General features: G+C 70.0%; 58 protein-coding genes and 4 pseudogenes (2 of these 62 running past the window's edge). 27 read left to right on the forward strand and 35 right to left on the reverse strand.

The features are described 5' to 3' along the window. The 3 genes from ACFYXK_RS19785 to ACFYXK_RS19795 form a co-directional block, all read right to left on the reverse strand. Nucleotides 1-304, reverse strand: partial view of a hypothetical protein gene (locus tag ACFYXK_RS19785; RefSeq protein ID WP_389412278.1) — the 5' portion only. Its footprint begins 266 nt before the window's first position; only the first 304 of its 570 coding nucleotides appear in the window; the start codon lies at nt 302-304; its stop codon lies off the left edge, out of view. Between the two features lie 271 nt (nt 305-575). Further along, nucleotides 576-1,607: a WD40 repeat domain-containing protein gene (locus ACFYXK_RS19790; protein WP_389412279.1), complete on the reverse strand. Its 1,032-nt coding sequence runs from the start codon at nt 1,605-1,607 to the stop codon at nt 576-578. Nucleotides 1,608-1,651: 44 nt separating this feature from the next. After that, complete coding sequence (locus ACFYXK_RS19795) at nt 1,652-2,533, reverse strand: hypothetical protein (protein WP_389412280.1); 882 nt, start codon at nt 2,531-2,533, stop codon at nt 1,652-1,654. A gap of 869 nt (nt 2,534-3,402) precedes the next feature. On the opposite strand from ACFYXK_RS19795, the gene ACFYXK_RS19800 reads away from it, so the two are divergent. Continuing rightward, a complete protein-coding gene (locus ACFYXK_RS19800) occupies nt 3,403-3,612 on the forward strand; it encodes a hypothetical protein (RefSeq protein WP_389412281.1) in 210 nt (69 codons plus the stop codon). Between the two features lie 36 nt (nt 3,613-3,648). On the opposite strand, the gene ACFYXK_RS19805 is transcribed toward ACFYXK_RS19800, so the two are convergent. Together ACFYXK_RS19805 and ACFYXK_RS19810 are read right to left on the reverse strand one after the other, a co-directional pair. Further along, a complete protein-coding gene (locus ACFYXK_RS19805; protein WP_389412282.1) occupies nt 3,649-4,296 on the reverse strand; it encodes a hypothetical protein in 648 nt (215 codons plus the stop codon). Nucleotides 4,297-4,305: 9 nt separating this feature from the next. Continuing rightward, a complete protein-coding gene (locus ACFYXK_RS19810; RefSeq protein WP_389412283.1) occupies nt 4,306-4,833 on the reverse strand; it encodes a hypothetical protein in 528 nt (175 codons plus the stop codon). A 292-nt stretch (nt 4,834-5,125) separates the two neighbouring features. Between ACFYXK_RS19810 and ACFYXK_RS19815 the strand changes: the two genes are divergently transcribed. Further along, the gene (locus ACFYXK_RS19815) at nt 5,126-5,749 is read left to right on the forward strand and encodes a hypothetical protein (RefSeq protein WP_389412284.1); all 624 of its coding nucleotides are present in this window, start codon (nt 5,126-5,128) and stop codon (nt 5,747-5,749) included. An 81-nt stretch (nt 5,750-5,830) separates the two neighbouring features. Here ACFYXK_RS19815 and ACFYXK_RS19820 read toward each other — a convergent pair whose 3' ends face one another. After that, the gene (locus ACFYXK_RS19820; protein WP_389412285.1) at nt 5,831-6,400 is read right to left on the reverse strand and encodes a hypothetical protein; all 570 of its coding nucleotides are present in this window, start codon (nt 6,398-6,400) and stop codon (nt 5,831-5,833) included. A 1,259-nt stretch (nt 6,401-7,659) separates the two neighbouring features. After that, nucleotides 7,660-8,112 carry a DUF5959 family protein gene (locus ACFYXK_RS19825; protein WP_389412286.1) on the reverse strand — a complete coding sequence of 151 codons (453 nt, stop codon included), beginning with the start codon at nt 8,110-8,112 and terminating at the stop codon, nt 7,660-7,662. 427 nt (nt 8,113-8,539) lie between these two features. Between ACFYXK_RS19825 and ACFYXK_RS19830 the strand changes: the two genes are divergently transcribed. Then, complete coding sequence (locus ACFYXK_RS19830) at nt 8,540-8,713, forward strand: hypothetical protein (protein WP_389412287.1); 174 nt, start codon at nt 8,540-8,542, stop codon at nt 8,711-8,713. A 324-nt stretch (nt 8,714-9,037) separates the two neighbouring features. On the opposite strand, the gene ACFYXK_RS19835 is transcribed toward ACFYXK_RS19830, so the two are convergent. The 3 genes from ACFYXK_RS19835 to ACFYXK_RS19845 form a co-directional block, all read right to left on the reverse strand. Next, the gene (locus tag ACFYXK_RS19835; RefSeq protein WP_389412288.1) at nt 9,038-9,307 is read right to left on the reverse strand and encodes a hypothetical protein; all 270 of its coding nucleotides are present in this window, start codon (nt 9,305-9,307) and stop codon (nt 9,038-9,040) included. Between the two features lie 397 nt (nt 9,308-9,704). After that, nucleotides 9,705-10,745, reverse strand: coding sequence for a hypothetical protein (locus tag ACFYXK_RS19840; protein WP_389412289.1), 1,041 nt, complete (start codon nt 10,743-10,745; stop codon nt 9,705-9,707). A 1,298-nt stretch (nt 10,746-12,043) separates the two neighbouring features. Further along, a complete protein-coding gene (locus ACFYXK_RS19845) occupies nt 12,044-12,784 on the reverse strand; it encodes a nucleotidyltransferase domain-containing protein (RefSeq protein WP_389412290.1) in 741 nt (246 codons plus the stop codon). A 155-nt stretch (nt 12,785-12,939) separates the two neighbouring features. On the opposite strand from ACFYXK_RS19845, the pseudogene ACFYXK_RS19850 reads away from it, so the two are divergent. Further along, nucleotides 12,940-13,098: pseudogene (locus ACFYXK_RS19850) on the forward strand (ATP-dependent DNA ligase); the annotation flags it as partial. Between the two features lie 21 nt (nt 13,099-13,119). Here ACFYXK_RS19850 and ACFYXK_RS19855 read toward each other — a convergent pair. Next, a complete protein-coding gene (locus ACFYXK_RS19855) occupies nt 13,120-13,731 on the reverse strand; it encodes a CGNR zinc finger domain-containing protein (protein WP_389412291.1) in 612 nt (203 codons plus the stop codon). 103 nt (nt 13,732-13,834) lie between these two features. Between ACFYXK_RS19855 and ACFYXK_RS19860 the strand changes: the two genes are divergently transcribed. Beyond that, complete coding sequence (locus tag ACFYXK_RS19860) at nt 13,835-14,683, forward strand: SDR family NAD(P)-dependent oxidoreductase (protein ID WP_389412292.1); 849 nt, start codon at nt 13,835-13,837, stop codon at nt 14,681-14,683. Between the two features lie 425 nt (nt 14,684-15,108). On the opposite strand, the gene ACFYXK_RS19865 is transcribed toward ACFYXK_RS19860, so the two are convergent. Then, nucleotides 15,109-15,618 (reverse strand): hypothetical protein, encoded by a 510-nt coding sequence (locus ACFYXK_RS19865; RefSeq protein ID WP_389412293.1) that lies wholly within the window; start codon nt 15,616-15,618, stop codon nt 15,109-15,111. Nucleotides 15,619-16,101: 483 nt separating this feature from the next. Between ACFYXK_RS19865 and ACFYXK_RS19870 the strand changes: the two genes are divergently transcribed. Together ACFYXK_RS19870 and ACFYXK_RS19875 are read left to right on the forward strand one after the other, a co-directional pair. Then, nucleotides 16,102-16,572, forward strand: a complete 471-nt coding sequence (locus ACFYXK_RS19870; protein ID WP_389412294.1) for a hypothetical protein — start codon at nt 16,102-16,104, stop codon at nt 16,570-16,572. 345 nt (nt 16,573-16,917) lie between these two features. Beyond that, complete coding sequence (locus ACFYXK_RS19875; protein WP_389412295.1) at nt 16,918-17,784, forward strand: hypothetical protein; 867 nt, start codon at nt 16,918-16,920, stop codon at nt 17,782-17,784. A gap of 821 nt (nt 17,785-18,605) precedes the next feature. Here ACFYXK_RS19875 and ACFYXK_RS19880 read toward each other — a convergent pair. The 3 genes from ACFYXK_RS19880 to ACFYXK_RS19890 all read right to left on the reverse strand — a co-directional run bounded on the left by ACFYXK_RS19880 (nt 18,606) and on the right by ACFYXK_RS19890 (nt 21,108). Beyond that, nucleotides 18,606-18,869: a hypothetical protein gene (locus ACFYXK_RS19880; RefSeq protein ID WP_389412296.1), complete on the reverse strand. Its 264-nt coding sequence runs from the start codon at nt 18,867-18,869 to the stop codon at nt 18,606-18,608. A 451-nt stretch (nt 18,870-19,320) separates the two neighbouring features. Beyond that, nucleotides 19,321-20,331: a hypothetical protein gene (locus ACFYXK_RS19885; RefSeq protein ID WP_389412297.1), complete on the reverse strand. Its 1,011-nt coding sequence runs from the start codon at nt 20,329-20,331 to the stop codon at nt 19,321-19,323. A 498-nt stretch (nt 20,332-20,829) separates the two neighbouring features. Next, on the reverse strand, nt 20,830-21,108 hold the full coding sequence (locus ACFYXK_RS19890) for a hypothetical protein (protein WP_389412298.1): 279 nt from the start codon (nt 21,106-21,108) through the stop codon (nt 20,830-20,832). 141 nt (nt 21,109-21,249) lie between these two features. On the opposite strand from ACFYXK_RS19890, the gene ACFYXK_RS19895 reads away from it, so the two are divergent. The 4 genes from ACFYXK_RS19895 to ACFYXK_RS19910 all read left to right on the forward strand — a co-directional run bounded on the left by ACFYXK_RS19895 (nt 21,250) and on the right by ACFYXK_RS19910 (nt 23,690). Then, the gene (locus tag ACFYXK_RS19895) at nt 21,250-21,645 is read left to right on the forward strand and encodes a hypothetical protein (RefSeq protein WP_389412299.1); all 396 of its coding nucleotides are present in this window, start codon (nt 21,250-21,252) and stop codon (nt 21,643-21,645) included. 397 nt (nt 21,646-22,042) lie between these two features. Further along, on the forward strand, nt 22,043-22,474 hold the full coding sequence (locus tag ACFYXK_RS19900) for a hypothetical protein (RefSeq protein ID WP_389412300.1): 432 nt from the start codon (nt 22,043-22,045) through the stop codon (nt 22,472-22,474). A gap of 363 nt (nt 22,475-22,837) precedes the next feature. Then, the gene (locus tag ACFYXK_RS19905; protein WP_389412301.1) at nt 22,838-23,137 is read left to right on the forward strand and encodes a hypothetical protein; all 300 of its coding nucleotides are present in this window, start codon (nt 22,838-22,840) and stop codon (nt 23,135-23,137) included. A gap of 10 nt (nt 23,138-23,147) precedes the next feature. Then, a complete protein-coding gene (locus ACFYXK_RS19910) occupies nt 23,148-23,690 on the forward strand; it encodes a hypothetical protein (RefSeq protein ID WP_389412302.1) in 543 nt (180 codons plus the stop codon). 31 nt (nt 23,691-23,721) lie between these two features. Here ACFYXK_RS19910 and ACFYXK_RS19915 read toward each other — a convergent pair whose 3' ends face one another. Next, entirely contained in the window at nt 23,722-24,282 is a 561-nt protein-coding gene (locus tag ACFYXK_RS19915; RefSeq protein ID WP_389412303.1) for a hypothetical protein, read from the reverse strand. A gap of 880 nt (nt 24,283-25,162) precedes the next feature. Between ACFYXK_RS19915 and ACFYXK_RS19920 the strand changes: the two genes are divergently transcribed. Beyond that, entirely contained in the window at nt 25,163-25,579 is a 417-nt protein-coding gene (locus ACFYXK_RS19920) for a hypothetical protein (protein ID WP_389412304.1), read from the forward strand. 71 nt (nt 25,580-25,650) lie between these two features. Further along, a complete protein-coding gene (locus tag ACFYXK_RS19925) occupies nt 25,651-25,905 on the forward strand; it encodes a winged helix-turn-helix domain-containing protein (protein ID WP_389412305.1) in 255 nt (84 codons plus the stop codon). 74 nt (nt 25,906-25,979) lie between these two features. Here ACFYXK_RS19925 and ACFYXK_RS19930 read toward each other — a convergent pair. The 3 genes and pseudogenes from ACFYXK_RS19930 to ACFYXK_RS19940 form a co-directional block, all read right to left on the reverse strand. Continuing rightward, nucleotides 25,980-26,384 (reverse strand): annotated as a pseudogene (locus tag ACFYXK_RS19930) (sensor histidine kinase); the annotation flags it as partial. 189 nt (nt 26,385-26,573) lie between these two features. After that, a complete protein-coding gene (locus ACFYXK_RS19935; protein ID WP_389412306.1) occupies nt 26,574-27,275 on the reverse strand; it encodes a sigma-70 family RNA polymerase sigma factor in 702 nt (233 codons plus the stop codon). A 134-nt stretch (nt 27,276-27,409) separates the two neighbouring features. Beyond that, nucleotides 27,410-28,195, reverse strand: coding sequence for a hypothetical protein (locus tag ACFYXK_RS19940; protein ID WP_389412307.1), 786 nt, complete (start codon nt 28,193-28,195; stop codon nt 27,410-27,412). A 292-nt stretch (nt 28,196-28,487) separates the two neighbouring features. On the opposite strand from ACFYXK_RS19940, the gene ACFYXK_RS19945 reads away from it, so the two are divergent. Beyond that, on the forward strand, nt 28,488-29,603 hold the full coding sequence (locus ACFYXK_RS19945; RefSeq protein WP_389412308.1) for an MFS transporter: 1,116 nt from the start codon (nt 28,488-28,490) through the stop codon (nt 29,601-29,603). A 118-nt stretch (nt 29,604-29,721) separates the two neighbouring features. Here ACFYXK_RS19945 and ACFYXK_RS19950 read toward each other — a convergent pair whose 3' ends face one another. After that, the gene (locus ACFYXK_RS19950) at nt 29,722-30,930 is read right to left on the reverse strand and encodes an acyl-CoA dehydrogenase family protein (RefSeq protein WP_389412309.1); all 1,209 of its coding nucleotides are present in this window, start codon (nt 30,928-30,930) and stop codon (nt 29,722-29,724) included. Nucleotides 30,931-31,073: 143 nt separating this feature from the next. Between ACFYXK_RS19950 and ACFYXK_RS19955 the strand changes: the two genes are divergently transcribed. Continuing rightward, the gene (locus ACFYXK_RS19955; protein WP_389412310.1) at nt 31,074-32,864 is read left to right on the forward strand and encodes a CoA transferase; all 1,791 of its coding nucleotides are present in this window, start codon (nt 31,074-31,076) and stop codon (nt 32,862-32,864) included. Beyond that, nucleotides 32,861-34,540 (forward strand): class I adenylate-forming enzyme family protein, encoded by a 1,680-nt coding sequence (locus tag ACFYXK_RS19960; RefSeq protein WP_389412311.1) that lies wholly within the window; start codon nt 32,861-32,863, stop codon nt 34,538-34,540. The genes ACFYXK_RS19955 and ACFYXK_RS19960 overlap by 4 nt, the downstream gene beginning before the upstream one ends. Nucleotides 34,541-35,030: 490 nt before the next feature. On the opposite strand, the gene ACFYXK_RS19965 is transcribed toward ACFYXK_RS19960, so the two are convergent. The 4 genes from ACFYXK_RS19965 to ACFYXK_RS19980 all read right to left on the reverse strand — a co-directional run bounded on the left by ACFYXK_RS19965 (nt 35,031) and on the right by ACFYXK_RS19980 (nt 37,650). After that, nucleotides 35,031-35,840, reverse strand: a complete 810-nt coding sequence (locus ACFYXK_RS19965; protein ID WP_389412312.1) for an ABC transporter substrate-binding protein — start codon at nt 35,838-35,840, stop codon at nt 35,031-35,033. Continuing rightward, a complete protein-coding gene (locus tag ACFYXK_RS19970; protein ID WP_389412313.1) occupies nt 35,798-36,670 on the reverse strand; it encodes a metal ABC transporter permease in 873 nt (290 codons plus the stop codon). Before ACFYXK_RS19970 ends, ACFYXK_RS19965 begins: the two co-directional genes overlap by 43 nt. Continuing rightward, nucleotides 36,670-37,305 carry a metal ABC transporter ATP-binding protein gene (locus ACFYXK_RS19975; protein WP_389412314.1) on the reverse strand — a complete coding sequence of 212 codons (636 nt, stop codon included), beginning with the start codon at nt 37,303-37,305 and terminating at the stop codon, nt 36,670-36,672. Before ACFYXK_RS19975 ends, ACFYXK_RS19970 begins: the two co-directional genes overlap by 1 nt. Nucleotides 37,306-37,440: 135 nt before the next feature. Further along, nucleotides 37,441-37,650 (reverse strand): heavy-metal-associated domain-containing protein, encoded by a 210-nt coding sequence (locus ACFYXK_RS19980; protein WP_389412315.1) that lies wholly within the window; start codon nt 37,648-37,650, stop codon nt 37,441-37,443. A gap of 260 nt (nt 37,651-37,910) precedes the next feature. Here ACFYXK_RS19980 and ACFYXK_RS19985 point away from each other — a divergent pair, with 260 nt between their 5' ends. Beyond that, on the forward strand, nt 37,911-38,126 hold the full coding sequence (locus tag ACFYXK_RS19985) for a hypothetical protein (protein WP_389412316.1): 216 nt from the start codon (nt 37,911-37,913) through the stop codon (nt 38,124-38,126). Nucleotides 38,127-38,154: 28 nt separating this feature from the next. Here the strand turns inward: ACFYXK_RS19985 and ACFYXK_RS19990 are convergent, their stop codons facing one another. The 3 genes from ACFYXK_RS19990 to ACFYXK_RS20000 are packed head-to-tail and all read right to left on the reverse strand — an operon-like array spanning nt 38,155 to nt 41,140. Next, a complete protein-coding gene (locus ACFYXK_RS19990) occupies nt 38,155-38,679 on the reverse strand; it encodes a copper chaperone PCu(A)C (protein ID WP_389412317.1) in 525 nt (174 codons plus the stop codon). Beyond that, nucleotides 38,676-40,964: a heavy metal translocating P-type ATPase gene (locus ACFYXK_RS19995; RefSeq protein ID WP_389412318.1), complete on the reverse strand. Its 2,289-nt coding sequence runs from the start codon at nt 40,962-40,964 to the stop codon at nt 38,676-38,678. Before ACFYXK_RS19995 ends, ACFYXK_RS19990 begins: the two co-directional genes overlap by 4 nt. Next, nucleotides 40,961-41,140: a hypothetical protein gene (locus ACFYXK_RS20000; protein ID WP_389412319.1), complete on the reverse strand. Its 180-nt coding sequence runs from the start codon at nt 41,138-41,140 to the stop codon at nt 40,961-40,963. The genes ACFYXK_RS19995 and ACFYXK_RS20000 overlap by 4 nt, the downstream gene beginning before the upstream one ends. A 495-nt stretch (nt 41,141-41,635) precedes the next feature. Here ACFYXK_RS20000 and ACFYXK_RS20005 point away from each other — a divergent pair, with 495 nt between their 5' ends. Next, nucleotides 41,636-41,917, forward strand: a complete 282-nt coding sequence (locus tag ACFYXK_RS20005) for a hypothetical protein (protein WP_389412320.1) — start codon at nt 41,636-41,638, stop codon at nt 41,915-41,917. Between the two features lie 64 nt (nt 41,918-41,981). On the opposite strand, the gene ACFYXK_RS20010 is transcribed toward ACFYXK_RS20005, so the two are convergent. Continuing rightward, nucleotides 41,982-43,985 carry a putative Ig domain-containing protein gene (locus ACFYXK_RS20010; protein WP_389412321.1) on the reverse strand — a complete coding sequence of 668 codons (2,004 nt, stop codon included), beginning with the start codon at nt 43,983-43,985 and terminating at the stop codon, nt 41,982-41,984. 234 nt (nt 43,986-44,219) lie between these two features. Here ACFYXK_RS20010 and ACFYXK_RS20015 point away from each other — a divergent pair, with 234 nt between their 5' ends. Further along, nucleotides 44,220-45,038 (forward strand): TrmB family transcriptional regulator, encoded by an 819-nt coding sequence (locus tag ACFYXK_RS20015; protein WP_389412322.1) that lies wholly within the window; start codon nt 44,220-44,222, stop codon nt 45,036-45,038. Nucleotides 45,039-45,473: 435 nt separating this feature from the next. Here ACFYXK_RS20015 and rpsR read toward each other — a convergent pair whose 3' ends face one another. Genes rpsR through rpmG form a run of 4 tightly spaced genes read right to left on the reverse strand, consistent with a single transcriptional unit; the run spans nt 45,474 to nt 47,345 of the window. Further along, nucleotides 45,474-45,713, reverse strand: a complete 240-nt coding sequence (gene rpsR, locus ACFYXK_RS20020; RefSeq protein ID WP_389412323.1) for a 30S ribosomal protein S18 — start codon at nt 45,711-45,713, stop codon at nt 45,474-45,476. A 49-nt stretch (nt 45,714-45,762) separates the two neighbouring features. Further along, nucleotides 45,763-46,905 (reverse strand): CobW family GTP-binding protein, encoded by a 1,143-nt coding sequence (locus ACFYXK_RS20025; RefSeq protein WP_389412324.1) that lies wholly within the window; start codon nt 46,903-46,905, stop codon nt 45,763-45,765. Then, the gene (locus ACFYXK_RS20030) at nt 46,902-47,150 is read right to left on the reverse strand and encodes a type B 50S ribosomal protein L31 (RefSeq protein ID WP_389412325.1); all 249 of its coding nucleotides are present in this window, start codon (nt 47,148-47,150) and stop codon (nt 46,902-46,904) included. The genes ACFYXK_RS20025 and ACFYXK_RS20030 overlap by 4 nt, the downstream gene beginning before the upstream one ends. A 30-nt stretch (nt 47,151-47,180) precedes the next feature. Next, nucleotides 47,181-47,345 carry a 50S ribosomal protein L33 gene (rpmG, locus tag ACFYXK_RS20035; RefSeq protein ID WP_030162346.1) on the reverse strand — a complete coding sequence of 55 codons (165 nt, stop codon included), beginning with the start codon at nt 47,343-47,345 and terminating at the stop codon, nt 47,181-47,183. Nucleotides 47,346-47,412: 67 nt separating this feature from the next. Between rpmG and rpmB the strand changes: the two genes are divergently transcribed. The 3 genes from rpmB to ACFYXK_RS20050 all read left to right on the forward strand — a co-directional run bounded on the left by rpmB (nt 47,413) and on the right by ACFYXK_RS20050 (nt 48,439). Continuing rightward, entirely contained in the window at nt 47,413-47,649 is a 237-nt protein-coding gene (gene rpmB, locus ACFYXK_RS20040; RefSeq protein ID WP_344161633.1) for a 50S ribosomal protein L28, read from the forward strand. Then, the gene (rpsN, locus tag ACFYXK_RS20045; protein WP_042813371.1) at nt 47,649-47,954 is read left to right on the forward strand and encodes a 30S ribosomal protein S14; all 306 of its coding nucleotides are present in this window, start codon (nt 47,649-47,651) and stop codon (nt 47,952-47,954) included. Before rpmB ends, rpsN begins: the two co-directional genes overlap by 1 nt. 104 nt (nt 47,955-48,058) lie before the next feature. After that, nucleotides 48,059-48,439, forward strand: a complete 381-nt coding sequence (locus ACFYXK_RS20050; protein WP_389412326.1) for a hypothetical protein — start codon at nt 48,059-48,061, stop codon at nt 48,437-48,439. A 499-nt stretch (nt 48,440-48,938) separates the two neighbouring features. Here the strand turns inward: ACFYXK_RS20050 and ACFYXK_RS20055 are convergent, their stop codons facing one another. Both ACFYXK_RS20055 and rpmF read right to left on the reverse strand, forming a co-directional pair. Next, nucleotides 48,939-50,120 (reverse strand): GTP-binding protein, encoded by a 1,182-nt coding sequence (locus ACFYXK_RS20055; RefSeq protein WP_389412327.1) that lies wholly within the window; start codon nt 50,118-50,120, stop codon nt 48,939-48,941. A 4-nt stretch (nt 50,121-50,124) separates the two neighbouring features. Beyond that, nucleotides 50,125-50,295, reverse strand: coding sequence for a 50S ribosomal protein L32 (gene rpmF / locus ACFYXK_RS20060; RefSeq protein WP_389412328.1), 171 nt, complete (start codon nt 50,293-50,295; stop codon nt 50,125-50,127). 344 nt (nt 50,296-50,639) lie between these two features. On the opposite strand from rpmF, the gene ACFYXK_RS20065 reads away from it, so the two are divergent. From ACFYXK_RS20065 to ACFYXK_RS20075, 3 genes are all read left to right on the forward strand, one after another. Then, nucleotides 50,640-51,074, forward strand: coding sequence for a hypothetical protein (locus ACFYXK_RS20065; RefSeq protein WP_389412329.1), 435 nt, complete (start codon nt 50,640-50,642; stop codon nt 51,072-51,074). 94 nt (nt 51,075-51,168) lie between these two features. Continuing rightward, nucleotides 51,169-51,741, forward strand: a complete 573-nt coding sequence (locus ACFYXK_RS20070; protein WP_389412330.1) for a YceI family protein — start codon at nt 51,169-51,171, stop codon at nt 51,739-51,741. 132 nt (nt 51,742-51,873) lie between these two features. Then, complete coding sequence (locus tag ACFYXK_RS20075) at nt 51,874-52,536, forward strand: SDR family NAD(P)-dependent oxidoreductase (RefSeq protein ID WP_389412331.1); 663 nt, start codon at nt 51,874-51,876, stop codon at nt 52,534-52,536. Here ACFYXK_RS20075 and ACFYXK_RS20080 read toward each other — a convergent pair. Next, a complete protein-coding gene (locus ACFYXK_RS20080; RefSeq protein WP_389412332.1) occupies nt 52,505-53,095 on the reverse strand; it encodes a MarR family winged helix-turn-helix transcriptional regulator in 591 nt (196 codons plus the stop codon). The genes ACFYXK_RS20075 and ACFYXK_RS20080 overlap by 32 nt on opposite strands. Before the next feature lie 131 nt (nt 53,096-53,226). Here ACFYXK_RS20080 and ACFYXK_RS20085 point away from each other — a divergent pair. Then, nucleotides 53,227-53,762 (forward strand): annotated as a pseudogene (locus ACFYXK_RS20085) (NADPH-dependent FMN reductase). Nucleotides 53,763-53,862: 100 nt separating this feature from the next. Beyond that, nucleotides 53,863-53,910, forward strand: a pseudogene (locus tag ACFYXK_RS20090) (nitroreductase family deazaflavin-dependent oxidoreductase) (its annotated part continues 333 nt past the right edge of the window); the annotation flags it as partial.

Genomic DNA, 53,910 nt, shown 5'->3' on the forward strand with positions numbered 1-53,910 from the left:
GTTCACCCGGTACCTGGAACAGGCTGGCGTGAGCACCGACGAGGCCTCCGTCCTGCAATCGTACGGTCACAGTCAGGCAGCTGGTGACGCTCGGATAGGTGATCACGCCCCCGGGTGCGACCTCCTTGACCTGGCCTTCTGTGACCGTTGCTCTGTCGGGTGCCGTCACGCCGCTCGCCGCGGGGGTTCCTGCGTGCGTGGGCCTGTTGAGGGCGTTGTCAGCGGCTGCACTGGGTGAGGTGAGGGCCACGGCGCCCACCAGGACAACGGCGAGGGTGGCGATGCTGCGCTTGAAGTCGATCACAATCTGACATTCTCCGTCACGAGCCTCCGTGGCCGGTACGTCTGCTGCGGCGCCGGCGCGGAGACCCACAAGGACAAGACGTCCTAGCCGGGAGCGAGTACGTCGACGTGCTTTCCCCAACTGGAGGAAGCGGCCATCACGTCCTCTTTCACCGCGGCCCCGACAGTCACCGCGTTCGTCGCGCCCGGCGGAGAGGAGCGACAGGCCCCCGTTGCCGCTACCGGCGCCACGACTGGCGTGTTCATGGTCATGATCGCCCCCGAAACATCCGTCATTCTCGAGGTTGGACGAGCCAAGGGCGCACTGTGTTGAACGGTTCGTGCCCGAGGTCTTGGTAGCGGTTGGTCTGGACGAGGAGGGCTTCGCTGCCAGGCACAGCGGATACTTCAGCGATCTTGTGTTGAGGGAAGAGGTGGTCCCAGACGATGCGGTGCTCGGAGGCGTCCCAGATGACGACTCGTTCGGGGGTCGACGTGCCAGCTGCGAAGTAGCTTCCCGAGCCGAACGCGGTCACAGTACCGACGAAGTCGTCGGGCCGCGGTGAGAGTGTCTTGTCCTCCAGGACGGCCCGTTTGTCGATGTCGACGACCACGGCATGCCCGTCCACAGTTCCGTACGTCGCGTAACGCCCGTCGGGGCTGAGCGCCACGCTGGCCGCCGGACACGCGCAGGTGATCGGCTTGGAGGCTTTCTCCGGCTCGTTGAGGTACCACATATCGATGCCTTCCGCGCCGGCGGCCAGGACGCGGCCGTCGTCGGTGATGGCCCAGTCGTCGTAGGCGGATCGCCCACCGTTGGGTACTGGCTTCGCCGGCAGGGTTCGGGCCTGCCTGGTGCGGGTGTCCATGAGGGTGATGGTGAATTGGCCGTAGGCGAACTCCGTGCCGGACCGATTCAGGGTGACGGGGCCCTCGGTGAGGTCAATGCGGAAGTCGTTCGGCGCGCCGCCCCGAAGGCCCTGGACGCGGACCAGACCAGCCGCATCAGTGACGGCGACTGTGCGGCCGTCGCCGGAGAGCGTCAAGTCGCGCACCTGGGCCGGCACCGAAGTCAATACGGTGGAGGCCGGCGACTGGCCGGGCCTCATTTCGATATTGATCACCTTTCCTTGTGAGGTACCCATGAGGAACCGTTTTTCGTCCACTGCTGCGACGGCGGTCACCCGCCCCGCGCCAGTCACGCTTGGCACCTCGTTCAGGGTGAAGGCCGCTGAATCCGACGGGGATTGCGGGGATTCAGCCCGCCCCATCCACCAACTGACACCCACACCGATCGCTACGGCCGCGAGCAAGGCGACGACCATGCCCCACTGCCCGCGAGCGCGGGGAGCCCGGCCTGCTGTGCGCCTCACGGGGTTCGCTGACCCGAGGTCTGCGGAATCTGGAACGCCTCGCCGACGGAGAGCCGCTGCGGCGTTGAGGTGGCGCCGGCGTCGTGGACGGCCCAGGCATCCTGGAAGTTCCACTCCCACGATGGCCCCGCAGGCCGGGGAGCCGTTCGAAAGGGTTTCCCACTGTCGTCCACCGACTGAGTCGACGTCTCAGTACCCAAGGTCATGTCGAACTCCAGCCGCCAGGAGTAGTGGCCATGATTTGCCGTGGCGGTGATGGGGAAAGTCTCCGACTCGCCCTTCTTGACGGTGAAGCCGAAGGGCCGGCCGCTCGGCGATGTGTAGACGGCGCGGGGTGACGCCTTGTCGAGGTCGATGCTGATGGGGTGGGCATTTGTCTCGCCGGCGGAGGGGCAGACCACTCCAACGGTGCGCGACGGCTCTTGCCTGTCCGCAATGAGCACTCTGAGGTTGGAGATCTGCACGTCCCCGTCAGCGTTGCCCTGGACTACGACCTGGAGCTTGCTCTGAGGGGCGTCGACGCCACTGTGCTCGACTAGCCAGTCATGGAAGCCGTCACACCCCTTCCCCGGGCCTGTAGTGGGGCGCTCCCCGATGGGCAGGGCCCCATAGATCGCGTCGTTGTTGAAACTGCCCACTCGGTACGGGTTCGTCTGCACCGCAACCTTGACCCACGGGGCATCGTCCTTGAACCAGGAATCCAACACGCCGGTGAAGTGGGTCACGGCCCACGTGGCCAACCCGGCAACGAAGGTGGTGAGAATCTTCCCGGGGAGGGTGAAGAAGAGGCCCCGCCACCCCTTGTGTTGCTGGGGTACGTTGCCCGTCTGCTGACCTCCAGAGCTGTCACCTTGGTGGTCGGGGTCTTCCGTCGGCACAGGACACCACCGGCATCTCGGGGGCAAGCCTTGGTCGACTATCGCCCAGGTATCGACCAGCGAGACCAGGCTAGGCAACGCCCGGCCCAAATCTGTCCACCCCGCGCTGGGCATTCGAGTGCCAAGGGATGGCGCGTGCCGTGGCGAGGTGGGTCGGCGTGACGTGGGTCTGTACGGAGGAAGTGCCGCTGTTCAGTGCCGGTCCGAGCAGCATGACGATCTCCTGCACCGCTGTGCCCGGGACCTACGAGGTGCGCATCGGATCAGGTGGGGACCGGAACCCCTCCGAAGTCACGCGGCTGTGGGGGAGTGTCCGGGTGGCTCCGGCTGAAGGGACGGAGCGTGCGGCGTGCGCGGGGCGGGTCTCCGAGCTGCTGCCTGAGCCCCAGGAAGAGCGTTGGCCTGCGGATGTGGAGTGGCCTGCGAGCCCATGGGACGTGCGGTCGGTGCGGGACGGCGGGAGATGGCGGCCAACGATGGCCTGGAGATGGGCGGCGACGGAGGCGTCAGTCACGTTGACCTCGTCGGCGTTCACGCGACCAGTGGTCATGCACGGAGCGAAGTGCGTCTCCGTAGTCGTGCGCATCAGGTGCGACGCGAAGCCGGGTCTCTACACCGTGGTCTGGCGAGAGAACGGGACGCCGCCAAAGGTCTGGGCCCGACTGCGGGTGGAACCCGCAGCCCCTGACTGCCACGACCCTGCCCCCACGCCGGCCGACGTGGTCAAGCGCACGGCTTCCTGGCTGGCGGAAGGCATCTGTGCTGCCGCGCTTGCAGTAGGGGCGCATGCCCTCAAGCGGAGGCGGCGTGCCCATCCTCCCCTGTGGCGGTGAAGCGTAGGCGCCGCGCGTTCCGGAAACGAGTGGTGGATGTGGTGCGCCTTCGACGACACGACCGTCGACCTCGTCGGCACCACAGGCCGCCGGGTCCTGGCCTCCCTCATGCCCGCCAGGCGCGTCCGCACCCGGCCACGCGTCGTCAAACACGCCATCTCGAAGTACGAGGCCAAAGGCACCGTCGACAGGACCAGTTACAAGGCCGGCATCAGCATGAACATCCTGACCACCCGCACCCCTTGACGCCGGACACCAAGCGCTGACTACACGGCATCGGGCCTAGAAGGGGAGACCGACCAGGCCCCATCGCCGGGCGCCGGCCTCCGTGGCCACGTCGCCCCATTCGCGCAACAGCGCTGCGGCGGCGTCGAAGCCGGCGGGTCGGCCCGCCCAGCCGGCGGCCTCGGCTTCGAAGGGCCCGCGCAGTTCCTCCAGCCGGGGAGCGGCCACCTGCCAGGAGCGGACCAGCTCGGACACCTCGTCGGGGGAGCTGAGCAGGAGCACCCGGGGGCGCCACGGGGCGGGGTCGTCGGGGAAGCCGCGCGCGGCGGGCCGTTCCTCCTCCGCGGCGGCCGTGGGGTCCGTCCCCGTGAGGTCGTCCGGGTCGTCCCAGAACAGGCCGCGCAGGAAGTGGTCCAGGGCGTCCCGCAGTTCGGGCGCCACCGAGGTCCGGACGTCCTCCCAGGCATTGCCCAATCGGTGGTGCCAGCCGTAGGAACCGGTGGTTCCGTGGAACCGGTACTCGGCGCACCAGGACACCTGCCGCTGCCACACCCAGCCGCCCGTCACGGCGTAGTCGGCGTCTTCGCACGCCTCGCAGCAGAAGTCGGGGCAGGAGGCATCGCCCAGTGCCCTCACCCTGTCGTCCGCCGGTATCCGCGCCAGATGCTCCCAGTCGACCATGAGCACGGTGATGTCGAGTCCCATCGGGACAGGCTAGTACCCATGCCGTGTGGTTAGGGCCGGGGTCGGTGTGTCAAGCAGGCTGACGGAGAGATGCAGCTCTAGGTGAGAGTCACCCGGAGCCGCATGCGCTCGGCGATGGGCCTCGTCATCCATTCCGTCGCTCTGTATCTGAGCGACGGTCTTGCGCTGCGTCGGCTTCATCCGCGCGATGGCAGTCCTGACGACCTCCTCCATCGGATCGACCGGCGAGCGCGGCGCCATGGTGCCGAAGGAAAGCGGCAGGTCCGAGGCCCGGGCGGCCCGGGCGGGCCGGGCCAGGATGTGCCGCTCGAGGTCCTTCATCACACCCTCGTCCGCGGGACGCGACGGAATGCCGTCCGCGTCGTTCGCCGGGTTGCTGACGACGCGCATCAGATACGGCAGCACCTTGCGGCCGGCCTTGCCCGGATCACCCGGCCACGCCTCGCACGCGCGGCCGACCGCTTCGGTGGCCATGTGCCGGGCGTAGCCCCGCAACCGCGGATGCTTGCGGATGACGTGCCCGGTCAGGGCCGCCATCCTCTCCTCCACCAGGTCGGCGTCACCGAAGGGCAGGGCTACTTCCCGGTGCCAGGCCCTTTGGCGGCTTCACACTGATCACCACGGTCTGCCGGCACCCGCACGCTCCACCAGCACAGGCCTCCCGGGCACGCGGAGGGGATCCTTCGCGCCTGCGCGACGCCTGCGCACAACCCGCCAGACGGCAATCACCGCCGGGACCACACCGGCTACGGCCGAGACAGGGAACCCCGGCAACATCCAGGCGGTGCCGGCATCAGGTCGTGTCAGTGGCAGGTGGCACGCTTACGGCGTGCTGATTCAGGGATACGACGACGGCCCGCTGGTCGCTGGGGAGCCGCTGCTGGCTCGCCAGGGCTTCTGGGCGAACCACCTCATGTCGATGTGCGGTGACGGAACATGTGTCGAGCGTCCAATTCCGGAGTGGTTCGGCGATGACGGCGCTGACGTCGATGCCCTGTCCGAGACGCTCTTCGATCCTGAGCGCTGGCCCGTCTTGCGCGTGCCCGCCGCCGACGGTCCCGGAGTCGTAGTGATCTATCGCAACATGTTCGGCGACTACGGCATCGACTACCTGCTCACCCACCCCCGCCGGAACTACGCCCAGCAGATCGCCAACTGGGAGGGACACCTCTCGGGGAGCGGGCTGACGTGGCAGGAACTGGTCCGTATCGCCGACACCCCGTCCCCCGCCGCCGAAGGGGTCGAAGACATGGCCGCACGCCTCCTCCTGCTCCTCCCCCTCTTCAATGACCTGGACATGCCGACGGCGGCGCCGGCGAGGATCCGCGCCGCCCTGATCGCGGTGGGAGCACCGGAAGATACCGCCACCGACACGGCGCAGCACCTGATCGGTCACCTGATGAGAAGGCCGTCACACGATCCCAGGTGGGCTTCGCCGCTGAGCGACGGCTAGGGGGGTGAGCCCGGACTGCTGGTGCCGGCAAACGAGATGACCGGGCGCGTCGGCGCTGAGGGACAGTACGCGCGGGGCTGCTCAGAGCGCGTTGAACGACCAGAAGACCCCGACCTCGTCCGCGCTCACTGCGATCAGGCCGAGGTCCATCATGTAGCCGGTGAAGGCGCGGCCACCGGCGAGTTCGCCGGCCAGGAAGTCCGGCGAGTCGGAGGTCAGGGCCAGGTCGGAGGAGGTACGGAAGACGGCGTTGGGACCGAACCGGCTGAGCACCGTGCGGGCGTCGGCCAGCACCTCGTCACGGTTCGCCCGTGACCAGATGGGGGAGGGCTCGAAGAACCACTCCTGGGCCAGCGAGGCGAGCAGCTCGCCGGCGGCGCGGGGCGTGACCGGGTGGGTCCAGTCGTGCACCTCCGCGGTCGTGAGCGACAGGAACGGGTAGGAGGGGTGGCCGTTCTCGCGCCACTCCTTGCCGGCCTGCGAGTCCCGCACCCGCCAGCCCCGGGGGTCGGCGACCGCCCGGTGCATGACGGCCAGGACGTCTTGTGCCCAGTCCTCGTGCAGCCGTGGCCCGGTCATCGCGAAGGTGTAGACGTCTTCGAGGAGCCGCACCAACGCGACGTCCCAGGTAGTGCTGTCGAGGGGTTTCATCTGGCTTCCGGTTCGGTCGGTCACGGTGCGGGCACGGACGTCTGGATCACACCGCGCGGGTCGCCCCCGGCGTCGTACGTCAGGACAGTTGTGACGCGGGGACCAGGGCATTGTCTTTCGGCAAGAACTACTGGGACCGCCTCGAGGGGGTTCAGCGCAGTGGAAGGGCCGGCCCGTCGGACCAGCCCTTGGCTCCGCTGCCACCGTCTAGGGACCGGCGGCGTGTTCCCGCCCGCGGTGGGAGCCGAGGTATCAGTCGCCTCCGCCGCCGCCGCAGGAGGAGCCTCCACCACAGGAGGAACCGTCCCCGCAGGAGAAACTGACGCCGTCGTTCTTCCCCGACCGGGAACCTCGTTGGTGCTGCGATGACCGGCCGCCGAATGCGCCGCCGCGCCAGGCCTGGAAGAGCCCCCAGGCGAGACCGATCCCCACGATTACCAGGTATTTCAATTCCATGACCCCCGTTCCCTTCCATTCTCGCCCATGCGCGGGATCCGCCGCTCGGGCCGGTACGGCCACCGGACGCCTTGGCAAGAAGCCCGCGCCGCCGGTTCACCCGGCCTCAGCCACCGCCCTGAAGGCGCCACGGCACGAAGGCCACCGCGTGCGGCGTGAAGGTCGCCAGGTGCGTGTGTACCAGGGCCGCGAAGGCACCCAACCTTCCCAGGACCAGGCCGCGGGCCTTTGCGTGCGGGCGGGGCGGCGGCCACCAGGAGGCTGCCACCAGTGCCGCCGGAAATCGCGTTCATGGGCCCCATTGCACCGGCCGGGGCGCCCCATGAGCATGGGCGCACGTACTCAGACGGCGCGGTCCACGTACCCAGCACAGTGCTTCGGGGCCCGATTACGACCTGGCCCCCTGACCCGCTACCCCTTCCCGCTCCTGCACCGGCTGATCGCCGCGACTGCCGCTGCGTCCGGCCGATGGAGCTGCCACCTGCCAGTACGGACTCGTTCCGGTACCTGGCGGCGCGGGACCATTGGTTCAATGACGAGAGCGCCGGTGACCAGGACGGCCCGAGCAGCCGCCTGCACACCTGATCCTCCCGCTGCATGTTTGCGATAGCGCGGGCGCCTCACGCGAGAACACCCCTGCCGAGAGCCCCGGTGACGGCAGGGGCCGTTGACCAATGCGGCGTCTGCCGCCACCCGCTGCGCCGCAGGAGGCTGTTCCTCGTGCCTGTCTGATGGCCGGATGCGTCCTGATGGGGTGTTTGAAAGGCGGTCGGGTCAGCTGGCGTGGGGGCACGCTCCGTGGCTCAGCCCCTGCGGTTGGAGTTCCACTCGTAGGTCATGGGACCCGTTCCCACGACTTCGCTGGGCCAGGTCTCTCGAACCTGGTCAAGTCGCTGGTGGTGGTCCTGGATCCATGTCTCCGGTGGCGCGATTCTCAGCGCGAGGCTCATGCGGTCGGGGTCCTGGACCATCAACGCCAACGTGCGGTCCTCGTGCATGAAGAGGCCGAGACTCAGCCCGCGCTCGCCACCGATGGTCGCTCCTTTGCCCGGTGCGATCTGGGCCAGGTCGTGCTGCCAGGTGTCGAGGTCCTGCTGGAGTATGCAGAGCTCAAGTCTGGCATCGACGAAGCTCGCGGAGACCAGGACATCGGCTTGCAGAATGTCGTGGCCTGTCAGCACTCCGGGCTGATAGCGGCCGGTCACGCGGACGACGCAGCGGTTGCCGTCCGCGTCTCCCAAATCGATCAGGTTCACGGAGGCTGGTTCAGTCACTGCTGGTCTCGCTCTCTTGTGAGGGGCTGACCTGCATCCTCTCGCATCGTCGACAGGCTTGTAGGGCTGGCGAGTCTGCTTCTCGCCGTTTGGCCATGTGTCCTTCCTGTTCGGAGTCGACTCTCGAGTATCGCGAGGCGGATCACCGCTTCGGAGCGGTGCGGGTGCAGGTGGATGCCGCCGGCGTTGTCGGAGACGCTGGCGGCGGTGACCCAGACTGTGGTCGTGACGCAGCACCGCGTTGACTGAACCGCGTCAGTCGGCCGCACCGGATGGGTGGACGCCAGTGGGAGGCGCGATGCCCGCACGTGGCAGGTCGTCGGCCCCTGCTGGCCCTGGTCCTCGCCACGGCCGTGGTGGTGGTGTTCGGGCTGGACGCCCGGTACGGCAATCTCGCGCATCCTTAGCGGTGTCCGCCGACACCGACGTGCTCAACCTGGTCAACGCCAAGTGCATTGCGGTATCCGTCCTCTCATCGGGCAACACCAGCGCGGACAACATCCGGGTCGCCAACACCGAGCAGGACGGCGTCGGCTCCTGGGCCGGCGCGGTCGGCGTGGTCAGGGAGGGAGCGCCCGTATGAGGAGGATGCCGTCGAGGCGATCCTCGCCACCCTGATCGGTCACGACTACGATGAGTGGACTCCCGCGCCCCGCGTAAACGCGCCGGTCGCGGTATGAGCCTCGACCGGTGCTGGTCAAGGTGGTCGGTGGAACACGCTCCAGGGTCGATGACACAGGACAGTTGACGTCTGCACGTTCCAACTCGACAGCCCGCCGCCTGACAGGCGGCGGGCCACCCCCATGCCCTGGCCTCATTTCTCGTGAACATTCGCCGATCCAGTGATCGCCGACTGCCCAAACCCGCATACGTACGCTGCTGCTGAACGTGGAAAAGCCAATCGAGTCTACTTCAGCAGGAAGCCCAGGCCGGAGGCATTGGCAGGGGCGGGTGACAGCCCGGAGACGAGGCCGCTGACTTGGTGCTTCGCGTCGCGGACCGTCGGGGCGAGGAATTTGAGCGACAGGAGGTTGTCGAGGGCAAGGGGACCTGCGGAGGTGTCGACCCCCTTGCGTGCGGCGGTGGGAGCGGCCTGAGCGGCGGGAACGGAGACGGAGGCGAGGACGACGGCCAGGGCCGCGCCGGCCGTGACACGGATGATGGTTGTGTGATCCACGACGGCTCCAACGCTGCTGGGGTGGCACGGTCACGGGGCATGGGCCACGTTTCGCCCGTGTGGTCGCCTCGCAGGGGGAGGGGGCGGTTGGCCGAACGGGTGCCCGTCCGAGATGTACGGCCGGACACCCGAGCCAGGGTTGCAGGCGGTCGGGCTGTCGGCAGGCGGGACGTTCCGGACGGCGTCCGTGCTGGGCGGGGGCCGCTCGCGGTGGCGGCCGACGGGGGGCTGGCCGCGGTCAAGCAGTGCGTTGCCGGACGCGGGGCTGCGGACATCAACGAGCCACATTTGGCACATCGAGTCCCCGCGCCTTGGCCATCGACGACAGCCGCCGCCCACCCCAGATCCGTGCCGAGCACCTTCACGGGACAGACAGAACACTTCTGGAGGTGTTGGATCAGGGCGCGGTGGCCCCGTAGGTTTGGCTGTTCGTGTTGCTGGCCTTCGGGCTGTTGACGTTGGTGTTCGTGTTGAGGTTGTTGTAGATCGGGATCAAACCGCTGAGATTGACGGGCAGGAGGGATCCGCCGTCAGAAGGCTGGGACAGTGCATAGGTGAGGATGACGCGCCCGTTGCCGGTGTTCGCGCCGGTGGTGAAGGTGCTGCCCGCAGGTCCGGTGCTGGACCCGCCGCCGCCACCGCCCGCTCCCGAGAACTCCGTGTTTGTGATGCCGCCGCCGCCTCCGCCACCACCGCCGAAGACTCCCCCGCCGCCCCCACCGCCGGCAGTGATTCCGCTTCCCGGGTTTCCGCTTTCGCCAGGGCCGCCGATGCCTCCGGTGCCGAACGCGCCGGGGTCGCCGTCCCCGCCGGTGTCGTCGGCGCCGGTCCCTCCGGTTCCGCCCGCGCCCGGTGTGGTGGGGGTGGCGCCCCCGCCCCCACCGCCACCTGTGGTGTTCGCGCCGGGGGTGCCGTTGGTTCCGTTCATCCCCGACTGGCCGCCGGCGCCGCCACCGCCACCGGCCAGCTCGGCGGTTCCGCCGCCCCCACCGCCGCCGCCGGCCGTCACCAGCCGGGAGGGCAGGTCGAACGCGCCGGAGCGAACGTCCGAGGCGCCCCCGCCGCCACCGCCATGGGCGTCGTCCGACGAACCGCCGGTGCCCCCGCCGTTGAAGCCACCAGCACCGGGAGCGCTGTCCGTGCCGCCACCGCCCGCGCCGCCGACGTTCACCTGCAAGGTCTGGCCGGGCGTCACGGTCAAGGTGCTGGTGACCACGGCGCCGGCAGCCCCGGCTCCTCCGGGATCGGGATCACCGGTGCCGGCGCCTCCGGAAGCACCGCGGGCCTCCACGGACAGCTGCGTTACCCCGCTGGGCACGGTGAACGTGTCGGCCGCCCCGCTGTAGTCGAACGTGCACACGACCTGGCTGCCGGACTGCGCACAAGAACCCTGCGCGTGGGCAGGCCCGGCCAGGCTCGGCAGGAGAGCCAGCGACAAGCCCGTCGCAAGCATCGCGGCCGCCAGGGAACGGACTTGCGGCCGGACATGACGTGGGATGACGGATCCCGGTGAGGTGGACACTTACAGATCTCCTTCTTCTACCGCACGCCGGCCACCGGTACGGAAGCCCGTCACCGGCGGCCCAGGGCAGTCCGGCAGTGCAGTGCGGGAATGGGTCACTCTACTGACGGCCACCCGGGGCCACGGCAGGAACACGCAGGGGTTTGGCCGTTCAAGGGGGTGGCTCCCGAAGGTCTGGCTGTTCATGTTGCTGGCCGTGCTGTCCGGAGTGAACGTCGGTCCCTCCGCTGAGATGGTGAGCCCTGCTGGCAAGGTGTCCGTAAGGCGCGTCCTGCCGGAGGCCGGCTCGTCACCGGTGTTGGTGACCTTCATGCGGTAGACCCCCTGCCCGCCTCGGGAGAAGCTCCCTACCGTGGTCTTGGTGATGTCCAGCTCGGCCTGCGCGTACGCGGGGGTTACCCCTACGGCGAAGGCAAGACCCGTATCACCCGATCGCCACGAGTCCCGGGTCGCCCTCGCCACGTTCTCCGCCCAGCTGCTGAATCGGACGCGGTAACGGAAGCGCGACCACCCACACCCCGCCCGGCCAGCCACCCCGCAGCGCGAGGTCGGCGTCTGGGAGAGCAAGGCTCGCAGATCCGCCGACGCTGTTGCATCGCGTTTCTCTTCGACCCAACCGTGCGGACAGACGATCCTCTCCGCAGAGTCACGCCCACGACCAGCACGAGTACCCCGGGGACCGATCACACCAGCCCTTTGACCTGGGACTTCAAGTTGGCCGCAACTCATTGCTCGAAGTCATGACGCACAGTCCGCGAACCCCGGTTTCAGCCCACTTGCACTCGACTTGCCCCACCCACCTCACGCCTCCTCCCGTGCCCGCAGGCACGCACACCACCTGAAACGACAGAAGGCCCGGCCCGCGCGCGGGGGGAAGGCTGCCCCCAGAAGGCGCACGGGCCGTTCAGGTCCGCGATGGTGCGGCCGTGGCCGAGGAGCTCTTCTCCCGGCCGTCGAAGAGCCCGGTCGTCCAGGCCACGGTGAGGGTGGCCCTACTTCATGTAGGTCACGGAAAAGCGCACATCGACGCCGTAGTGGAAATCGTCCCCCGTCGTCGTCCGGGTGGAAGTTCTTGCAGACCACTGATGGCAGCGCATGTCCAGGGCCGCCGTTACGCGTTGTGGCGGCCGTGGCATTGTCGGGCGGACCCTGGGAGGGAGGGGCGCCTGCGAAGAAGGCGCTGAGGTTGTCGGCCGCGGTGCCGGCGCTCTGTGTCAGCTTGCCGCGGCAACCGAGTCGATGGTGCCGTGCCAGGTCCTGCGGTATCCCTCGCGGAGAGGGCCGCCGACGAGGTCGAGCACGTTCAACGCTGCGCTGATCAGTGCTGCGGGGTCGCCTGACCCGCACAAGCGGTGGTGTCCCTCGAGAAGGGCGGCTCCGCGCTGTGGGTCGGCTTCCAACAGGCGGCGGGGCAACCACTTCCCGCCGCCGATCCACGCGTGATGGTGGTCGCAGAGCAGATCGGCGGCGGCATTGACCACGTACCCGGCCACGGCCAGACGCTCGATGGGGTCACTCGCGTCAGTGAGGTCGTCCAGGGCGTCCGTCAGACCGTAGCGTTTTGTATCGACGGTCTCCGGTTCCAGTGCAGGCGGACCTTCACGAAGATCTGCTTCGGCCAGGGCGCGAATGCGCCCGGCCTCGCCATTGGAATCGACCAGAACGAGACCGGAGGCATACATGTTCTGAAGGACCGCCCGCCGTGCGGCGACGTCTGCGGCGAAGAGCTCCAGGAGACCGGTGCGAGTGTGGACGAAGAGTTCAACGACGCGTTCCTCGAACCGGATCGTCTCCCGGCAGGTCACGCCGCCGTCGTCGATGAGCACCGCGATGTCCAGGTCGCTGCTGGCAGTGGCGCGTCCGGTGGCCGTGGAGCCTGCGAGGACCACGGAGAGAGCATCGGGAAAGCGGCTGCGGACGAGACGTCGCGCCTGGTCGATGGGGTCTGCATGCATGAGGGGCAGAGTGCCAGGATCCTTGATCAGAGGCGAGTCGATTCCGCGCGGCGTGGTTCGAGCGACTCGATGCCGAAGCGACGAACTGTCCACCAGCACCAGCGCATAACAGCAGCTGACGGGCACCGGGCACTGCTGTTCACTCCGGCGAGGCATTGCAGCGCCGGGCCGCCGCCCGCGGCCGCAGCGCCCCTACCCGGGCCGCCCGGTGGCCGGCCTACTACGTTGCGTTCGACGTCCTGCAGCTGGACGGGGTGCAGCTGTTGCCCCGTCCGTACCGGGAGCGCCGTGCCGTGCTCGAGGCCCTGTTCGCCGATCACGCCGGAAGGGCGGTTTCACGCCTCGGGCGGCGCGTCACTGCCATGGCGCTGCCGCTGGCGGTGTTTGCGCATGGACACCTGAGAGCCGCAGCCTGCACTGCAGTACAGCCCTGCCCCATTGCGGGTGCGGTCGAAGAAACCGAAATGGCATGGGGGGTTCCGGCATGCCTTGATGCGCCCCCAGTCGCTGCTCTGCGCAAACGTCGTCACCGCAGCCAGTACGGTTCCGAATACGCGCGGCACTCCCGCCTGTGGGGAGGCCAGCTCTACACCGCCGGCCGTGACCACTGTCGCCAGCGGGTAGAGCGAACCCACGCGCCGCAGGTGGCGCTCGGCGCGCAGCAGCGGCTCGCCCAGGCTTTCCTCGTCGCCCGAGTGTGCGAGCAGCACAGTCACCAGGGCATCACGCAGCTCGCGCGCGACTGCGGCGTCAGCGTTGGTCACCACGGTTTCGCTGCCGAACTCGTCGCGCTCCGCCAGCCACGCCGCGAACGAGTCCCCGTCCCCGAACAACTCTCGGCGACCCGATCCGTCCGCGCGCGTGTTCACGAACGCGAGAACGGTCTCCACCGTCGGCGTGACGGTGCGTGGGCTGGGTTTGGGGGATCCGGCTGCCGTAGTGATCATCCTCCCACAGTACATCAGCGTGAGCGGTACTAATCGAGCTAGTGAGCAACATTCCAATCGATCTAGGTTGACGCGTTGCGAGCTAACGGCTTACGGTCGCAACATGAACCGAACATCCAACCCTCAGACCCTCCTCCGCACATGGCTGATCACCGGCGCGACGTCCGGCATCGGCCGCGAACTGACGCTCCAGGCACTGGAGAACGGCGACGCCGTCTCGGCTCTCGCCCGCGACACCTCCTCCCTGGACGAACTGGCGGAAGCGCACGGTGAGCGACTGCTTCTCATCCAGGCGGACGTACGTGACGAGCAAGCCGTCCGGGACGCGGTGGAAGGCACGCTCGCACGCTTCGGCCGTATCGACGTGGTGGCCAACAACGCGGGATACGGACTGTTCGGAGCCGTTGAGGAGGCCTCCGACACGCAGGTCCGTGCCGTGTTCGACACCAATGTCTTCGGAGTGCTCAACGTGCTCCGCGCAACGCTGCCGGTGCTCCGCGCCCAGCGGTCCGGGCACATCCTCCAAGGCTCGTCGGTCTACGGTCAGTCCGCCCATCCCGGCGTGGGTCTGCTGGCCGCCACCAAGCACGCGGTCGAGGGGCTGTCGGACGCGCTCGCGGCCGAGGTCGCACCGCTCGGCATCAAGGTCACGATCATCCAGCCCGGGCTGACCGCGACCCCCTTCCTCGCCAACCTCGATGTCGCAGCCGGCCTCGACGACTACGACCAGACCGTCCGCGAGGTTCAGAAGGGCATCGGAGAGCTGCCGGCGTCCGCGTTCTCCGCCGCGGCGCGGATCGCCGCAGGCATCCGGACCGCGGTCGACGACCCCAACCCCCCGCTGCGCTTGGCCCTTGGCGCCTCGAGCGCGACGGCCATGCGCCCGGCTTTGGAGGCACGGATCGCAGACCTGGACAGCTGGCAGCGTGTGACCGACGCCGTCGACAGGTAGTAGGCCACGAATTCCTGTCGGGAACACGGTCATGGCGGAGGCGGCCCGGCGCCTCCTCGCCGCCCCGCCATGGCCAGCGGGTCCGGGCCGAAGCCACGGCAGACGGCTTCGGCCACGTGTATGCCGACCGACGACTCACCTGCGGCGGGGTAGCGCGGTGACGGCGCGCTTGGTCCAGGGCGGTGGGCAGGCGGTCGCCAGGCATGAGGGCAGTGACCGCATGTGTACAAGGCTTCGTGGTCAAGCCACTGACCAGCCGCTGTCTCCCCACGTACCCAGGGCGGTCAGTTGGCTGCACTGTGCCGCCGATCGGTTCGATTCGGCGGCGGCTGGTGTCGAGGACCGCGGAGCGCTGCCCCCGGGAGGCCCATACCCCGCCATCAGCATCAATGATCGGCTTGAGTGATGTCGGGGTGGTTGTGGGCTCAGTCCTCCCCGACCTGGATCAGGATCGCAAGGTACTCACCGTCGCTTCCGGCAACCATGCCGTCGAAAGTGCAGGCGGTGACAGGATCCCAGGAGTTGCCTTGCCGGTTGGTCCACCAAGTCGCGGCGGGTCCGAGCCACTTCACGATGCGCGTCACCGTGTGGTGGGCGATCTCGCGGTTCATGAGTTTCGAGCCGGGCCATACGAGGTTGTCGGCGGCGAGCGTGGTCATCAGTTCGACGGCCGCGTCGGCGCTGAGCGGCTCCAGGAGAGCCTCGATCTGCGAAGCGCTCGGGGGTTCGGCCCCGCTGGGGAGGTATCGCTTCCACATCGGGTGGAGTTTGGCGACGAGGTCGTGTACCTGGCCGGCAAGGGGCCCCAGCCCGTGACCAAGGGTCGCGCCATCCGGGAACCGGCCGTACCGCACGGAGACGACGGGCCTCTTCGACAGCGATTTCAACAGGTCGCCGAGCTCAGACAGGTTCTGTGCACGTTCTTTGCTCTCCACCCCGGCATCGTGTCATGCCGGGGTGGGCGAGCGAGGCGGTCAAGTGCCTCGCGGGCAACGGCGGCACGGTGAAGTCGGACTGGTCGCCGGCCGTCAGGGGCCACTGCGCATCCCAGGACCGCTCCGCCGCCCGTCGGTATCGTCACCACGGCCACCGCGACCGGCGTGGATGTCGTACGGGGCACCCGCACCGGCCGTACACCGACACCATCGACCGCTACCAGGTGATCACCTCCGACAAGGACCCCCGGGCGCCTTCATCGACAGCACCTCGGGGACGAACCCGGTCAGGTGTTGCTGAGTTCTGGGAGCGCGCCAGTACTTGCTTCTGGCCGTCTCGTGTGCCAGTCGGATCGGACCAAGTGATCACGGCCTTGACGCCCAGTCGCTGACTCAGCCCCGCCGCTGAAGGCGCCGACGCGTACATTGCTGCCCGCCGGCCTCAAAGACCGAAACCGACTACCTGAGAGGACCCAACACCTCATGTCCATATGGACTTCGATCGTTGCCGTACTCGGTACCCTCGCCGGTGCCCTGACCGCCGGACTCCTCCAGCACCGTTCGGCACGCACCGCACGCGCCGAGGAGCGCGCCGACAGCCACCGCCAGGACCAGCTCGGCGCCGTCACCGACTTCGCGGCCGCCCTGGACGCGCACCGCTCGGCAATGTTCCATCGGGAGCGTCTGGCCCTGACCGAGGCAGGCACCGAGCACCAGCTGGAGGCCCAGACGAGGTCCCACGACACCCGCGCGGCAATCACCGCACCGCACATCCGCCTTCAGGTCCTGGTCCCCGAGCTTGCCGGCGCCGCCCAGCAGGCCGCAGACGCCACGTACGCACTGCGCAAGGCCACCGATCGGACCGAGCTGGACGCGCGGCGGCATGCGGCCAAAGAGGCGTCCGTCGCCTTCATTGCCGCAGCCGCCACGCAGCTGAGCCCCAACAACCGCTGACCTGGGGCGACCGTTCAGAGTCGGGCCATGGACTCCTACCTGCGCCGGCGCGACAAGAACGCCCGCCACCCCCCCGGCCAACAAACTTGGCGCCACGGACGAGGACAACGGGTCCGCCGAGCTGCTGGTGGACGGCGACGAGGAGGTCGCAGTACTCGATCAATGGGGGCGGCGCGCCGAAAGGGTTTGTCAGGAGGTCGGACGTCGACGACGATCAGCTCATGACGACCAGAAAGGGCCATGGAGTCTAGGCGCCCCGCTCCCCTCCCCACCGCTCGCGCGCCGCCGACCGCCGCCCACCGCAGCGCCCGATGGCCGTGACCGCCCACCCAGGAGAGCCCGCCCGTGCACAAGACCGTCCTCAGTCCGTACGCCCACCTTCCCCGATCGCACCACGATCGTCACGTCCTGACCAGTACCGTCGACGTCTTCGGCGCTGCCCACTGGCTGCTTACCGAACGTGCTCCGCAGCCCGGTGGCGAAGTCCTGCCCTTCCATGCCCTGGTCGTCTCCGTCCATCCGGGCGGCAACATCGAACTCACCGAGCTGAGCGCAGTGCGGGCCCGCTGGCCGCGCCTGGACCGCCTACCCGACGGCGGGTTCGTCGTCGCCGCGTCTCGCGCCCGCCGGTACGAGGACGCGAACCAGGTCCAGGTCTTCGACGCGATCGGCCGCGAGACCTCGTCCTTCTCGGTCGGGGACGCCATCGAGCACCTGCTCGTGGACGAGGCCGGCCATATCTGGGTCGGGCACTTCGACGAGAACCCGGCCGGAATCCGCCGCTGGAGCGCCACGGGCCGGCTCGCCTGGACGTCAGACGGCGCCCGCATCCCCGGTCTCTTCGACTGCTACGCCCTGAACGTGTCGGGCACCGCCGCCTGGGCCTGCCCATACACGGACTTCCCGCTCGTCGAGATACGCCCCAACCGCCGCGACCGGCCCGTGACGGTGTGGGCGAACCGGGTACGGGGCGCGCATGCGGTGGCCGTCCACGGCGATCGGGTCGCCTTCTACGGCGGCTACGGCGAGGAGCGGAACCGACTCGCCCACGGAGAGCTCACCGAAACATCCGTCGAGCCAACGGACGTCGGCCTGCTCGCGCTGCCCGATGGCCCTGCCTCCGGCCGTCGGCGGGTCGTCAGCCGAGGAAGCAGGATCTACGTCCAGGCCGAGCCGTTCACCGCGTGGGGAGTGTTCGACCTCAGCAGCTGATACCCAGCCCTGGAAGGACCAGGTCGACCCGGTCGCCGACCATCCGACGGCCACTCCCGCAAGGAGCTTGCCGCGGCGCGTGCCAGCGAGGGCCAGACGGTCTTCGATCGGTTGATCGAAATCTTCGACGAGCAGGTGCCCGGCGCTCTTCTGCTGCGCTGATCCCCTCACGCCGGAGTGGGACCTAGGGTCGAGGCGCGGGTTCCACCGCTCGACACGAGCAGGCGGGCCAGCTTGAGCTCGGCGTCACCGTTGGGCCGATTCTGAGCAGCGGAGTTGTCCATCCGACGAGAGGGCGAATCCCACCCCATCCGTGGTTGCGCTCTCCGCTGGCTGCCACCGATGTGAGTGCCGCCTCGCGAGCGGCGAAGAGCCCTCTTGGCGGGTGGGCGGCCGCCCGGCGAGCAGTGCCTCCACGGTCTCCGACAGGTGGGTGACCGCTATGCGCGTGCTCTCGCGTAGGGCTATCAGTCGCCTCATTTCAGCCTCTGCACGAGAGTGGCGCCGCACGCTCCGCAGGACCTGCCAGTTTTCACCACCAGCGCCAGGCTGTGCCAGACCCCGAGAACGGAAGACGGCGAGCCGCAGGGGCTCGCGGGCGGTGTGGCGCCTGGACGTCACCGCCGGGGGTGGTGGCGTCCAGGCGCTCATGCAACCAGGTGAAGCCGATTCTGCTCGTGCGGTCCGCTGTCCTCGCGGGCCGGCTGCTCCGCGCCAGGCACCCTGGCCTGCCGCTCATGGAACGGGCGGCCCGGGGTGGACCGGCCCGACGTCAGCCGGGCGCGTCGTGCGACTCGGTGGTGCGGGGCCGTGAGCCCGCCTCAGTTGCCGATGCCGGAGCTGCCGATGCCGGAGTTTCCGATGCCGTGGCTGCCGATGCCCGTGTTGCCAAGGCCCGCGTTGCCCAGACCCCAGTTGGCGACGCCCGCGTTGCCGACGCCGTCGTTGAACGCGCCCGCGTTGCCGACGCCCGAGTTCCCGACGCCTGAGCTGCCCACGGAAGGGCCCGGCCCGGTGTGATCGGCGCTGGCCGCGCCGGCGCAGCAGACAGCCAGCGCCGCCGCGGCACCCAGCGCGGTCGTCACGCGGAGAAGAGTTGCATACATATTCGAATACCTCCCATTTCGGGCATCTTTACCTACTATCCCTAGCATGCGGCCATGCCCATTACGGGGAGGTATGCCCCGAAACTGCCGTGTCGCCCAGGGATCTCATCCGATGGTGAGCGGGTCACGGGTCCACCGTTCAGAGGACCGCTCAACGCCTGCGCGGCCGGTGCCGGTGTGCTGGCCGACCGTGATCATTTCTGCCAAGATTTGCCTACCTCAACCACCCACACCCCGCTTTCCCGGTGGCCGGCTCAGGCCTCCGGCGACGCCCGGACCATCAGCGCGAGTTCCCGGCCGTGGGTGGCGTCTTCCGTTGTCGTGAACAACGGCTCGGCGGCGACCGTCAGGGCGGCTCCCGAAGCGCTGGCCGGGAACCGTCGCGGCCGCTCATTGATCCCCAGCGGGAAGCTGGCATTCCGCTACCCGGCTAGTTGGGCCTCTCCGCCGCCGTGGCGCTGGCACAGACGGGGCGGGTGCGGGCGGAATAGGAGCGGGCGGCCACGACGAGGCCGATGCCCAGACCACCGAATGCCAGGCCCCCGAACCCGGCAAACCAGGTGATTCCCGCGCTGGTGGTGAACGGCGGGTCCGGCTTGATCTCGGGCAGCACACCGGCACCCATGAGCGGGGCCATGATGAGGAGGACGACCCCGTACATCGTCAGGGGGATGCCGGTCAGCCAGGCCGGGATCAACGGAAGCAGACGCGGCACCCGTCGACCGGACAGGACCACCGTCCAGCGGGGGAACACCTGCCCCCACGCGTACAGAAGCCCCAGCAGCAGGAAGATCCCGACCATCGCGGCCAGCACGGTCACGTCGATCCCCGCCGACGCGGCTGCCTTCGACGGCCCCGACGCGCTTGCGGCCGACGCCCTCTGCCAGTCATCGCCCGCGACGCTCAGCGCGTCGCCGCCCAGCGTCCAGACGGTCTTGGTTCCCGCCCACGGCAGGAGTCCGCACATGAGCAGGTACACCGCGATGCGGGTCCGCCTCGGCGCTCGGGAGGCGGCCGGGTGGGCAAGCGGGCCGTCGGCTGCGCCGGCGTGCGGCCGCCCGCATCGCGGGCAGTCTCCGCGCAGCCGTCGACGGTACGACAGGCCGACGAGGAGCAGGAGGGCGGCACCGGCCGTGTTCAGCAGCACCTGGGCCAGCCCGGTGGCGCTCTCGACTCCCGAGAGCGTCGCAATTGTCACGAAATAGATCGGCAACCCGTTCATTCCCACGACGAACACCGGGAGCGCCACGATCAGCGCCGTCGCCACCGCAACCCGGCCGAGCTTGGCGAGAGTTCGGATGCTGGCCAGGCAGGCGCCGCCGGCCAGGAGCCCGAGGGCCGCCAGGAAGAGCTGGACCCCCGGCGCATAGGCGGAGTGCTCCTTCCATTGCACGGTGGTGCCCGTCACCGCCCAGGTGACCTCGACAGCGGCGTACGACACGCCCCACATTGCAGCGACCATGGGCGCCCACACAGGCCACCGCCGCCACCACAACACCCGCCCGGGGCTTGCGGTCGGCGGCTTGGGAGCGCCACCCACCTCCGAGTTTGCAGGAACAACCACCGTGACCCCCGTACATCCGGATTGCCGACGCTCCAAGATTCCGCGTCACCCGCGCCGATCACATCCACCCCACGGATCATCCGGCTTCCCCCACGTGGGGGAAGCCGGATGCGGCTGCGCCGCCGGGTCCAAGTCCCGTGCAAGAAGGGCGAGCGGGCCACCGACCGGGAGATCGTGGAGCTGTTCCCCGCCTGCCGCAATGCCCGGGAGCGGTTCGTCCTGCTGCTGCACGGCCGGCCCGGCGTGCGCCCAGGCGTCGCGGCCGGGCTCCGGCGCGCGAGGGCATGCACTACATGCCCGACTCCACGGCCCTGAGCTCTGCCCGCCACCCCGCTCGGACCTGCACACCCTGCGGCGGGCGACGAGCCGTTGGCGTCACTGTTCCGGCGTGCTTGTCGTGCCCGGTGTCGGAGCGGGCGCAGGCGGGCTCGAGTGCGGCGGCCAGGAGTAGTTGAACGGTGGCGGGCTCCACGGCGCCGGATCGGGTGGTGGCCTGAAGGGGCCGGCGCGGTTGGCCATGAGGATCAACGCCGTTCCGGCGAAGAGCAGGCTGACGACGATCAGTGTGAGCCCGAGGGGATTGCGAGGGTTGTAGTAGTAGCGGTTCGTGCCCCACTTGCTTCGTTTGAAGACCGGTTCGTCGTCATCGTTCACAGGCCAGATCCTATGGAGAACGCTTGAGTGTTCCCAGGTGACAAGCCCTTGTCCCGTCAACCCATACGTCTCCTTGACGCAATACCCCTTGGTCCGTGCGTAGTTGCCGTGTTTGGATCAAGAGAGGTCGAAGGAGGCGACATGTCGGGGGACTTCGAACGGGAGTGGCGCGGACGATCCGCGGGCTTGGCGGAGCGGCCTGCGTACATGCGGTTGAACGGGGTACCGGCTGGGCCTTTGGCCCCCGGAGCGTCGGGGGGTTTCGCGTCCACGCCGGCGGAGAAGATTGCGGCGGCGAACACGATCGAGACCGAGCTGCAGCCGAACACGAAGACGGCCACGGAGCAGGCGGACGAGTCGACGAACATCGCGGTCAAGGGCTTCGAGGGCTGGGAAACCGCCCCGGGCCTGAAGAAGGTCGCCGACACGTGGGACAAGCAGGTCGCGGTTCTGATGGGGAGGCTGGGGTCTGAGACCGCCTTCACCAAAGCGGCCGAGGCCAGATTCGGCTGCGCCAAGCCTGTAGAGGCCCATTGAGAAGTCGGGAAGGCCCCGTCGTGGTTGCCGGGGCCGCATCGGCCAGGGCGGGTATTCCGGAGCCCGACATCTGTGCGTCCTCCGCATGACCTCACCGGATGGCGCCGACCAGACCGACCAGACCGACCAGATGGAGACTGTCCACCCATGTTCACGAAGATCGGCGTCGCCCGGTCCATTGCGCTCTCAGCCGTACTCACCGCCACTGTGGCCGGATGCGGCGACGGCGCCGGGAAGGCGCCGGACGCAGAGGCAGTGTCGCTCATCAAGGCTGCGAACACCCGGATGCTGAACGAGTCCTTCCATTCGTCGGGGAACACCACGGCCTTCGCCGGTGCGAAGCAGGAGATGTGGTCGGACCCTGCCCAAGGCCTCCATGTGGAGGTCACGGGGGGGTATGCCGGGCGACATCTACTGCAAGGACGGAACCTCGTACACCAGCGCCGATCTGTTCGCCGGTGCCCTGCGACAGCGCGGCCAGCAGGTCACCGTCCCGGCAGAGCTCAGGTCCTCTTATGTGACGACGAAGGCGGAGCAGGGCTGCGACATGTACTACAAGATCGCGGAGACGGGGCGCCGAACCCAGGGCAAGGACCGGGCCGTCGACGGCAGGGAGGCGCAAGCAGTAGAGGTCACCGCAGGAAAGTCCGAAGACGTGTACCTCATCGACAAGAACCAGCAACGGCTGCTCCTGCTGGAATCGCAGCGCGACGGCCGCACCAGCACCACCACGTACGACAGCTTCGGAGAGAAGTTCACCATCACTCTTCCTGTCGCCGAGAAGATCCTGACCACGGACGCTTTCCGCTCCCAGGTCACGAAGTACTGAGCGTGCCCCTCGGACCGGGTTCGAGACCGTGCATCGACTTCCACCGCCCGTCCAACAGCAGGCTCCTGCGGCCGCGATCGCGATCGCGAGTACTGTCCGCAACACGACCTGGAGGCCGAGTGATGCGATCCGGGACTCCCGTGACAGAGCAGTTGGGAAGCTGTCCTTGAGCGCGTCAGGGACGTCGCTTGCGACGGACGGGTGCCTTCGCGGGCCAGCCAAGGATTGGATGCACTGCCCGCCCCAGACCGGGAGCAGGAGCCGACGTTCGTCTCCGCGGTGAGCGTGGCCATGGGGGGGCTGCCCACCCTCCGCGTGATCTGCCCTGGCATCATCACACCCACGGAAAGGCGGAGAGCTGTCATGGGATTTGGCCTGTATCTCGCGGTACCGATCGGTGTGGTGGCGTTGTTGCTCGCCGTGTCCGGTGTTGCGACGCTCAGCCGTGGCTGGTTGCTCCCGTGGCAGCGCCGGCACATCGTCCGCCCGCGCTTGTTCGGTTGGGCCCAGCTGCTCATCGCCGCCGCGCTCGGCGTCGAGCTGGTCGGCCTCCTGGCGGTCGACTCCGCCTACCGGTCCGTCGTCACCATGCCGGGCGTCGTGGGTCTCCTCATCGCCTTGGTCCTGAGCACACGAGCGCAGCGTCCGCCGCGTACCCGGTGACATGGGACCAGTGGAAAGAGCACGCAGGACGGTGCTGCGCCGGAAGTCCTTCATCGCCCTCTCCCTGATCTTCACCGTGTTGCTCGGAGGGTTCGTCCTCGGCGCCTGGGTGAGTATGGCCGGCAGCGGACCGGACTCGGACGCGCTCACAGTCATGGCCGTATGTCTCGGCGGGATCGCGTTCATCCGGCGGATCACGGGGTCGCACGTCGTGCTCGGCCTGAAGGTGCTGTCCGTGGTGAATCCGGTGTTCACCCATGACGTGCCGTATCGGTATGTGGCCAGGGTCGAGGCTGACAGCGGTGGGAACCTGGTCATCACGACGACGCAGGCCGTGGAGATCGCGGCCTTCGGGTTCGCCGGATCGATCATCGACCAGTTCGTCGGATCCACCGACAGGGCCGTCGCGCAGATCAAGGCCGGGCTTGCGGAACGGCGGGACCTGAGGGGGAACTCCCGTACGGTCCGGCGCTTCACCCGGGCGTGGATGGCCGACGGCTGCACCGTGGGCATGCTCGTCTGTGCCGCCCTCGCCGTGACCATCGGCGGCTGACCTGGAGACTGGGTGTGAGGCCGCGAGCGGGTTACTGCAGGCCGGAGGCTTTGAACACCGTGTGGGCCGTTTCGCGGTCGATGCGCTGTGCCAGTTGTCGCAGGGGGGTCGTGCCGTGCAGCAGAATGCCGCGCCGGATTGATGTGCGGGTGTCGGTGTCGAGGCGGTGCCACATCGCCGGGTTGCGGATCATGACGGTCGGGTCGATCTCGACCTGGCTTCCCTCCGTGTCGCGGAGGACCATCCGCTGGGCCACCCCGTCGGACCACCGGACCGAGACGAGGGAGTCGGTTCGGACGGTGCTCGTCACCAGCAGCCCACGGGTGATCAGCAGACCGGGGCGTACGGAGACCCGAGGCGGGTGCAAGATCACGAAGAGAAGGCCGGCCAGACCCGTCCAGAGGGCGCCGCGGGCCACGTCGAGCTGTCCGAAGCCCGCGTCCATGGCGAATAGTGCCGTGAGCAGGAGGAACGCGACACCGATCGCCGAACGCCTCTCACCGGCCCAGTGGATGTCCTGTGCGAAGGGTCCAGGAGGCGCCGCCTCGGTGCCCTGTGTTCCGGTCGCGGCCAGAGTGAAACGTCGTCCCATGACAGCGACGTTAGGGCTGGTGGAGGCCTTGGAGCCGGACCCTGACGCACCGCTGATGTGATGGCTACGCCACCTTGATGGGGTTCCCGCAGGCGGGCTCCACGGGGCGGGGGCGGGCGCGGGCGGGTCATAGCCGCCCTGCGGCCTCACCGGCGGCGACGGGCAGGGACACGACCATGGTCAGGCCGCTCCGGTGATGAGGGCGGTACGTCCGGAGAGAGATGAAGGCATGGCGGATCCGTGGAAACGCGGGCACGGCTGACGTGCCCGGCGCCCCAGCGATCGGCTGGTGCGTGGGCTCGGTCCATGCGGTGAAGGTGAGGATGCGTACGCGGCCTCGGTCAGCGCCCTTCAGGGGGCTGATGGCAGGTACGCGGAGGACGCGTGCGCATCGGGGACGCGGAGGCAAGCGCTCGAGGGCTTCTTGACGGCCTTCTTGACGGCTTTCTGATGACCTTTCGTCAGAGCCGCATCAAAGATCGACTTCCATGCGGAAGGAACTCGTCAAGGAGCACTGCCGGAGCTGTCTGCCTGGCGCAGACTGGTGGGGCGACGGAGCCGGACGACGGACCGGCGGCACGCGGCTGGCGGGCGGAGACCTGAACACCGCCCGAGGGGCGCATGGTCCCACCGTGGGGGTACGGGCCGAGGCGACCGCGTGCCGGTCACCCGTCGCACAACACATGAGCCGTCCGGCTCTCCGGTGTGGGGATACCGGGCCGGACGGCTCGCGTGTTTCCGTCATCAGCTCCTGTTCGGGGCACGGGTGCTGCTCGGGAGCCGCGCCGACTGCTCCCGTTCGGCAAGTAGTTGCTAATGTGGCAAGTAGATGTCGGGCTGGCATGTGCAGGGTGCCCGGCGATGACGGGAGGGGTTTGCCATGCATGAACAGGCCGATGCAGCCGCATCGTTGAAGGGGATCGCGCGGATCGAGGGGACCGTGCGGGGGAGCAGCGGCTGGTATGCCGGGTACCTCTGGCTCTTCGCCGTGTGGCAGCTCGTCCTCGTTCCCGCGGTGCTGCTGTGGCACGGGAGGACGGGGACGCTCGTCAGCACGCTGGCGAACGCCCTTGTGGTCATGGGGCTGTCCCTGTTCGCCACGCGGCAACCCGTAGTCCCGCGCGGCTACGGAGGCAGGCACCTCAGGGTGATCGGAGCCTGGGCGGTTGCCTACGTCCTGACCCTGGTGCTCGGGTACGCCGTCTTCCTGGACAGCGTCGCCTTCGCGACCGCGGCTGCTCTCGCGTGTGCGATGCCGGCAGCTGCAGCAGCCTGGCGGGAGAGGCGTGCCGTATGACGCCGACAGCGGTGGGCGCAGGGCAAGGACCTCACCCGCGGCACGGGCTCGCACCCTTGCTGGCCTCGGCCGTGCGTCTGTCGATCGTCGCGGCTCTCGCCGGTGTGGAGAAGGCCGAGTTCGCCTACGTGCGGGATCTGGTGGAGATCACCGACTCTGCCTTGTCGAAACAGGTCTCGCGCCTGGAGGAAGCCGGCTGGGTGACGGTCGAGAAGGGGCAGGTCGGACGTCGGCCGCGGACCTGGCTGTGTCTGACCGAGGAGGGGCTGGCCGTCTACCGGCGCCACGTCGCCGCGCTTGTGGCAATCGCGGGCCCGCTGCACTGATACGGCGACGATCGCACGGCCGCGCGGTGGCCGGCGGTCGTCGGGCCCAAGTGTCCCTGCCGGTTGGCTCGTCGTCAGGTGACCGCAGACGTCGGGAGCTTCGGTGATTTCGGAGGGACGTTCCCCGCTATGGGGAGGGTGATGACCATGGTGAGGCCGCCGCACGGGGTGTCCTCGGCGGTGAGGGTGCCTCCGATGGCCTCGGTGAAGCCGCGGCCTACGACGAGGCCGAGGCCGACTCCGGTGCCGCGCGGGGCGTCGCCGTGGCGCTGGAAGGGTTCGAAGATGCGGTTCTTGGCTTCGTCCGGGACGCCGGGCCCTCGGCCGACGACGCGCAGTTCGACGCGGCTGGCGAGCGCGCCGGCGGAGACGTGCACGGGTTGGCCGTCGGGGCTGTACTTGGCGGCGTTCTCGACGATGTCGGCGACGGCCCGCTCCAGGAGCCCGCGGTCGACGGCGACCATCGGCAGGGCCTCGGGGCATCCTGGCCGGCCGCGTACCGGCGGACACGGTCCGCCGTCATGAGCGGGCGCTCGAGACCCGAGCCTCCATCCTGCGCAGCGGCTGACCAGGCTCAGGTCGCCGTCAACCCCCCACACGTGGTGCGGGAGGGGATGCCCCGCCGCGCGTGTGCGCGTCACCCCCTCCCGCCTTCATGACCCCACGGTTCAGCCGAGCAGTGCCATGTCCGTACGGGCTCGCTGGACGACGGCCCGGCTTCGGCCGTGGGGCTGCGCCGTCGGGCACTCCCGGCCGGCCGCCGGTGTCTCCGCATCCGTCAGGAGCGCGATGAGCGAGGTACGGGCGCGGGCCACGCGGGAGCGGACCGTGCCGATCGGGCACCCGATGGCCTCGGCCGCCTCGTTGTAGGGCAGGCCCAGGAGCTGGGTGAGGACGAAGGCTTCCCGGCGCTCGGCGGGAACGGCGGCCAAGAGCTCGGCGAGGGCGATGCCGTCCTCGAATCCGGGGACGCCGCAAGGCTGGGCCTGTTCGGCGGCGGTCTGCCAGTCGTCGCGGTCCGACAGCCTGGGGCGGGCGGCGGAGTGGCGGATGCTGTCCACGACGGTGCGGCGGGCGATGGACAACAGCCAGGTGCGTGCGGAGGAACGGCCCTCGAAGCGCCGGAGAGCGGGGATGGCGCGGAGGAAGACGTCCTGAGTGAGGTCGTCGGCTGCCTGGGGGTCGGCGCTGAGGAACGCAACGTACCGCCAGACGTCGCGCTGGAGGGCGCGTACGAACCGGTCGGCCTTCTCGGGGTCGCCGTCGCGTGCGGCGAGCGCGAGTCGGGTCACGGCTTCGTCGCTACCGGGGGTGTGCCAGACCGTTTTCGGTTCGGCGGGATTCTGGCGGGTGCTCGGGGCAGGGGTCATCGCCACAAGGTCCTTACGCGTGTGGTGTCCGGCGTCGCAGTCGGCGGGCCGGTGAGGAGTACGGCCTGCCGGAGGGCATGGCCGATGCCCGAGGCGCGACAGGGATCACCTGCGCGTGCTCGGGGAGCCGGCTGTCAGATGACAGCGGTTCCCGCGGGCGGACCCCTTGAGGTGATGACGTCGCTGAGGCAGAGCTGCCGCAGCGGGCTGCCGTCGCGCTCGCGGCGAGCACGCAGCGGTGGCTGGTGCGGTACCCGCGACGGGGTGAGGAGCAGCCGCAGCGGTGTCCACAGCCATGCCGCGAAGGTGCGCAGCAGCTGGAAGGCGGCCTGTTCGCCGTACGCGAGCCAGAGTCCGGCGATCACGGCGGCCAACAGGTGCGCCGCCAGCATTCCGGACGGCGACATCAACATGCCGGCCATGGCGTGAGCGTCCGGCACGGGGGTGCCCGCCGCCGCGTCCGACATCCCGTGCATCGCGTGGTGGGCGTGAGTGCCTGCGTCCACCACGCCCGTTGTTCCGGGCGGGGGTTGATGCGCCATGCCGCCGAGGCCGGCATCATCGACCAGACGCGCGGCCTGGGACGGGGACATTTCCGTGTCCCCGCACGTCAGGTACTGCGCCCACTGCTGAGCGAACGACCGGCCGGACGCGAGCGGTTGGCCGAGTGACTGGACCAGGGAGAACCCCGCGTGGAGTGCGGCCTGGACGGCGATCGCCACCGCGGTGACGGCGAGCAACCCGCGCTCGGTGCCGGCCAGCGCCCAAGCGAGGGCGCAAGTGCCGACGAGCGCGGCCGCCAGGGCCCACCCGGGGACGGGCGTTCCCGACATGAGCACGTGACCGGTGGCCGCGAGCAGCACGCACAGGGCTGCGAACATCGCAGCCCGTACGGCTCGGGAACAGTGGCCTGGCGTCATGGCGGGCTCATCCTCGCACCCTGATGGTGAGCCGTGCACCGGGGTGCGCACCATCTGAGTGGTCCCCGTCCGGATCCTGCTCCGAACCCGGGGAGTGTGGTGCGGGCCACAAGGAGGCGCGGGAACTGGCCGGGCGGCTCGACCGACTGACTTCGCATCCGGCAGTTGCGATGAGCCTGAGAAGGAGACGGTTGTGCCAGCGGAGGAAGCAGTGACTGCTGCGCCGGAAGGGACGAAATTCCGCGCGGGCCGACAGCTCACCGGGCTCCTGACCGCTGCCATGGCCTTCTCTATGCTGCAGTTGTTCCTGCTCGGCGCACTCGGGCCGCGCCTCGTGGACGAGTTGGACATGTCTCCCGTAACTCTGGGGCTGACGACCACGATCGGGTTCGGTACGGCAGCCCTGCTCTCGCCGGCCGGCGGCCGGATCGTGGACCGGGTGGGACCGCGGCGCTCGCTGGTGGCCCTGCTCCTGATCTCCGCCGTGGCGCTCGCGTTGATCGGTGCGGCCCCTGACACCGGTCTGCTGCTGGGTGCGGTCGCGCTGGGTGGGGTGCCGCAGGCACTGGCCAACCCGGCGACGAACAAGGCGATCCTCGCCGCGGTACCGTCCGCCCGCCGTGGCGCGGTCACCGGCATGAAGCAGTCCGGTGTCCAACTGGGGGCGTTCGCGGCCGGACTGCCGCTCGCGGCCCTCGCATCGGGGCTGGGGTGGCGCGGCGCCGTCTGGACGGCGGCGGGTGCGGCCCTGTTGACCGGGCTGTGGGCGTTGCGCGCCCTGCCCGCCGATCCACCGGTCGCACCGGGTGGTTCCCGTACCTCACTCGTCCCGCGCGGGGCGGTCGCATGGCTGGCGGTGTTCTCGCTGTTCCTGGGCTGCGGCATAGCCTCCGTGAACACCTACCTCGCGCTGTTCGGCGCACGGCAACTGGGGCTGGGGCCGACCGCGGCCGCCGCCCTGGTCGCCGTGCTGGGCATGACGGGTATCGCGGGCCGGGTCGGGTGGTCGAAGGCGGCGCGTCCGGGCCGGGCCGAGTGGCTCCCGGGGTGGCTCGCCTGCGGGGCGCTCGGCGCGGCGGTGCTCCTCGCGGCGGCGGTAGCGGTGGGGCCGCTGGTGTGGCTCGGCGCGGTCGCGGTGGGGGTGTTCGCCGTCTCCGGCAACGCCGTCACGATGGTGCTCGTGATGCAGCGGGCCGCACCCGGTCGGGCGGGCCAGGATTCGGCACTGACCGCGGCAGGCTTCTTCGCCGGGTTCGCGGCGGGCCCGCCGCTCTTCGGGCTGCTGGTGTCGGACGACCGGTACGGGACGGGCTGGCTGCTGGTGGCGGCCGAGTTCGCCGTGGCGGGCGCCGTCGCATTCGTCTGGGCCGTACGAGACCGCCGTGAGCGGGCGGTCCGGTCCGAATGATCGCCACCGACTGGGCCAGTCGGAGGCTGCTTCGGCGCACTTGCACGGGCCCGACCGCCTCGCGGAGGCTGCCGAACAGCTCCTGTCCCAGGGGGGATTCCTGGCGGGCTCGTGGACATCACCCGCGTGTAGGGGACCGTGCGGCGTAGCCGCGCAGCACGCGGCGGGCCACGGACGTGATGTGCAGTTCGTCCGGGCCGTCGAGGATCCTGGCGGCGCGACCGCTGCGGAACAGCGCCGGCAGCGGAGTGTCAGGGCCGAGTCCGGCGGCGCCGTGGACCTGGATCGCCGAGTCCGCGACCTGCTGGAGCATCCGCGCGGCGGCGACCTTGGCGAGTCCCACCTCGACGTGGGCGCCCTGTCCGGCTGCGATCAGCGTCACCGCCTCGTGGACCAGGGGACGGGTGGTGCGCAGGGCGAGGAGGGCGTCGAAGACGTGCTGCTGGACCAGCTGGTGGTCGGCGAGCGGTCCACGGGATCCGCTCCGGGTGGCGGCCCGTTCGCACATGAGGTCGAAGGCCCGCTGGGCCTGGCCGAGCCAGCGCAGGCAGCGCAGCGTCCGCCCCAGCTGCAGGCGCTCCCCGGCGACGGCGAGCGCCTGGCCCGCCTCGCCGACCACATGGTCAGCGGGCACCGGGACCCGGTCGAGCTCGATCTCGTACTGCCCGGCCGCACCGAACACCGGGAGTTCACGGACGACGCGGAAGCCGGGGGAGCTCGTCGGTACCAGGAGGAGCGACAGCCCCTCACGGTCCCCGGCGGAGCCCGAGGTGCGGGCCAGCACGGTGACCAGGTCGGCGTTCGCGGCTCCCGAGGTGAACCACTTGCGGCCGGTGACCGACCAGCCGCCGTCCGCCCGCGGTTCGGCCCGGGTGGCTGTCTGGAACGGGTCCGTGCCGGGCACACCGGGCTCGGTCATCGCGTAGCAGGTGCGGATCTCCCCGGCGACCAGGCGCGCGAGGTACTCGTCCCGGATGCGATCGCCGCCGTGGCGCGCGAGCATCGTGACGTCGAGGAGGGGAGCGGAGCCGAGCGCGGCGGGCCCGTGATCGCTGGCGCCCTCGGCCTCGGCCAATGCGGCGTACGCCCCCAAGGCCAGGCCCCCACCGCCCAGCTCCTCGGGAAGGGGCAGTGCCCACAGTCCCTCCTTGAGGGCACGGACACGCAGCTCGCCCATCGCGGCTCTCGCATCGGCCCCTCCCGCGTCCAGCGCCGGCTCACACGGGATCACTTCGTCCTGGATGAAACGGGCGACCTGCTCACGCAACGGGGCCGCGTGCGCGTCGTGTGGGGTGTACGCGGTGTCGGCTGCGCCTGGATCTATCACTGCTTTTCTCCAGATTTCCGGGAACTCATGGGAACGGTTGTCCGACTGTCTGTCCGTGGAACTGGTCGGGCGTGCGTGCTCCCGGGTTCCCAGGATTCGGAAACGTCCCGGCGCGGCCACCGCCGCGCCAGGAGAGGAGAGGCATGGCGTCACCAGCAACCACGCAGACGGTCCGGCCGCTCGACACACTGCGCTTCGACACCTCGGGGCCGCCGCAGATCACGAGCGTCGTGGCGGACCGCCTGCGGCTGCTCGGCGCACAGGGCGAGGCTGCGGGACCGGGCGAGGCCGCCGGGCAGGACGACCCGGCGGGGCACGTCATGATGAGCGGCGCGGGATTCGAGCCGGTGCACGCGACCACCGGCTGGGGCGGCCCGAAGGCCGGCCTCGTCGACGAGGCCACCGTGCAGGCCGCCACCGGCGTCATGGGCGTCCACGGCCGACGGGACGGCGGCCCGCGCGGTCTGGCGGTCGACTACACGGCCACCGCCACCGCCGTCCTCACCGTCCAGGGCCTCCTCGCGACCCTGATCGGGTCGGCCCGCGGCATCCGGCCGCAGCAGGTCACCACCAGCGCGGACCGGGCCGGACTGCTCGCCGTGTCCCAGTACCTCGCCGCCGCCGGGGCCGACGAGGGAGAAGCGTCCGAACTCAGGCCGGGCGGCCCGCCCTTCACCTCCGCCGAGGGCACCCTGTTCGAGCTGGAGACACTCGACCCCGGGGCCTGGGCCGCGTTCTGGAAGGCCCTTGAAGCACCCGCCGACGCGATGCGGGCAGGCTGGCGCCCCTTCCAGTTCCGGTACGCCACCGCCTGCGCTCCCTTCCCCGCCGCCCTGCACACGGTGACACGTGCCCACTCCATGCCACGGATCCGGCAGGCCGCCGCGCTCTCCGGCGCGGAGGTGTGCGTCCTGCGCACGCTGGCCGAGCGGGCCGCCGAACACGACGGAGCCGCACCCTGGTCCCTGCGTCTGCTGGAGCCCGGTGCCAAACCCGGCGCAGCGGCTCCGTCCTCCGGCCTGCCGCTGGCCGGGCTCGCCGTGCTGGAGGCGGGCCGCCGGATCCAAGCCCCGCTCGCCGCGCACCTGCTCGGCCTGCTCGGCGCCGAGGTGATACGGATCGAGCCGCCGGGCGGGGACCCCCTGCGCGGCATGCCCCCGGCCTGCTCCGGCATCTCGGCCCGCTGGCTCGCCCTCAACCGGGGCAAGAAGGCCGTGGAGATCGACATCAAGGCGGAAGCCGACAGGTGCCGCCTGCGGGAGATGGCCGCCGAAGCCGATGTCTTCCTGCACAACTGGGCGCCGGGCAAGGCGGGCGAACTCGGCCTCGACGCCGAGGACCTGGCCGCGGTCAACCCGGGCCTGGTGTACGCGTACACCAGCGGCTGGGCCGACCGACTGGCCGACGCACCCATGGGTACGGACTTCATGGTCCAGGCCCGCACCGGCGTGGGCGAGGCCGTCCGCCCCGAAGGCGAACCGCCCGCCCCGTCGTTGATGACCCTGCTCGACGTCCTGGGCGGACTCACCGGAACCGAGGCCGTGCTGGCCGGCCTCCTGCTGTGCGAGCGCACCGGGCACGGCGTGCGCGTCGATTCCTCCCTGCTCGGCGCGGCCGACACCCTGACCGCACCCGCCGTGCGCCGCGCCGCCCGCGGCGAGAACCCGAGGCGACCCGCCGGATTCCGGCGCCCGCTGCCCACCGCCGACGGCTGGATCGCACCCTCCGACACGTGCGCGGCAGCAGCCGCCGCCCACGACCTGCGCGAACTCTCCACCCCGGACGCCCTGTCCCTGCTGGCCGGACAGGGCCTGACCGCCACCGCCGCCACCACCGACCTGGCCGACCTCCACCACGACCCGCGCTTCGCCGGCTCGATCAGCCGCGACGCGCACGGTGCCCCTGCCGTTCCCGACCCTTGGAGCTTCAGATGACCGTCGTCCTGCACGACTTGCTGCCCGCGGAGCTCCGCCGCTCCTGGGTGGTCGACGGCACCTGCCCCGACCTCGACCTCTACAGCCTCTTCCGGGCACGACAGATCGCGAACCTGCACGCGACCGCCGTCCTCGACGACAAGGGCAAGCTCTGTTACACCGCCCTGGACCGCAATGTGCGATGTCTGGCCGTCGGCCTGCGTGACCTGGGCATAGGCCCGGGCGACGTGGTCGGCGTACAACTCCCCGACAACCGGAGCGCCGTCATCGCCGACCTCGCCATCGCGGCCATCGGCGCGATCGCCCTCCCGTTCCCCGTCGGCCGCGGCGTCCTGGAGGCCGAATGCCTGCTGCGCCGGGCCGAGGCCGTCGCCGTCATCGCCGCGACCGAACACCGCGGCTCCCACCACGCCGCCGACCTGCTCACCCTGGCCCCCTCGCAGCCCGCGTTGCGCCACGTGATCGCCGCCGGTCCCGGAACCGCCCCCGAAGGCTCGGTCCCCTTCTCGCAGCTCCTGCGCTCGGACGCCACGGCGTTCACCCCGGCCCGGCCGGATCCCGACAGCGCGGCCCGCATCCTCGTCTCCTCCGGCTCCGAGGCGGAGCCGAAGATGATCGCCTACTCCCACAACGCCCTCGCCGGTGGGCGCGGCAACTTCCTCGCCTCCCTCATGCCGGACGGGACGCCCCCGCGCTGCCTGTTCCTCGTTCCGCTCGCCTCCGCCTTCGGCTCCAACGGCACCGCGGTGACCCTTGCCCGGCACGGCGGCACCCTCGTCCTGCTCGAGCACTTCACCCCCGAAGCCGCTCTGGCCGCCGTACGGGAGCACGAGCCCACCCACGTCCTGGGCGTGCCGACCATGATCCGCATGATGCTCGACCGGCTCGACGCCGACGGCGGTGTTCTGCCCACCCCCACGGCCCTCGTCCTGGGTGGTGCGCCGCTGGACGAGACCACGGCCAAGGATGCCGCCCGTGCCTTCGGCTGCCCCGTGGTCAACCTCTACGGATCCGCCGACGGGGTCAACTGCCATACGGGCCTGGCCCATCAGGTGCCGCCCACGGACAGCACCGGCGTGGTCGCAGGACACCCCGACCCCCGCGTCGCGGAGATCCGCATCGCCGATCCGGACACCCACGCACCGCTGCCCGACGGCACCATCGGGGAGATCATCTCGCGCGGCCCGATGACTCCGCTGTGCTACGTCGCCTCGCCGCAGCTCGACGCCCGCTACCGCACGCCGGACGGCTGGGTCCGCACCGGAGACCTCGGCCTCCTCGACGAGGAAGGCACCCTGCACATCGTCGGCCGCCTCAAGGACATCGTCATCCGGGGCGGCGCCAACATCAGCCCCGCCGAGGTGGAGCGCGAGCTGGCGTCCCATCCGCTGGTCCGCGACGTGGTGTGCGTGGGCGTACCCGACCCGGTCATGGGGGAGCGGCTGGCCGCCTGCATCGTGCCCCGCACGGCCAAGGCCCCCGTACTCGGCGAACTCGGCGCCCACCTGGCCTCGCGCGGCCTGGAGCGGCGCAAGCACCCCGAGCGCCTGCTGGTGGTGGCGGCGTTGCCGTTGACCCCGGCGGGCAAGCCCGATCGGGCCGCCCTGCGTGAGCGCCTGGCCGAACCGGTCGCGCTCGACCCCGTACGCCCGGCTCCGTTCGCGCAGGCCGGATGACATGCGGGCCCGGGCAGCTCGCCGCTGCCACCACGTGCGGTACCCCCACAGCGTCACCAGGATCAGCCCCGGCGCGATGACGGCCGGCACGATCCGGTTGACGATGCCGAGCAGCACACCATGTGCCCCTGCACGCCGAGCTTGCCGAGCTCGGCCGGCAGCGGGCAGTCCGCCCACCGGGTGTGCGAGCAGGAAGAGCGGGCCCAGCGCGAGCCGGACACCGGTCGCCGCGTGGAAGCTCCGGGTCCGCCGGACGCCACGGGCATCGCGGTCGGGCAGCAGGACTCATCCAGCGCTTACGGGCTGCTGGACGACCCGTGTACGGGGCACGCTGCCGACCCGGTGGCCGCGCATGTGCCTGCCGGAAAGTCAGCGCGAAGGCAACAGCGGCCGATGAATCGGGTACGAAGTGCATCCCGGGGCGGGGCGCACGCACCGCCCCGGGACTTCACGGCTCTTCGGCTCTACGGCGCGCTCCGCGCCGCCCGGATCACGAGGCCATGGCCTTCTTCAGCTCGGCCGCCGCGTTGCGGTAGACCGGAAGCAGGTCGAGGTCCTCGCCGGGGTAGTTGACGATCTTGATCTGCTTGGCGCCGGAGTCGGGCAGGACCGTGCCGGTGGACATGTGGGCGTTGTCCAGGACGATCGCCGGCTTCTTCGCGGAGAGCTCGGCGAGCTGCGCCGGGGTCACGGCTTCCGGTCCGAAGGTGCCCACGGGGGTGGCTCCCGCGAGCTTCGCGGCCCAGGCGGTGAAGACCTGGGTGACGACGGAGGGGCTCTTGCCGCCGGGCCAGGCCGCCTGGACGTCCTTGTTCAGCTTCGCGTACTCGGTGTCGAAGCCGGTCTTCCACTGCGTGGCGGCGTCCGCCGTGCCGAAGAGGGCTCCCAGCTTGTCGACCTCTGCCTTGACCTTGTCGGGGTCGTTGTCGAGGTTGACCTCGACCAGCTTCGCCTTCGAGCCGGCTGCCTCCTTGATCTTCGCCGCGTACGGCTCGAAGGGCGCGTACAGCACGAAGTCGGCCTTGGCGACGGCGGCGAGGTCCGAGGGCTTCGGGTCGTAGTCGGGGGCGTGGTGCACCGACAGCGGGACGATGACCTTCACGTCCTCGGCGCCCGCCGCCTTGGCGAAGGCGCCCTCCCAGCTGGTGGTCACGACCACCACGGGCTTGTCCTTCTTCGCCTCGCTGGCGCTCCCGGCCGGTGCCTTGTCGGAAGAGGTGTCACTGCCGCACGCTGCGGTCAGGAGGAGTGCTGCGCTCAGTGCGACGAGGGCAGGGATACGGACGCGGGTGCGCGCCATGAGCTGATTCTCCGTTCGGGTATGAAATGCACGGCGAGGACGAGGGCCCCCGCCGTCAGGACGAGGACGGGCCCGGGTGGCCAGTCCAGCCACAGGGCAAGGAGGAACCCCGTCAGGTTGACGACGACGCCGATGCCGATGGCCCACAGCGTGATCGACTTCAAGGAGCTGCCCAGGCGACGGGCCGCGAGCGCGGGCAGCAGGGTCAGGGCGTCGACCAGCAGCGCACCGGTCAGCTTGATCGCCCCGGCCACGGCGATCGCGACCAGGACGAGCAGGGCCGCGGTCAGGGCCCGAACCGGTACGCCGGAGCACTGGGCGAGCTCACGGTCGTAGAGGAGCAGGCCGATCTCGCGGCGCCGCCACCAGAACAGGCCTGGTACGGCGACGGCCAGTACGCCGAGGACGATCAGATCCGGCGTTCCGACCGACAGGATCGACCCCCAGAGCAGTGCGAAGGCGCCGGACGCGTTGACGCCGGTCACCGCGAGGAGGAGCAGCGCGGCCGCGATGGCCAGGCTCATCAGCAGCCCCATCGCCCCGGACAGCCCGTCCGGGGTACGGGCGAGCGGTGCGACGCCGGCTCCGGCCAGGGCGCACGCGACGAGCGCGCACAGCATGGGATCGAGTCCGGTCAGCAGGCCGACGGCGATCCCGAGCAACGCGACGTGCATCATCGCGAACCGCACCGGCATGATGTCGAGCCCGACGATCACCACCCCGATCACCGGCAGCCCGATGGCGGCGAGGAGCAGGGCGATCCCGGCCCGCTGCACGGGGACGAGCTGGAACAGCGCGCCAAGGTCGGCGGTGGCCAGGTTCACCGGCATCAACGAACTTCCCGCAGCCGGCCGGCCGCCATTTCCAGCACGCGGTCACAGCGCTCCGCCAGAGTGCGGTCGTGCGTCACCACGACCAGCGTCACCGGCAGCGACGTCAGCACGTCCGCAGCCTCTTCCTGCCCGTCGAAGTCGAGGGCGGCGGTCGGCTCGTCCGCCAGCAGCACCTGCGCCCCGGCGGCGACACAGCCGATCGCCCTGGCCAGGTACATGCGCTGCAACTGGCCGCCCGAGAGGGTGTGCAGGGGCCGCTCCGTCAGCTCCGCGACACCGAGCCGGTCCGCCGCCTCGGCGGCGTCCACGGGAGCGGTACTGCTGGCCAGCAGCTCGGAGCCGAGCAGCGGGAACCGGCCCGCCGCGGGCTTCTGCGGAATCCAGGCACACGCCCGCCGCCGCCACGCCCACTCCGCCGGCGAACCGGTACCCCGCCCACCGACCGTGATCGAACCCGAAACCTGCCGGTGGAGTCCGAGCACGGCCCGCAGGAGCGTGGTCTTGCCCGAACCGTTGGTCCCGGTCAGCGCCACTCGCTCGCCGGCCGCGATCTCCAGATCCACATCGGCGACCGCCTCCACGCGGCCATGCCGGCAGGCCACCTGACGCATGTGAACATCCAGCCCGCCCATCACACCTACCTCGATCCTTGCGTAGCAGCAGGGCGCGAGAGGATTCCCGACCGTCGCCCACGCCGCAGTAGTCGGACGGCGGGCGCTCCGAGTTCCCCCGGGCCGGCAATCGGTGGCGACCCTTCTCGGCTGCGGTCAGGGAGCATCGGTGACGCCGTAGCCCGCCTCGGCGATCGCCTCGCGAATCAGACCGTCGTCGAGGGGCGCGCCTCCCACCGTGACGGCGTTCGCGCCGAGGTCCACGACCACGCGGCTCACCCCGGGAACCGCGGAGACCTCCTTCGTGATGCGGTCGGCACAGTGGCCACAGGACATGCCGTTCACCTGGTACTTCTGCTCCGTCATGGCGTCACTTCCTGGTGCGGATGGCGATGGGCCGGACATCGTGGTCCGGCGAGCTCTCTCACGTAGTCGTACGGGGACCCGTTCTGGTTTCCGTCACTTCCCGACCACTGGAAGCAGTGGAAGCACGAGCGACTCCACTCGTGCTCCCGCAACGCTTCGATCCGGAGCTTGCAGCCGACACCGGACGGGCATTCCCCTGACATCCGGGTCGCAGAAAGCCGTTCTACGACCGCGGACGCGTACGGAGAGAGGCGCATGCAATGACCGACATCAGTTCCCTGCAGCCCGTGGCGACGTTCTGCGGCAAGTGCGACTGCGGATGCCCGCAGCTGTTCATCGACGAATCAGCCCCTGCGGACCGCAGGGTCGTGATCACCGACGACTTCGGCCAAAAGGTCCAGATGAGCGCCGACCAGTTCGGCTCCATCATCGAGGACGCCAAGGCCGGCAAGCTGGACTCCGTCGCCGTCGCGTGAGCCGCGGGTGCCGGCCGGGCAGCCCCGTTCAGCTGCCGGGCCGCACCACGAACGCCACCGCGTCCACGGGGCCGCTGCGCCGGAAGTGCAGGACGAAGGGGACGGCGTCCCCTTCTTTCCAACGGATCTTCACCGTTGCCATCACGTCCACCGTGCTCGGTGTCATGATCAGACGGCTGCCCGCCGGGAGGCCCACGGACGTGGCCGTGCCCATCGTGTCGGCGCCCTGGCCCGCCCGTTCGTGCCGGTTGAGCATCGCGTCGTCGAGGGCCGGCGACGTCACGGACAGCAACTGGTCATCGGATCCGCCGGTGTTGGTGATGGTGAAGAAGGCGGCGGTCCGCTCCTTGTCGGCGTAGGGCAGGAAGACCCGCCCGACGCCGACTTCGATGTGCGCCGGGCCGCCTGCCGCCCCCGCCTTCGTCCAGGCCGTCAGGCCGACCAGTGCCGTCAGGCAGGCCAAGACGGGAACGAGCGCGCCGGTCCGCCCGTCGCGAAGGCGCCGGCGGCTGAGCGACCAACCCGCTGACGCGGTCCGGAGGGAATCGGTCATCGCTCGGAAGCCTTTCGGGAGGATGCGGAGGAGTGCTGCGGGGAGGGCTGCCAGGTGCGCAGGCGCAGGCTGTTGGCCACGACGAGGAGCGAGCTGGCCGACATCGCGGCCGCGGCGACCATGGGGTTGAGCCATCCGGTGGCCGCAAGCGGCACGGTCACCGCGTTGTAGCCGAACGCCCACACCAGATTGAGGCGGATGGTCGCCAGCGTGCGACGGGCCAGGCGGACGGCGTCGGCGACCGCCTCGATGTCACCCCGTACGAGCGTCACGTCGGCGGCTCCGATGGCCACGTCCGTCCCGGTGCCCATCGCGATGCCGAGGTCGGCCTCCGCCAGTGCCGCCGCGTCGTTGACCCCGTCCCCGATCACGGCCACCCGGCGGCCCTGCTCCTTCAACTCCCTGACCAGGGCGGCCTTGTCCTGCGGTGTGCAGCGGGCGTGGACCGCGGTGATGCCGAGCCCCGTGGCGACGGCCCGCGCGGCCGCGTCGCGGTCGCCGGTGGCCAGGACCGTTTCCAGGCCCAGCCGCCGCAGCCGGTCGACGGCACGGTAGCTGCCGGGCCGCAGCACGTCGCCCAGCGCGATGAGGGCTTCGTCCGCCCCGTCCACCCGGACCAGGACCGGTGTGAGCGCGTCGGCCTCTGCCTCGGCCAGCGCCTGCGCGAGCGGGTCGGGCAGGCGGTCGCCGAGGGCGCGTACCTCCACCCGACGGCCTCCCACCACTCCCTCGACGCCGCTCCCGGGAGTGGCGAGGAAGCCGTCGACCTCGGGCAACGGGGCCTTGGGCTGCACGCGTTGGGCGTACGAGACGAGCGCGCGGCCCAGCGGGTGCTCCGACCCCTGTTCCACTGCCCCGGCCAGCCGGATCGCAGCGTCCCGGCCGATGCCGCCGTCGACGGCCGTGACCCGTACGACCGACATGTTCCCGGTGGTGAGCGTGCCGGTCTTGTCCAGGACGATCACGTCGACGTGGCGAAGGGCCTCCAGCGCCTGCGGTCCGCTGACCAGGACGCCGAGTTGTGTACCCCGGCCGGTCGCCGCCATGAGCGCGGTGGGGGTGGCCAGTCCGAGGGCGCAGGGGCAGGCGACGACGAGGATCGCCACGGCCGCGGTGACGGCGGACTGCGGGTCGGCCCCGGCGCCCAGCCAGAAGCCGAGGACCGTCACGGCCAGGGCCAGCACGACCGGCACGAACACGCCGGCCACCCTGTCCGCCAGGCGTTGGGCGCGGGCTTTCCCCGCCTGGGCCTCGGTGACCATGCGGGTGATCCTGGCGAGCTGGGTGTCGGCGCCCACCGCGGTGGCCCGTACGAGCAGCAGCCCGCCCGCATTGACGGCGGCCCCGACCACCGGCCGCCCCGGGCCCACCTCGACCGGATCGCTCTCCCCGGTGACCAGCGAGAGGTCCAGGGCCGAACTCCCCGACACCACCACGCCGTCGGTGGCGACCCGTTCGCCGGGCCGCACGACGAACTCCTGCCCCAGCCGGAGTCGTTCGATCGGCACCCGGCGTTCCTTGCCGCCCTCCCGTACGGTCGCGTCCTTGGCGGCCAGGCCCGCCAGGGAGCGCAGGGCCGCACCGGTGCCGCGTCGGGCGCGCGCTTCCAGATGGCGGCCGGTCAGGACGAAGAGGGGGACGCCTACCGCCGCCTCAAGGTAGACGTGGGCGACATCGCCTCCCGCAGAGGGAAGCAGGGTGAACGGCATCCGCATCCCCGGATCGCCGGCACCGCCGAGGAACAGGGCGTACAGGGACCACGCGAACGAGGCGAGCACGCCCAGGGAGACGAGGGTGTCCATGGTGGCTGCCGAGTGCCGCAGCCCGCGGGCCGCCCTCAGGTGGAACGGCCAGGCGCTCCAGACCACCACCGGGGCGGAGAGCACGAGGCACAGCCACTGCCAGTTGCGGAACTGCAGGGCGGGCACCATCGACAGGACGAGGACCGGCAGGCACAGGAGAGCGGTGATCAGCAGCCGCTCGCGGTCCTTGCGGACGTGGTCGTCCTCCGCGGGCCCGCCCGATGGGGCGGTGGGAGGCGCCTGGGGCGGAGTTGCCGGTTCGGCGCCGTAGCCGGCGCGTTCGACCGCTGCCAGCAGCTCGTCGACGGTGACGTCCGGGGGATGGCTCACTCGGGCCTTGCCGGTGGCCAGGTTGACCGTGGCCGTCACGCCGTCGAGCCTGCCGAGCCGCTTTTCCACCCGGCTCACGCAGGCCGCGCAGGTCATACCACTGACGACAAGGTCCGTGGTCAGCGGGGCAATACCCGCCACATCGGCCGTCATCGCCCACCACCCGAATGCATGCCGCCCATCCCGCCCATGCCGCCCGGATCGGAATTCCCGGGGGAGCCCGGATCCGTGCGGGAGGAGTGCATGCCGGGCGCGACCGGACCGGCCACGGAACCGACCCCGTACGAGAGGCCGAACATCGCCAGGAGCAGCAGCACGAACCCGGTCAATGCCGGGGGAGGTACACATCGGCCCGTCGCCTTGGGCATCCGAACTGCGGGCGGTTCTTCTTCGGCCATCGACATTCCCTGATCCCAGGATTCGCTCACGAAACTTCCTGCCCCCACAAGCCCCGGGGAGATGGTCGTGTGCGGCCCGTGTGGAGTTCCCGTGGTGTTGACTTCGATGGCAATTCGTCAGGACAGCGGTTGGCTTCCGGTGGCCGCGAAGGAGTCGGGGACGGGGCCCTCAGGGTGGTGAAGCGGGCCAGAAGGAGCTGAACGGTCATTGCCGTGGGCTCGATGGAACCCGGATCACGGGGGCTGCGTCCCATTCCTGGCCGGTGCTGCCGTGCGGGAGGTCGTGGGATGCGGGAACGGACGGGTGTGGTTGTGATGGCGCTGCTGCTCACGGCCGGATGCGGCTCGGACGCCGTGCCCTCCGGGTCGAAGCCGGCGGAGACGGCCTCGGCGTCCGCCGGCGTCGACTGTGGGACTGCAATGGCGGTGAACGGCACCGAGGTGACCGTCACGGCGGCGGACAACGGCCATCGGATCTGTCTGGGGAGGCAGGGCACGGTCCGGGTGCTGTTGCCGGGGACGCCCCCGGCCGCGGTGACCTTGGAAGGCGCTGCGTTGGCCGAAGTCTCGGACCATGTCTTCCGGGGTGTGTCGGCCGGAACGGCCGTTCTCGAGTCCGCTGTCCCCGTGTGTTCGCCGCCCGCTCCGTCCGGCGGGGTGCGCTGCCTCGCGCTGGCGGCCTGGCGGGTCACCGTGGTGGTCCGGTGACCACCTCATGACCGGGCGGGCCCGGACCGATGCCTGCGGTCCGGGCCCGTCCTTCATTCGGCGGTCAGCCGGTGCTGACCGCGGTGTCGTCGATCACGAACGACGTCTGCAGGCTGGGGTCCTCGGTTCCGCTGAACTTGATGGTCACCGTCTGCCCCGCGAACGAGGACAGGTCGAAGGACTTCTGCACGTAGCCGGTGTTCTTGTTGAGGTTGGAGTACGAGGCCAGGGTGGTGGAGTTGGCCTGCACCGTCAGCTTGTCGTAGGCGGTGGTGGTGGTCGTCTCCGCGGTGTCGATGTGCAGGTAGTAGCTGAGGGTGGCGTGGCAGCCGTACGGGAGGGTCACCGACTGGGAGAGCGAGTCGGTGTGGGCGGATCCGTAGCCGTTGAGCCAGGCCTTCCACGAGCCGGAGTGGGCGGCCTCGCCGCTGCCGTTGTCGACCACGCCGGCGGTAGCGGTCCAGGGACTGGCGCTGCCGGTTTCGAAGCCGGCGTTGCCGAGGAGCTGCGCGGGGACGCAGCCGCCGCCGGTCGGGGTGACGGTCCAGGTGAAGGAGGCGCTGCCGCTGGCGTTGGTGGTGTCCTTGGCGGTCACGGTCACGTTGTAGGTGCCCGCGGTGGTCGGCGTACCGCTGATCAGGCCGGTCGAGGCGTTGACCGACAGGCCCGGCGGGAGTCCGGTGGCGCTGTACGTCAGGGTCTGGCCGCTCGCGGAGTCGGTGGCCTGGATCTGGAGTGAGGCGGCGGTGTTGACGGTGGTGGACTGGTTCCCGGGGGAGGTCACGGTGACGGTGTTCCCGCCGGTGGAGCCGCCCGTGAAGGCGGCGGTGCCGTTCGGGCTGCCGAGGCCGGTGGGGCCGTCGTAGCCGGACTTGGCGGTGCAGAGGTAGCTGCTGCCGCACGAGCCGTTGGCCCCGCTGGTCACGTCGTTGAGGGACGCGGTGTGGGCGTACGGGTACGAGGACGGGTAGCTGCCCGCGGCCGGGGTGCCCGCCAGCGCGTAGACGGCGGCGATGATCGGGGCGGAGGCGCTGGTGCCGCCGTAGACGTTCCAGCCGCTCGCCTGGTAGCTGTCGTAGACCGCGAGGCCCGTGGCAGGGTCCGCGACGGCCGAGACGTCGGAGACGGTGCGCTTGGCGCAGCCGCTGTCGTGCTGCCAGGACGGCTTGGTGGTGTAGGCCGAGCAGCCGGAGCCCGCGCCGTTGCCGCCGGCGCTGGTACCCCAGACGGATTCGGACCAGCCGCGCGAGGTGCCGCCCGCGCGGGTCAGCGAGGTGCCGCCCACGGAGGTGACGTACTGGGAGGCCGCCGGGTACTCGACCCCGTAGCCGCTGTCACCGGAGCTGACGGTGATGGCTACGCCCGGGTGGTTGAAGTACGAGGCGTCGGAGCTCGGGTCGGTGGAGTCCTCGCCGCCGCCGTAGCTGTTGGAGACGTACTTCGCCCCCATGGTCACGGCGCGGTTGACGGCTGCGCCCAGGTCGGCCATGGACGGCTGGTTCGCCTCGACGAGCAGGATGTGGCACTGCGGGCAGACGGCGCTGACCATGTCCACGTCGAGCGAGATCTCGCCCGCCCAACCGGAGTCGGCGCTCGGATAGTTGGTGCCGCCGTTCTGATCGACCTTCTTGAAGCATCCGTTGGCGGTGGTGCAGGGCGGCAGCCCGTACTGGGAGCGGTACGTGGCCAGGTCGGACTCGGCGTTCGGGTCGTCGTAGGCGTCGATGATGGCGACCGTGGCCCCGGCGCCGGCCGAGGCGGACAGGGCGTACGCGCTCTGGAGGTCGGTGGGTCCGTAGCCGGACGGAACGAGGTTCGGCGCGAGGCTGAGCCGCTGCTCGAGGTCGGTGCGGGCCAGCGCGTGGCAGGCCATGAATCCGGCCTTCGCGGGCTCCGAGCAAAGCCGTTGGGTGTGCACGCCCGACGCGGCGGGAGTCGCGGGCGTGGGCGCGGTCGTGGCCGTCGACGGCGAGGCGGCCGCGAGTAAGCCGCCGGATATCAGGGCCGCGACCGCGACCAGACTTCTGACGCGACTGATGGATTTCGACTGCAATGAACTGCCCTCCATGGGGGGTCGGATCACCGCGGCGTGGGATGCGGCCCCATGAAATGACAGGTTCATGCCATGTCTGATCACGAGGAACGCCGCGGGGCGAGTGGCACTGGTTCATTGATCTGACGGGCTGCCACCACGTCGAGTGGTGGCCACCGCAGAACCTAGTGACAGCAGGCCCAAGGGAATACCCGGCGAGGGCAAAGGATTGCTTTCGGTCAGTCATCTCCGGGTATACGGTGTGCTGCCATGGAGTTGGACGAGAGTGCGGTCAACGACCTTGTGGGGTTCGGCCTTTCGCGCTACGAGGCGCGGGTCTATCTCACGCTGGTGAGGCGGGAGTCGTACACCGCGGCGCAGGCCGCGCGGGCCGCGGACGTCCCCCGCCAGCGGGTCTACGACGTACTCGACGCGCTGGTGCGCCGTAACCTCGCCGTCCTGCGTCCCGGGCGGGTGGCCACCTTCTCCGCCGTGGCACCGGAACTGGCCCTCGCCCGGCTGATGGCCCTGCAGAGGGAGTCGATGGAGCGGATGGACCGGGCAGCGGTCGCGCTCACCGCGGCGCTGACCCCGCTGTGGGCCGCCGGGCAGACGCACACCGACCCGCTCGACTACATCGAGGTGTTGCGGGATCCGAAGGCGATCGCCGAGCGCTTCGCGAGCATCCAGGAGCAGGCGGCGCAGGAGCTGCTCAGCTTCTGTAAGCCCCCCTTCGTCGCCCCCGCGGCCAACGACGAGGGGATCGAGGCCGTCCGCAGGCTGCGCCGGGCCGGGGGCCGGGCGTGTGCCGTCTACACCCACGAGGCCCTCGGAGACGCGGAGGTGCTGGAGAACGTCAACCGCTTCGGCGCGGCGGGGGAGGAGGCCCGATTCGCCCCGGACCTTCCCCTGAAGTTGATCGTCGCCGATGCTTCCATGGTCCTGTGCGACATGCCCGACCCGATGGCCGAAACCCGCGCCACCACCGCCCTGTTCATCGAGCACCCGGCGCTCGCCGCTTGTCTGAGGATGTCGTTCCTGGCGGTCTGGGACCAGGCCGAGACGGTGGCCGAGCTGAGCGAGTCGTGAGACCTACCGCGTGGTTCAGCGGGCGGCGACCACGACGTGGCTGTGGCCGAATGGCCGGACGGCCCCTGCCTGACTGAATCCGGCCTCGCGAAGCAGCCCTACCTCCGACCACCAGGACTGCCGGTCCTCGCCGTTGACCGATGTGGAGGGCGAGTTCGGAGACGTGCGTCGCGTCCGGGCTGATGTGGTCCCCGTAGACGAGTACGCCTCAGGGTCGCAGCCGGCCGGAGAGCTCCCGCTGGACCCGGCGCAGGGCGTCCTCGAGTTCGTCCAACGCAGGGGCGACGCTGCCGGTACTCACCGGCGGCATCAGTTCCGCGGTGGCTTCCCCTCGACGGGTGATCTGGAGGACTTGGGAGCCTTGTGTAGCGTCATGTTCAGCAGCGTTCCAGAGCCGTCATCGAGGGGAAGTCACCCGGAGCCGGTGTCGAATCCCTATCGGCTGCTGCCGTAGGGGAGCAGTGCCATCTCCCGGGCGTTCTTGATCGCCGCGGCGAGCCGGCGCTGCTGCTGTGCCGTGACCCGGGTGACCCGGCGGCTGCGGATCTTCCCGCGGTCGGAGATGAACTTCCGCAGCAGGTCGGTGTCCTTGTAGTCGATGTACGTGATCTTCGCCGCGTCCAGCGGGTTGGGGCGGGACTTCACGGGCTTGAGAGCGGTCTGGCGACGGGCCATGAGGACTCCTTGCGGGTCGTGGACGATGGAGGGTTTCGATCCCGGGGGGTCAGGAGACCGGGTCGAGGAGGGTGTCGAAGGCGGCGGGGAGGGTCTTCCAGGCCTCGCGGCCCGCCGCGTACTCGGCATCGGTGAGCAGGCAGGACTCGAGGAGCTGTTCCAGGCCGTTCCGGTCGAGGCCGGGCGAGGTGAAGACGAGGTGCTGGCAGCAGTCGCCGTGCTCGGGATGCCAGTCGAGCGAGGCGGCTGCCCGGCGCAATGGCGGCACCATCTCCCAGGCGGCGTCCGGCAGGGAAGCCAGCCAGGGCCCGGCGTTCTCCACGCACAGGGCGCCGCCCGCGGCGTCCCAGGCCAGCAGGGTGTCGGGTCGGTCGGCGAGCCAGAACCGGCCGCGGCTGCGGGCAGCGACGCAGCAGAGGTCTTCGAGGGCTTCGTAGAGCCGTTCGGGATGGAAGGGGCGGTGGCGGCGCCAGACGATGGTGGTGACTCCCGCCTCCTCGGCCTCCTGCGGCAGCAGGGCGCAGGCAGGGTGCTGGGCGGCGGCCGCCGCTTCCACGTCGAAGCCCGCGAAGGCCAGTTGGGCGAGCTCCCCGGATCCGGCCGACACGTGGCGGGCGGTCGGGTGGAGCTGGGCGAGGAGGGCGCGGTCCTCGTCGTCGGCGTGTTCGCTGTCGACGAGGGCGAGCACGGGCGCGTACTCGAGCTGCCGGGCCCAGGTGTCCCCGACGGTGCGCTGGTCCGAGGCCGCCGCCGCGAGCCCCACGTCCGCCAGATCGTCGCCGTTGACGAGGTACGGCAGTACGAGCGCCGGGTCGACCGCGGTGATGACACCGGTGAGATCGAGTACGTCTCCACCGTGCCCCACGACGACCTCGGCCATCGCCTTGGGCTCGACCGAGTCCCAGAGCTCGACGACGGCCAGCCGGGTCAGACCGCTGTCGGCCAGCCGTTCCAGCTCGGGGACCAGGTCCTCGCGCAGCGCGCAGCACGCACAGTCGTTCACGAGGGGTGCCGTGCCCCGGGACAGCTCGCCCGAGGCGTCGCGCACCACGCGCAGCACCGTGCCCGAGGGTGCCGTGGCCAGGTCGTGGTGGAGGGAGACGCTGCCCGGCACGGCGTGCAGCAGCCGGTCCACGACCTCCTTGCGGGCATCGGAGTGGAGCCCGCCGATGATGACGACGGGCAGGGTCACGGCTTGCTCCCGTAGCGGCGCTGGAAGCGCTCGACGCGGCCGGCGGTGTCCAGGACGCGGGCGGTGCCGGTGTAGAAGGGGTGGCTCTGCGAGGAGATCTCCACGTCGATGACGGGGTACGTGTTGCCGTCCTCCCACTCCACCGACTTGTCACTGGTGGCGGTCGAACGGGTGAGGAAGGCGAAGTCGGCGGCCTTGTCGCGGAAGACGACGGGGCCGTAGGCGGGGTGGATTCCAGGCTTCATGACGTGTCCTTCGGGCAGGGGGGACGGGGGTCAGCGCTCTTCGCGGAAGTCGACGTGCCGGCGCACCACCGGGTCGAACTTGCGCAGCACCATGCGGTCGGGATCGTTCCGCCGGTTCTTGCGGGTGACGTACGTGTAGCCGGTGCCGGCCGTGGAGCGGAGCTTGACGATCGGGCGTACTTCGTTGCGTGCCATGGCGCTAGTATATGACAATGGTTCCCATTACCAACAAGGAATGGTTCGAAGAGAGGTAGGTAACCCCTTGTCCGCCCACTGCCAACTGACCGGCGCCCAGCCGGGCTTCGGCAACAACATTTCCCACTCGCACCGGCGCACCTCGCGCCGCTTCGACCCCAACATCCAGAGTAAGCGCTACTGGCTGCCCAGCGAGGGCCGGTACGTGCGGCTGAAGCTCTCCGCCAAGGCGATCAAGACCGTGGACACCATCGGCGTCGAGGCCGCCGTGGCGCGGATCCGTGCCCGGGGGGTGAAGGTCTGATGGCCAAGCAGAGCAAGATCGCGCAGAACGAGAAGCGCAAGGCGGTCGTCGCGCGGTACGCCGCCCGGCGTGCCGAACTGAAGGAGGTCATCCGCCGCCCGTCCTCCACGGAGACCGAACGCGCGGCCGCGCTGGCGGAACTGCGCAAGCAGCCACGCAACGCCAGCGCGACCCGGGTCCGCAACCGCGACAGCGTCGACGGGCGGCCCCGCGGACACCTCCGGAAGTTCGGGCTGTCCCGGGTGCGCATGCGAGAACAGGCGCACGCCGGATTCCTCCCCGGAGTCACCAAGTCGTCCTGGTAGGCCGGTGAGCCGACCGTCCGGCAACGCAGGCGTGCCCACGTCTCCCGGAGGGATGTGGGCACGCCGAGGAAGCGGAAATTGATGTCAGTAGCGTGGGAGGGTCCATGAACCGCGCATCACCGGACCGGTCGACACGACCGTTCACCCTGGTCGTCTGTGCGAACTGCCAGAGCCCGGCAAGTGGTCAGGTGATCGACCGGCTGCGCCAGGTCGTCCGTGACTGCCCCCACGGGGTGATGGTCTCGACCGGATGCCTGGGCAGCCTCCTGCGGTGCCGTCGCACCGCCGGTCTGCATGCCGTGGTCCAGCCTTGCACCCCGGACCGCAAGCCCCATGGCGTTGTTGTGCGCCTCGGGCCGATGGCCGACGAAGCCGATGCCGAAACCGTCGCCGTGTGGCTGCGGGCGGGCATGCCGGACGACGACACCCTGCCGTCCCGCCCGTGCCCGGCACCCGCGCCGCAACGCGTCGGCCACCTCAACTGATGGGAAGCCGAGTGTCCAAGGGCCTGCTGAGTGTGGTCACCGGGAACACCCCCGGCGTCCGGGGCCTCGTGGTGGATCACTTGCTGCGTGTCAGCCCGCGGGCGGCAGTGCTGGCCGTGTCGGTCCAGGACCGCGGCAGCGGCTATCCGGTGGTGCAGCGGTTCACCTCCGGAGCCGGCATTCAACTACGAGAAGCCCTTACGCGGGGCACGACGGGCGATCCGGTGGTGATCCTCCGCCAGGACCTGACGGCCATCCGGCGGGCGATGGCGCAGCCCCACGTCATCCTCGCCCTGCCACACGACCGTGGGCCTGGCGGTCGCCGCGCTCGCGAGGGCGTCGGAGACGGCGGGGACCGGACGATCAGTCGAACCTGCCGGGCCCTTCCCTGCTGCTTTCCGCCTCGGAAAGAAGGCCGCCCCCGCACCGTTGGGTGGCAGGGGCGGTGATACCGGGCCGGACAGTGCCGTGGCTGCGACCACTATCCGGCCCGGAGTCTTCAGGCCTGCAGAGCCGGCTCCTGGTGCTCGTGCTCGCAGGCGTCGTCGATGCCGTAGGTGTCCCAGGCGGGGAAGGGATCGCCCGGGGGCAGGGCCTCTCCGTCGGCCATCAGGCAGCCGGCCAGGGCGGCTTGGAGCGCTTCGGCGCGCAGTCCGGTGCCGATGAAGACCAGTTCCTGGCCCTGGGTGGTGTCCGCGTCGCGGGCGCCGGAGGGCTCGAAGCGGGCCACGGCGCCGGCCTGCGACCACAGGCCCGTCACGCGCGGGCGGCTGGCCAGCCGGAAGAAGCCCTTGGAACGCAGGATCTGGCCGAAGGTCCCGCTGTCGAGGCCCTTGGTGACGAGGTTCCACAACCGGGCAGGGTGGAAGGGCAGTTCGGCACGGAAGACGGTGGAGGAGATCCCGTACTCCTCGGTCTCCGGGACGTGGTCTCCGTTGAGCTCCATGACCCAGCCCGGGGCCTCCTGGGCGCGCTCGAGGTCGAACAGCCCGGTCCCGAGGACCTCGCGGAGCTCCACGCGTCCGCGGGTGGCCGGCACGATCCTGGCGACGGGGTTGAGGCGGGAGAGGGCTGCTCGGAGCCGGTCGGCGCTCCGCTTGCCGACCAGGTCGAGCTTGTTGAGCACGATGACGTCGGCGAACTCGATCTGGTCCATCAACAGGTCGCTGACGGTGCGCTCGTCGTCCTCGTACTGGTCCAGCCCGCGCTCGACGAGACCGTCCCCGCCGGTCAGTTCGGGCAGGAAGTTCGCCGCGTCGACGACCGTGACCATGGTGTCGAGCCGGGCGAGATCGCCGAGGGTGGCGCCGTCGTCCCGGGGGAAGGCGAAGGTGGCGGCGACCGGCATGGGCTCGGAGATCCCGCTCGACTCGATGAGCAGGTAGTCGAAACGGCCCTCGCGGGCGAGGCGGTCGACCTCCTCCAGCAGGTCGTCGCGCAGGGTGCAGCAGATGCACCCGTTGGTCATCTCGACCAGGCGCTCCTCGGTACGCGACAGGGCTGCTTCGCCGCCGCGCACGAGGGCGGCGTCGATGTTGATCTCGCTCATGTCGTTGACGATGACCGCGACGCGCAGGCCTTCGCGGTTGCTCAGGATGTGGTTGAGCAGGCTGGTCTTGCCCGCGCCGAGGAAGCCGGACAGGACGGTGACGGGCAGACGGCCGTCGGTGGCACCGGTCATCGGCTCACCCCTCGGGGCGCAGCAGGCCGCGCTCGTACGCCTTCAGCAGCCGCTGCGGCACGAGGTATGCGGAGCCGTCAACGATGAAGGGCACCAGCATGGGAGTGGTCGCCTTCCACTGGGCGCGGCGGTGGCGGGTGTTGCTGCGGGACATCTTCCGCTTGGGAACGGCCATGGCGAATCTCCTCGGTAGGCGAACGATCGCAGACGCTATATGAAAATGGATTCCATTGCCAAATTAGAGCGCGAGCAGGCTGCGCAGATCCTCGTCGGCGACCTGCTCAACGGAGCGGTGCAGGGTCCAGTGCCGGGCTTTGCCGTTCATGGGCAGCGCCGTGACGGTCGTCCGGACGGGTGCTCGGCCGGGTTCGGTGGAGGCGTTTGCCGGATGCCGGAGTCCAGACCTGTCCCACGGCGGCGGCGGTCGGGGGTCGGCGGGCGGGGGAGGATCGGCCCCCGTTTGACATGCTTCGAACGGATGGCAGGGTGGTATCCGGGGCCAATGTTGGGAGGCTCGGCATGGCATCCGGTTGGGCACGATGTTCCGCAGCGCGGCAACTTCCACTCAGGCTCACGGTCGGTGCGTTCTTCCTGAACTCCGGGCTCTCGAAACTCGGTGCGGACGAGGCCACCGCCCAGAGGCTGCAGCAGTTCGCCGCCACGACCTACCCGTTCCTGGGCAAGCACGACGCCCAGAAGTTCGTCAGGGTGCTCTCCGCTGGGGAGCTCGCGATTGCTTCGGCATTGCTCCTGCCGGTCGTGCCTGCCGCTGTCGCCGGGGTTGCGCTCACCGCATTCTCCGTCGGTACGATCGGGCTCTACCTGCGTACGCCAGGGATGCGGCAGGAAGGCAGTCTGCGCCCCACCGAGCAGGGAATCGTGCTGGCCAAGGACGTCTGGATGCTGGGCATCGGCCTCGCCCTCATCGCCGAGGGCATGAACGAACACCGGTGACGCACCACGAGCACGTCGGCCCCCGCTGCGGGCTTGCGCGCTCCGCGACCGCCATCGGATCCGTGCTGGTTGAAGGGGCAAGTCAGGGGCGCACATGGCCATGACCAAATGGTTCTTCGAGCCCGGCCATACCGCGGCGGAGTTCCGCGCCAGGCACATGATGGTCACCTACGTGCGCGGGCAGCTCAAGAACGTGCACGGCCTTCTGGAGGTCGATCCCGACGAGCCGGAGAAGGCGCGCGTCGAGGCCACGGTCGACGCGACCCAGGTGTACACCGGCCAGCCCCAGCGCGACGCCCACCTCCGCAGTGCTGATTTCTTCGACGTCGAACACCACCCGACCTGGACGTTCGTCGGGTCGCGCATTCATCAGGTGAGCGGAACCGAGTTCGAGGTGACCGGAGATCTCACGGTACGCGGCGTGACGCGCTCCGTAACCTTCGACGTCACTTACCTGGGGCAGTGGGATACCCCTTGGTGGGAGGAAGAGCGGGACCTCGGGCCCAGGCGCCGCGCCGGATTCACCGCCACGACACGAATCAATCGGCATGACTTCGGGGTGAGTTGGAACGATGTGGTCGACCGCGGGGGAGTGGTCGTCAGCCCCACGGTCGATGTGACGGTTGACGTCGAGGCTGTCCTCGAGCCCATCGAAAGGGCCGCCTGAGCGCGACCGGCTCGGGCTGCGAGCCGAACAGCTCGATAGCGGGCGGCTATCGCTGAAGCTCGGCAGTGAGAGGAGGGCGGAGCGGTGTCTACCGCGTCTTCTGAGACCTTTGGGGGCCGGCGGGTGGCGGTCGTGACCGGCGGCGCTGGTGCGATCGGCGGTGCGATCGCCGCGCGGCTCGTGGCCGATCACACCGTGGTCGTACTCGACCGCACGGGAGATGTCCCAGTCGATCTGGGCGATCCGGCCGATGTGCGCCGGGCCGCACAGCTGGTGCTGGACCGCCACGGCAGGTGCGATGTTCTGGTCCATTCGGCTGCCATGGTCGCCTTCGGGCCGTTCGAGGACTTCGCCCTCGACCTGTGGCGTCAGGTCCAGTCAGTGAATGCCGAGTCGGCGCTGCTGCTCACCCAGGCGTTCGCGCTGGGGATGCGCGAGCGGGGCTTCGGCAGGGTGGTCTTCATCGTGTCCAACACGTTCTGGCGTCCCCCGGGCGCGCACATGCTCGCGTACGTGGCGTCCAAAGGCGCCCTGATCGGCATGACCCACGCCCTCGCCGTCGAGCTCGGCGGCGACGGGATCGCAGTCACGGCTGTGGCCCCGGGGCTGACTCGCACTCCGGCCACCGGCGTCGTGCCGGCGGAGGAGTTCGAGGAGGTCGCGGCACGCCAGGCGCTGCCCCGGCCGCTCACCCCGGACGACACCGCAGCCGTGGTGTCGATGCTCGTCGGCGACGACGCCGCCGCACTGACGGGCCAAGTACTCACGGTCGACGGCGGTCTGGTGATGCGTTAGGGAGGGGTAGGGCGGGAGTTGCGCCAGGGGACTCCTCGACGCGGATCACGTAGCGCCGGCCCCGACGGCTACGTTGAAGGGCCCGGGGGCGGGTTGTCGGCGCTGGTCTCGTCGTGCGTGGACAGCAGCCAACCCTGGAATCGAGGGACCTGACGTCGCAGGGGGCAGCGGCCAAGTCCATGTCCCGGACGTCGCAGGCGACCCGGCTGAGCAGGGTCCGGAACGCCTGGCGTTCATCCTCATCGAGTGCATTGAGGAGCCGGTCTTCAGCTTCTCGTACTTGCCGCCGTAACTCCTGGAGGGTGCTGACGCCCCGGTCGGTGGCGACGATCTTGCGCTGGCGGCGATCCGCGGGGTTGAGCCGGCGCTCGACCAAGCCGGCCGTGACGAGGTCGTCGATCAGGTAGGTCATCACCGTGCGGTCGATCCCCAGGTAGCTGGCCAGGGCGAGCTGACTCTGCTGGTCACCTCCGACGACGACGGCGAGCGTCTGGTAGCCGTGGGCACCCTGCGGGACGTCATCGAGGACCGACGCGACGACGGTCCGGTACGCGCGCACCAGGACGAGGAGGGAAAGACCGAAATCCCCCGCGAAGTCGACACCGCTGGCGACCGGCGTGGTCGGTGGCTCGGCGCTGATATCGGGAATGGCGCCAAACCGTGTGTTGTTGGACAGATCATCTACGCAGCATGCGATCCATCGAACAGGTCGCGAAGTGGGTGCTGGAGATCGCCTCGCGCCGCGACGACGCCACGTTCGAGCTCATCGACCTCCGCGACCACCCCTAACCGCACTTCGACGAGCCGATGCCGCCGATGTTCGGCCAGTACCAGCACGAGCACACCAGGCAATGGGCAGCCCAGATCGCGTCGCTCGACGGGTTCGTCATCGTGACACCCGAGTACAACCACGGCATCCCCGGCGTACTGAAGAACGCCACCGACCACCTCTACGCCAAGTGGAACAACAAAGCGGTCGGCTTCGTGTCCTACGGCGGGGTCGGCGGCGTCCGGGCCGTCGAGCACCTGCGCGAGGTGGCCGCCGAGCTCCAGATGGCCGACGTACGCCAGCAGGTCGCGTTGTCGGTGATCACCGACTTCGAGAACTTCAGCGTCTTCAAGCCCGGCGAGTACAACCTGCCCGCCCTGGGCACGATGCTCGACCAGGTCATCGCCTGGAGCACGCGCTCGCACCACTGCGCTCAGCCTCGGCCGTCGCCGCCTGAGCCGTCCACCCCCTCAGCCCATGACCCGGATCGTGAACGACAGGAGTTCGACATGAGCGAAGCACTCGACCGGAACGCGAAGATCATTGCAGAGTTCCGAGCGAACGAGGGCAGGGTCGGCGGGGTCTTCGAGGGCGCTCCGCTGGTC

Origin of the sequence: Streptomyces sp. NPDC002209, from assembly GCF_042890265.1 — a bacterium.
Lineage (GTDB): Bacteria > Actinomycetota > Actinomycetes > Streptomycetales > Streptomycetaceae > Streptomyces.

Excerpts from the sequence above, each read along its gene's own strand:
- ACFYXK_RS19790 (WP_389412279.1), bottom strand. The coding sequence starts at position 1,607 with ATGGTCGTCGCCTTGCTCGCGGCCGTAGCGATCGGTGTGGGTGTCAGT.
- ACFYXK_RS19800 (WP_389412281.1), top strand. The coding sequence starts at position 3,403 with ATGTGGTGCGCCTTCGACGACACGACCGTCGACCTCGTCGGCACCACA.
- ACFYXK_RS19805 (WP_389412282.1), bottom strand. The coding sequence starts at position 4,296 with ATGGGACTCGACATCACCGTGCTCATGGTCGACTGGGAGCATCTGGCG.
- ACFYXK_RS19810 (WP_389412283.1), bottom strand. The coding sequence starts at position 4,833 with ATGGCGGCCCTGACCGGGCACGTCATCCGCAAGCATCCGCGGTTGCGG.
- ACFYXK_RS19820 (WP_389412285.1), bottom strand. The coding sequence starts at position 6,400 with ATGAAACCCCTCGACAGCACTACCTGGGACGTCGCGTTGGTGCGGCTC.
- ACFYXK_RS19845 (WP_389412290.1), bottom strand. The coding sequence starts at position 12,784 with ATGCATGCAGACCCCATCGACCAGGCGCGACGTCTCGTCCGCAGCCGC.
- ACFYXK_RS19855 (WP_389412291.1), bottom strand. The coding sequence starts at position 13,731 with ATGATCACTACGGCAGCCGGATCCCCCAAACCCAGCCCACGCACCGTC.
- ACFYXK_RS19860 (WP_389412292.1), top strand. The coding sequence starts at position 13,835 with ATGAACCGAACATCCAACCCTCAGACCCTCCTCCGCACATGGCTGATC.
- ACFYXK_RS19870 (WP_389412294.1), top strand. The coding sequence starts at position 16,102 with ATGTCCATATGGACTTCGATCGTTGCCGTACTCGGTACCCTCGCCGGT.
- ACFYXK_RS19895 (WP_389412299.1), top strand. The coding sequence starts at position 21,250 with ATGTCGGGGGACTTCGAACGGGAGTGGCGCGGACGATCCGCGGGCTTG.
- ACFYXK_RS19900 (WP_389412300.1), top strand. The coding sequence starts at position 22,043 with ATGCCGGGCGACATCTACTGCAAGGACGGAACCTCGTACACCAGCGCC.
- ACFYXK_RS19905 (WP_389412301.1), top strand. The coding sequence starts at position 22,838 with ATGGGATTTGGCCTGTATCTCGCGGTACCGATCGGTGTGGTGGCGTTG.
- ACFYXK_RS19915 (WP_389412303.1), bottom strand. The coding sequence starts at position 24,282 with ATGGGACGACGTTTCACTCTGGCCGCGACCGGAACACAGGGCACCGAG.
- ACFYXK_RS19920 (WP_389412304.1), top strand. The coding sequence starts at position 25,163 with ATGCATGAACAGGCCGATGCAGCCGCATCGTTGAAGGGGATCGCGCGG.
- ACFYXK_RS19935 (WP_389412306.1), bottom strand. The coding sequence starts at position 27,275 with ATGACCCCTGCCCCGAGCACCCGCCAGAATCCCGCCGAACCGAAAACG.
- ACFYXK_RS19940 (WP_389412307.1), bottom strand. The coding sequence starts at position 28,195 with ATGACGCCAGGCCACTGTTCCCGAGCCGTACGGGCTGCGATGTTCGCA.
- ACFYXK_RS19945 (WP_389412308.1), top strand. The coding sequence starts at position 28,488 with ATGCTGCAGTTGTTCCTGCTCGGCGCACTCGGGCCGCGCCTCGTGGAC.
- ACFYXK_RS19955 (WP_389412310.1), top strand. The coding sequence starts at position 31,074 with ATGGCGTCACCAGCAACCACGCAGACGGTCCGGCCGCTCGACACACTG.
- ACFYXK_RS19960 (WP_389412311.1), top strand. The coding sequence starts at position 32,861 with ATGACCGTCGTCCTGCACGACTTGCTGCCCGCGGAGCTCCGCCGCTCC.
- ACFYXK_RS19965 (WP_389412312.1), bottom strand. The coding sequence starts at position 35,840 with ATGGCGCGCACCCGCGTCCGTATCCCTGCCCTCGTCGCACTGAGCGCA.
- ACFYXK_RS19970 (WP_389412313.1), bottom strand. The coding sequence starts at position 36,670 with ATGCCGGTGAACCTGGCCACCGCCGACCTTGGCGCGCTGTTCCAGCTC.
- ACFYXK_RS19975 (WP_389412314.1), bottom strand. The coding sequence starts at position 37,305 with ATGGGCGGGCTGGATGTTCACATGCGTCAGGTGGCCTGCCGGCATGGC.
- ACFYXK_RS19980 (WP_389412315.1), bottom strand. The coding sequence starts at position 37,650 with ATGACGGAGCAGAAGTACCAGGTGAACGGCATGTCCTGTGGCCACTGT.
- ACFYXK_RS19985 (WP_389412316.1), top strand. The coding sequence starts at position 37,911 with ATGACCGACATCAGTTCCCTGCAGCCCGTGGCGACGTTCTGCGGCAAG.
- ACFYXK_RS19990 (WP_389412317.1), bottom strand. The coding sequence starts at position 38,679 with ATGACCGATTCCCTCCGGACCGCGTCAGCGGGTTGGTCGCTCAGCCGC.
- ACFYXK_RS19995 (WP_389412318.1), bottom strand. The coding sequence starts at position 40,964 with ATGACGGCCGATGTGGCGGGTATTGCCCCGCTGACCACGGACCTTGTC.
- ACFYXK_RS20010 (WP_389412321.1), bottom strand. The coding sequence starts at position 43,985 with ATGGAGGGCAGTTCATTGCAGTCGAAATCCATCAGTCGCGTCAGAAGT.
- ACFYXK_RS20015 (WP_389412322.1), top strand. The coding sequence starts at position 44,220 with ATGGAGTTGGACGAGAGTGCGGTCAACGACCTTGTGGGGTTCGGCCTT.
- rpsR (WP_389412323.1), bottom strand. The coding sequence starts at position 45,713 with ATGGCCCGTCGCCAGACCGCTCTCAAGCCCGTGAAGTCCCGCCCCAAC.
- ACFYXK_RS20030 (WP_389412325.1), bottom strand. The coding sequence starts at position 47,150 with ATGAAGCCTGGAATCCACCCCGCCTACGGCCCCGTCGTCTTCCGCGAC.
- rpmG (WP_030162346.1), bottom strand. The coding sequence starts at position 47,345 with ATGGCACGCAACGAAGTACGCCCGATCGTCAAGCTCCGCTCCACGGCC.
- rpsN (WP_042813371.1), top strand. The coding sequence starts at position 47,649 with ATGGCCAAGCAGAGCAAGATCGCGCAGAACGAGAAGCGCAAGGCGGTC.
- ACFYXK_RS20050 (WP_389412326.1), top strand. The coding sequence starts at position 48,059 with ATGAACCGCGCATCACCGGACCGGTCGACACGACCGTTCACCCTGGTC.
- ACFYXK_RS20055 (WP_389412327.1), bottom strand. The coding sequence starts at position 50,120 with ATGACCGGTGCCACCGACGGCCGTCTGCCCGTCACCGTCCTGTCCGGC.
- rpmF (WP_389412328.1), bottom strand. The coding sequence starts at position 50,295 with ATGGCCGTTCCCAAGCGGAAGATGTCCCGCAGCAACACCCGCCACCGC.
- ACFYXK_RS20065 (WP_389412329.1), top strand. The coding sequence starts at position 50,640 with ATGGCATCCGGTTGGGCACGATGTTCCGCAGCGCGGCAACTTCCACTC.
- ACFYXK_RS20070 (WP_389412330.1), top strand. The coding sequence starts at position 51,169 with ATGGCCATGACCAAATGGTTCTTCGAGCCCGGCCATACCGCGGCGGAG.